The following is a 57671-nucleotide window of genomic DNA, read 5'->3' on the forward strand; positions in this document are numbered from 1 at the left end:
GGAAACCTACCATAGAAATATGATAAGGCGCTGGGTGCTTAGCCTACCCGTATGTAATCCGCACCGTCCCTTGTTTCTTTGTGTAGCACGATGCTTCCTCTTTGTTTCTGAACCTTATCCATGTCGCTGAATTTTGCTTCGCTCCAAAGATAAGATAAAAATACCATTATTTGAACATCTGTTCAAAAATAATCGAGGTTAAAAAAACAAAAGAGTATCAGGCTTTAAGCAGCGAATAGATATGGCGAAAATTTTCTGCCAGTTCGTCCACGTTCAAACCGTTTAGAAATGCTTGTTCGTATGACAGTCCTAAAAACATTTGCCGGAACATGATAGCCGTTTTCTTCACGTCCGTGTTGCTCCTGATTTCCCCGCTTTCTTTTGCCTTCTGTATGACTTTCTCCCATAGGTCATAGTCTTGTCGGTAGATTTTCTCAATTTTCTGCCTGATGCCCGGATAGTACATACGCACTTGTGACAGAAAGTGAAAGTAGTAGAAGTTAGGACTACAATCATGCGGGCTGCTATTATCACCAATCAGTTCAACAATCCTTTTCATGGAAGCGGCTACCCCCGCCACGTATTGCCCGATGAACTCCGCCAACGTATCGGCAGGAGCGGCAAACTTGTTTTCCGGTTCGTGCATTTGCAACACGTATTTGTCCGCCACAGCCATGAATAAATCCAGCTTGTGCGGAAAATAATAAACGATACCCGTTTTTGTCACCCCGCAGGCTTTGGCAAGCGTGATGATGCTTGCTTTCTCGTAGTTCATCCTGACAAATACGCCGAACGCTTTATCTATTACTTCTTCACGGTTAGTTATTATCATACACGTTTGTTTTTAATCGGTTACGAAGATACGGATTTTGTTTTAAGCATTTGTACCCCAGTGCTTTTTTTTAGTGCAAGGTGCAAGTATATATTTATATATATAGCTTGCACCTTGCACTAACCCAAAAATATTTATTATCAGATATTTGCGAGTTTCAAAAGAAAGCCGTATCTTTGAACTCGAAAGTTAGGCAGACAAACAGCGGTCAAAGTTGGACAAGCCCAACATCTGAAAATCGTTACTGTTTCGTTACCTATTTGAAATTTTGAAAGCAAAGTAGCTGAAATATAAGCGGTTAGAGTTATAGGTTCAAAACCCTGTCTCTCCGCTGAACTAACCGGACAATACCGGACAGTAAGCAGACAAGTCCCACAAATTCAATGATTTGTGGGACTTTTTTTATTCCCTTGTGTCTGCCTTAAAGTACACCTTTTCGCCCCTAAAAGACAAAGTTCATAACCTAACTCGTACCCCCGACAAACAAAAACGGAAAGGGGGTACAGATTGTCCGAAATTGGCGAAGTCCTGTCGTTATTTGGCTTGCCTGCATAGAACTCATTTTTAGAGAATTACAATAGTTTTGCAACTTAAAAAGTGAGTTATGAAATCGACATTCAACATTTGCTTTTACGCAAAGAAAGACAAGCAGAAAGCCAACGGTGCGTACCCCCTTTTTGCCCGTATCACAGTGGACGGCGTGGCGAGCCGTTTTAACACCAAGCTGGACGTGCTACCCTCTATTTGGGACGGTAAAATGGGCAAGGCTACCGGACGTACTTCGGAAGCCAGCCGCATAAACCGTATGCTGGATGATATAAACGCATCCTTGAACACCATTTACCACGAAATGCAGCGGAGTGACAACTACGTGACCGCAGAGAAAGTGAAGAACGAGTTTTTAGGTCATAGTGAGAGCCACGAAACAATCCTTACCCTGTTCCAAAAGCACAATGACGATGTGAAGCAGTTGGTCGGCATATCCAAGACGATAGCAACTTACCGAAAGTATGAAGTCACTCGCCGCCACCTTGCCGAGTTCATTCAAAGCAAGTACACCGTATCGGACATATCCATTAAGGAGATTACCCTGATGTTCATTACCGATTTTGAGTTGTATTTGCGTACCGCCTGCAAGTGCGGCTACAACACCACCGCCAAGTTCATGCAGTTCTTCAAGCGTATCATCATCATTGCCCGCAACAATGGCATACTGGTGAACGACCCGTTCGCCAATTATAAAATCCGGCTGGAAAAAGTGGACAGGGGTTATCTGACAGAGGACGAGATTAAAATTATCCTTAAAAAGAAAATGGTTTCCGAGCGGCTGGAACACGTCAGGGACTTGTTCATCTTTGCCTGCTTCACCGGGCTTGCCTATATAGATGTAGCCGGGCTTACGCAAGATAATATACGCAAATCCTTTGACGGCAACCTTTGGATAATGACAAAGCGGCAAAAGACGAATACGGATGTTAATGTTCCTCTGCTGGATATTCCCAAGATGATTTTGAAGAAGTACAAGGGCAAGTTACCGAATGGCAAGATACTTCCCGTAATCAGCAATCAGAAGCTAAACGCCTACTTGAAAGAGATTGCCGATGTATGCGGTATTAAAAAGAACTTGACATTTCACCTTGCCCGGCACACGTTCGCAACGACTACCACGCTGTCAAAGGGCGTACCCATTGAAACGGTGTCCAAGATGCTGGGACACACCAATATCGAAACAACCCAAATCTATGCCCGCATCACCAACAGCAAGATAGGCAGCGATATGCAGGGGCTTGACAAGAAGTTTGTCGGCATCGAGAAGATTTACAAGGAAGTCGCTATGTAATCTTGATTGTTGGGAACTGGTCACAAATTGTGACCAGTCCTTACTATTATTCCAACATTACTAAATCTCCTAAAATATACGATTATGGACTTACAGATTATCCAAAACAAAATTTTTGAAGTCAGAGGTTGCCGAGTGATGCTTGATTTGCATTTGGCAGAACTCTATCAAGTGGAAACACGAGCTTTGAAACAAGCGGTCAAACGTAACATAGACCGCTTCCCCAGTGATTTCATGTTTGAGTTGAACAAAGACGAGTGGTTAGAACTTATCACAAATTGTGATAAGTTCCCTGACAACATCCGTCACACGCCCACCCCGCCTATGGCTTTCACCGAACAGGGGGTAGCCATGCTTTCTTCGGTTCTCCGTTCCAAAGTAGCCATAGAAGTAAACATTTCAATCATGCGGGCTTTTGTCCTCATGCGCCAAATGGTAATCGGCTACGAGGAACTATTAAAGCGAATCGAGGAACTGGAGGTAAGCACCGATGCGCAGTTCAATGAACTGTACCACGCTCTTACCCAGCTTTTTAGCCAGTCGAAACAACAGAAAGAACGCCGTCCGGTAGGTTTCGTTACCTATGAGCGTTCCGGTAACAAATAGGTAACGATTCCGGTAACAAAATCCTACCTAACAAACTATATCCCAATAAAGTACATTCTTCCACCTTGCGGGCAGTCCACCGACTACCCGCATTTTTTATATCCTTTTCCAACTGGCACATTCCCCGAAACGCCAGCCGTGCGTGGCATGGCTGACTGTATTTCGTGAAAAGAGCCGTTGGAACCCCGCACAAGCGTATTGCAAGCAAGCTCACAACACCCTTGCCTTTCCCGCCCGCATAGAGTGTTCCCTAAAAGACGAAAGAGGACGGGCACTTTTCCCCAGTTTCCCTAAATGTAAATCTTCCTCTTACGCAGTCCCTCAGCCGGGACAGTCGTTTTAATCATTTCAATAGGCAAAGGTAGTTACGTGTTCTTCACGATTTTGCAAGGTCGAGCCGTTCCGGTTTGGCGAAAAAATCTTCCCTGCCTTGCGAGGTATTTTTTGCCCAAAACCTTGCAAACTCTAAACACTACCCTTTTACGCCTATGTGAAACGAAAACGACCGACCCGACCGGAAGACGCATAAAAAAAAGTCGGATTTACGGGAAACAGGAAAAAAGTTCAGTGAAACTTCAACTCCCTCACCTCTTGAATCCGCATAAAATCAAAAAACTTAAAAATTACAGCAATATGGAAGCAAAGGTATTATCGGAAGCAAAAGTTTATGTAGGCACTTACGGCAAGTATAACAACGGTTCATTGTCCGGCGCATGGCTCGACCTGTCGAACTATTCGGACAAGGAAGAATTTTACGAAGCCTGCCGGGAACTGCACAAGGACGAGGAAGATGCGGAATATATGTTTCAAGACTGGGAGAACGTGCCGGAGGGCTTAATCGGCGAAAGCTGGATTTCTGAAAACTTCTTTGCCTTGCGTGATGCGGTGGAGGATTTGGACGACACCGAGCAGGAAGCCTTTTTCGTGTGGTGCAACTACAAAAGCCATGATTTGGGCGAAGAAGATGCGGACGACCTTGTACGTGATTTCCGGGACGAGTATCGGGGTCAATATGACGATGAAGAAGATTTCGCCTATGAAATTATAGAAGAATGTTACGACCTGCCGGAGTTCGCAAAGACCTATTTCGATTATGAAAAGTTTGCCCGTGACCTGTTTATGTGCGATTACTGGTTTGATGACGGTTTTGTGTTCCGTGCGGCATAACAACCAATCCGGGCAGGATGTCAAAGCCCTGCCCGCTAAAAACAACCAAGTTTATAACCATAAAAAATAATACATCATGCAGTCACTTAACAAAAACGGGGTGAGCATCACCCAAGCACCGGGAGAAGAAAAGTTCGTGAAATGCCGTTTAGGGGCTTTCAAGGGACAGATTTATTATCAATATGACTACCGTCATACCGATATGGAACTTTTCAGCACGGTAGCCAAAACGCTGGACGAGTGCCGCCGCAGGCGTGACGGGTGGATAGCGAAAAAAGAACGGAGTAATAAATAAGTAAATTTCAGGGACATGAAAACGACAGAAGTAAACAAGGAGCTTATCGGCAAGCGTTGCGAGTGTATTTTACGGGTTTAATGGTAACGGGCGTTATCGAGGACACAGAAGAAAACGAACACACCATAGAGGTAAAAGTCCGTTTCGACCATCCGCACCAGTGGGGCGATGATTTGTATAATGATGTGTGGGCGTGGGGGCGCAAAATTGACGAGTTCGGCACGTTGCACTATTTGCAACTGCTGGAGGATAAACCGGACTTTCAGATAATGACGGTAGTTTTCGGCGAGCCAATCAGCCGGATAGACCGCAGTGTTTTTGAAGATGTGGACATGTGGGGTGTCTGTTCCCTGCAAGGCTGGGTAAACAGCTACGAGAGTGTCCGGTTTGTAGCCATAGACGACCATACGGCAATCATCACGGGTGAATATAACATGGAACAGGTAAAAGTGTGGTTAGAGAAATACACGTCCATAAAGAGCCTTAAAAGCAGTTGATAGAGAACGGCGGCTGTTTGCCGCCGCTACTTTCTTTCGTGAGTGCCGGAAAATAAAGTAGCAAAGAAACCCATTTATAATCTGTTGAATAGATAATTATTGTATTTTTGCAAAAAAATGATAGGACATAATGAAAAATATACTGGAGTTATCAACAATTAAAGCGTTGGATTACTTTTTACAACCTACAAATTATAGTACGCTATCGCTACCTATATATTTTAGTTTTGATAAGATTCTGAAATTTGTGAAAGATAAGGTTGGGAAAAAAGACTTTAGTCAATGTTTAAAAGATATTAGAAAACTTCCATCCGATTATGAAAATGTAAATTATGACTTTTTAGTAAATAAGGATGGACGTTATGCCTATAGACCACTACAATTAGCAAATCCATTCTTGTATTATTTTTTAGCTCGAGAAATAACCAAACCTAAAAATTGGAAATTTCTCAAACAAAGATTTGCAGATTTTAAGAAAGATAGTATTGAAGTTGTAAGCATACCGATGTTAAAAGAGAAAAAAGATAAAAGTGTGATGGCAACTACAATTAAATCTTGGTGGGAACATATAGAACAAAGGTCTATAGAACTTTCTTTAGAATATAAGTATATTTTTATTACTGACATTACGAATTGCTATGGTTCTATTTATACTCATTCTATAGCATGGGCTTTGCATGGAATAGATTATGCAAAATCACATAGACAAGAAGACAATTTAGGCAATAATATAGACAAATACATTATGGGGATGCAATATGCTCAGACGAATGGCATACCTCAAGGTGGAGTCTTATTTGACTTTATTGCAGAGATGGTATTAGGTTACTCTGATTTATTGCTGTATGAGGAACTACAAAGAATGGGAATTACTCATTACAAAATATTGCGATACCGTGATGATTATAGGATATTTAGTAATAGTAAGGAAGAACTTGAAAAAATAGCAATGACCCTTCAAATTACTCTTGCAAAATTGAATTTTCAGTTGAACAGTTCAAAAACAAAATTGTGTGAAGATATTATAGAAAGTTCTGTTAAAGCAGATAAATTATTTTATATAGCCAATCTTCCTATTTACAAGGGGGAAGAAACTGTATTCAACACACTACAACAGGAACTTCTTTATATATTGTGTCTATCAAAACAATATCCCAACTCTGGTACAATATCCAAATTATTAACTATATTCTTAAAACGTATTTCTGCAATAGACAACTTGTCGGAAAATGTAGGAGTTCTATCAGCCATAGTAGTAGAAATAGCGATGAACAGTCCTAAGGTCTATAGTTTAACTGTTTCTATTATCAGCAATCTAATTAATCATTTGGACACTACTGACAAAAGAGAAACTATGGCTAAAAATATTTGCAATAAATTCTCCCGTTTGCCGAATATTGGATATTTACAATTATGGATGCAACGAATAACTTTCCAAATGAATACTTCAATGGGCTATACAGAACCTTTGTGTGAAATAGTAGAGAATAAGCCAAATGTACAGATATGGAATAATGAATGGCTAAAGGATGAATATACAGCAGAGTTTCCATTATATAGTATGTGTACTAATTGGCTTAGAGATACATTTACTCCTATTATAAATATAGATGAAGTTTCTATCTTTGATTATTGATAACAGAATAAGCCAATGTTTTTCATTGGCTTATTCTGTTTATATTCTCATTATTCAGCATCACTGCTATCATTATTGAACGAGAACGAAAGCTGTTGCATCTGTCCAAAGCTATCAATTACATAAATGTCAATCGTCTGCTGGTCTGTCGATGCCGAAGTGTAGTAGAGCCGGAACGTTTCTTTTTCCAGCGGGTAAAGGTCATTGGGCAGGAACACCGTGCCGTTATCCATTTCCAGCTTCCCTTTGCCGTCCGGCTGGAAGTACCTGATTTGATAGGTAGTCGGCTGGTAATAGCCGCCACGCACCAGTTGGCAGCGTATTTCGGCGGTTTCCCCGACTTTCAGCCTTTTGGGTACTGGCAGTGTTTCGATGCTGAACGGGTACGCCTGCTGAATATCCAAGTTGTCATTACAGGCGGTGACAAGCACGAGGGCGGCCACGATGCAGCAGCCCATGATGATTTTATACATTACATTCTTCATATACATTATTATATAGCGGTCAGTTGATAATGAATTTCAGTCCCACAGATACCTGTGTGTGGAACTTGCCGATGTCCGAGCCGAACAATGCCCGTTCCCTTGCGTTCAGTAGCAGAGCCACTCGGTCGGTCAGGTAGGCTTCCAGTTCCAGTGTCAGCGCACCCCCGTAAATGAAGTAGTCCTTATCCAGCAAGGTAGAGCCGTCCGGCAAGAGCTTTTCGCTTCGGTTGCTCGTTTCATACCCGGCGAGTGCCGACAATCCCAATGAAAGGAAAAAGGTCTTTCGCCTGTCCGATAGGAATTTCAGGTAATAGCCGCCCTCTGCGGTGAACTGTTCTACGGGTATCTGCATATCCTTGTAGTCATACTTCTTGTGCAGGTACTCCCCGCCAATCACCCAGCGGTTGGCGTTCTTGGTATAAACGCTGTATGCCGCCCCGATGTGGTAGGCAAAATCTGTGTTATCATTCCAGTGTACCCCGTCCGCCATACCAGCCGTGACCTGCAAGCCTTTCATGCCCGGCAGGTATCTTTGTGCGTGTGCCTGAAACGAGGTCAGGCACAGCACAAAGAGTATTCCGATAAATAGAAACCGTTTCATCCCTATTTGATTTTTAGTTCGTTAATCACTTCTGCGTTCACGATGTCGGCGTTCTCCACCCGGATAACCTGATGCCGCCCGCCGTTCTTCTCGTAGAGTTCCACCAGCAGCAGCTTGTCGTCAGGAATGGTGAACTTCGGCAGGGCGTACACCGTGCGGACGGTCGATTTCCCGGCAATCTCTATCACTTCGTTGTAGCTGCGTACCGCATCCAACACCGTTTCCTGAATAGCCGTGCGCTTGGGCACTTTCTTATCGACTATCTTAAACTTGATGAAGTCGGTATCGAAAGGCACGTTGGAACTGTTCTTTGTCTGCGTGTGTACATAGAGCATCCCGTTATAGGTGTAAATCCCCTTGATTAAGAACTGTATGCCGAAACGCTTGCTACCCAAGTGGCGCACTTTCCGGTCATTGTTCTTGTAGATGCTCCGCATTATCAGTTTCACCAGCAGCGGGCTTTCATTACCTAATTCCCGGAAATAGATGTTCATGCGGGTATGCGAAAAGTCGCTGGTGTCCTCGTTCTCCAAGAAGTCTTTCATTTCGATGTTGAGCATTTCCGGTTCACGGGCGTACTTGGCGTTGAATGAAAAGAAACTGCCGTCCTCGCAGATAACGGAGAAGTTCGTTTCGCCCGGAAAACCCTCTGTCGTGGCTTTCACCCGGATAACGTTCTCCGCACCGTCCGCCTTTCCCGCTATGATGTGGTTGCTTCCCAAATCGACATAGCGGACGGCGGCGGGGAAGATGATATGCACCGTCTTGGCAAAGGTCACTTCCACGCCATAGGGTGTAACCATTTGGCGGTACGGGAGTTTCCGGGTAATCCCCCGGTACAAGTTGTTGCCAGCCGCATACTTTACGGTGTCAGTGGTTTGTGCGTTTGCCGCACACACGCCCAGCAAGAGGGCGAACATTACAAAAATCTGTTTCATCGTTAATTGAAATTTTTACATAAATCTTGCTGCATTCGGCATAGCCCAAACAAGTTTGGCTCTGCTCTCATTGGCAAAGATTCTGTGGTTGATAAAATGGTTATTGTTGTTTGGCATACAGCATGACTTTATAGCCTGCTTTCAGCTTCACTTTCACGGTTCGGAACTTCTTGGCGAGGGAGCCGGACGTTCCTTGCAGCAATCCCCTTGTCACGTCCATAGCCACCTGCTGCCCGGCACTTTGGGCAAAGGAAATGCTTGTTCCCAGCCCGCTTCCGATATTCGCCATTGCTTCGTTGAACGCTTCCTGCTCCATAGAGGACGGGACGGAAAGCCCCTTTTGCCCGTCCGTGTCGAACACTGCGAGTTCCACCGGGATGATGTTGCCAGCGTACTCAATCGAGGACACCAGTATGTCGAGCCGTTCGCCCTGCACTTTTGCCGTCCCCGCCACAAGGGTATTCTTCGGCACGACTATGTTTCCCGCCTGCATGGGTTCAAGCAGCCGGAGTTTCACCGCCTGCCCGTCCGTCAGCGTTTGGTCTTGGTGGATGCAGGCGGCTATCGTGTTCCTGCCCATAGCGTAGCCCGTGCCTACCGCCGTGTTGAAGCCGCAGTTTCGTGGCTGGCTGTAAGCCCGGATGAAGTCTGCATCGCTCATGGGTTGCTGCAATCCCGATACGGTTGTTTCCCGGATTGCCTGCACGGGCTGGGCTTGCGGCATTTGGGTGACAGTCCTGGCAACAGGCACTTGTGCCATTTGTCCGTTTTGCCCTCCGTCACCCATGTACTTTGCCGCCAGCTCGTAGGACTTTTCAAGTAAAGCCATTTGGTCGTCAGCGGTGGGTGTGGCGTTCTGCTGTTGTTGCAGTCGGTCGGTCAGTTCCGCCACCTGCCGCTTCAAGTCCTCTTTTTCCTCGTCCACCGCCGGGGTTTCGTAGAACGTGCTTAACTGGCGGTTGATGTCCCGGTAAGCCGCCCGTGAAGAAGCACCGCCGCCCCTTTGTGGCTTCGCATCTTCTTCCGGCATCAGGTCGATTTCCGCTTGTGGTTCTTCCGTTTCATCGTCCCCCGTGAAACCGAAGTCCTGCAAGGATTGTATCTTGTCCTGCTGTTTGCGGTTCAGCATCGCTTGTTCGTAAGCCTTTTGCTTGTCGGCTATAATCCCGTCCTCTGCGGGCAGGGGTATGTCGGCATTGAAGCCGCCCACGCTCTCCACATTCACGTCCTCTTTGCCGGAGGGGGCGAATATCAGGTACATGCACCCGGCAAAGGCAAGGAACATCAGCGGGAAGACTATCATTTTCCTGCGCTGCTGCACCTGCTGCGGGGTAAGTTCCCGTTTGGGTTTATCTTCCTTTTTCGGCTTCCCGTCCGCCTGCGGTACGGTCGTGCCGTTCTCATTCTTCTGTACTTCTTCCATATTCCGGTCTGTTTAAGGGGTTGATACTGTTGATTGTGTCATTGCCTTGCAATGGCAGTTGTTTGATATGTTCTATTTGCAGCCGCCTGCCGTCCCGTTTCCCGATATTGTAGATTGATGAAACGGTGATGTAGATAGACAAGCCGCCGAAAAAGAAGAACATCACGAGGATAACCGCCAGCCTTTTGCCCGGCGTAATCCGTCCGCACATTCGGCGTAGGCAGTCGTCCGCCCAGTCCTGCACCTTTTCGATGTAGTTTCGTATTCTCTCCATAAGGCTACCTCTTGACGGTTTGCAAATCCTTGTTCTCGGTAATGGTGAACGCTTCGATGATGAAGCCGTGCGGGTTGTTGTCGCTCCGTGTGGCGTTGAGCAACCGGCACGAGGTCACAAGGCTTCTGACCGTCAGGCTGCTTTCCCGGACAATCAACTGGCGGGCGTAGGTGTTCACCTTGTAGGGGTACTGGTCGAAGTCGCACTTCACGCTGTCAATCTCCACCGTCTGCGTGACGTTTCCGGAAATCACCCGGTTGTAGTAGCCCTTTTCCGCCAAGTCCTTGTAATAGTTGAAAGCGGTCTTGTCGGCAAGGAACAGCGAGCGTTTGATGTTGCTTTCGATAGCCCCCTTGTCGGGCGAGAGCGTGAAGAAAAGCTCGTGGAAACGCCGCACGTGCGATTTGGCTTCAACGGGTCTGTTCTGTGCCATGTCCTGCGAGAGTGCCAGCATCAGGCTTTTGCCGTTGTCGAGGACGTAAATCTTCTGCCGTTGCTTTTCGGCGAAGCTGTACGAGTTCCACACGGCAAAGCCCGTCACTAGTGCGCACAGGCAGATGAATACCAGCGCAAAGAGCCGGATTTGCCGGAAACTCGTTTCGATGTTCGTTAATGATTTAAATTCCATTTTCTTGTATGTTCTAATAATGTTTCTAAAATCTTTCTATTGCAGCCCCTTTGTCAAGGCAGCTACCAAGAGGTTGTCAAAGTAGCTACCAAGTGACGGTCAAGGTAGCTACCGAGTGGAAACCGTCTTATTTGAGTAGTTTCCCGGTTACTTTCCCGCTTGCCGCACCGACCGCAGCCCCGGCGATTGACCCCGCCCGTGCCACGTTGCGGTTATAGGCAGACGTGCCGCCAGCCGAGACAATCCAGCTTGCCACCGTAGGAATGGTGAAGTAGCCCACGATACCTATAATCATAAAGATTACATACACGGTGCTGCTCCCGTCAGGAATGAAATTCGGGTCTGAAAGTTCCTGAATGTCCTTTTGGAGCATCAGCGTTTGTATGCGTGCCAGCACGCTGCTGAACAGGTCGGACACGGGCAACCACAGGTAAATGGAGATATAGCGTGAAATCCACTGGGTCAGCGTGCTTTGGAAACCGTCATAGACGGAAATCGCAAACGCCAGCGGACCCAGTATCGAAAGCACAATCAGGAAGAACGTGCGCAACGTGTCTATAATCAGCCCAGCCGCCTGAAAGAGTATTTCCAGCAACTCCCTGAACCAGTCCCGGACGGACTTCTTGATATTGTACGCCGCCCTGTCCATGTACATACCCGTCATAGTCACCATGTCGGAGGGCGACCAGCCCAGTTCTTCCAGTTGCCTGTCAAATTCCTCGTCCGATGCGAGGTAAGCCGTTTCGGGGCTTCGCATCAGGGCTTCATATTCCAGTCGGTCTTTTTGCGCCCGGTACTCGTTCATGTCGAAAGTCTGCGTTTCCATAAGCTGGTTGCACCCTTTCACCACAGGCGACAGCACCGTGTTGATAGTCCCCAGCACGAAAGTTGGGAAAAACATGATGCACAGCCCCAGCGCAAAGGGACGCAGGAGCGGGTACACGTCTATGGGTTCGGCACGTGCGAGCGACTGCCACACTTTGGCGGCTACATAGAACAAAGCTCCCAGCCCGGCTATCCCTTTCGCTACCCCCGTCATGTTGCTGCACAAGGGCATCATTTCATCGTAAAGCACCCGCAACACTTGGTGCAGGTTGTCAAAATCCACTGCTGCTAATAACATAGGCATACCGATTTATATGTTACCAGTAGCGTTCATCCGCCGATCCGTAGAGAGCCAGCACCCGGTCGGTGTCGTTCTTCTTTTTTGCCCGCAGGTAGGACACGGATATGTTCTTGCGGGTGTAGTAGTTCACGAGGTTGCGGTAATTCAATAGGCTTCGGTAGGCATTATCAATAATAGCCAACCGTTCGGCATCCGTCAGCGACATACCCGTGATGTTCACTACATTTTTCAAGTCCTGCAACACGTCCGAGCTTTCCGACATCAGTTTGGCATAGCCGAACGATATTGCCGACAGTTCGTCAGGCGTGAAATTCGGGTCTGCCAGCATACTTTGGAAGTTGCGCACGTAGATTTCGGAGATTTCCGCCACCAGTTCAATGGACTTCTTCACCTTGACACCGCCCTTAACCACGTCATGCACCGCTTTGAGCGCATCGTAATATTTTTTACCCTGCTGGAAAATCTTCTGCGCTTCCATGAAGCCGTCCAGCGTGTTCTTGGCTGTGGTGGAAGTCTGCACTATCTGCTTGGTGGTGTTGATGATACCCTGTGCCAAGTTGCCGGGGTCTGACACCACCCACTGTGCGGATGCCTTGCCGATGAAGCAAAGGCATACCGCCATAAGGAGAATTGTTTTCTTCATGTTCCTGATTTTTAAGTTGTTGATGATTGGGGATTGCGTTTGCTTTCCGCAAGCCGCTTGATAGCCAGTTCAAGGTTGCCGCCCAGCTTCTCGGCGAGGGCGAACAGTTCCATTTTCTCGCTTTCCTCTGTCGTGAACGTGTAATATTCTTCCAACGAAACTTCTGTGGCGTACACCGCCGACTGCGTGCCGCCCAGCGAGAAGAAAACTTCCTTGTACTTCCGTCCGGGGTGGTTCGCCATGTTGATAGACAATATCTGCGAACGCTCCTTGTCGGTCAGTCCGAGCAGGTTTTGTATGCTGTCAAACTTGTTGAGATATTTTCGCTGGTCTAACAGGATTTTACAGTCCGAGTTGTTGATGATACTCTCTTTCACTATGGGCGAGGAAATAATATCTTCCACTTCCTGCGTTACCACAATCGCTTCCCCGAAATACTTTCGGACGGTTTTGTGTAGGCTAAGCACCCGGCGCCTTATCATATTTCTATGGCAGGTTTCCAAAAGCTCGCCCCCGAACCGGACTTACACCTCTCAGCGTATCCGGCTCTCCACTAATTTCAGTCTATCTTTCCGTCATGTATCTTCTTGTGACAACTCCTGCACACGGCAATCGTCTTGCGTTTACGGGCAATCATGTGTCGTTCCCAGCTTTCCTTGTCCTGTAAGTTCTTTAGTTTCCTTACATGATGCATAACAAGGTCGTCTTTCGCTCCACATAATTCACACTCACGGGCTTTCAGTCTTTCAACAAGGCTTGTCCGCCCTGCGGTATAAATTGTCCGTGGCATAGTGTCACATTCCGATTTATAGGTGGGCTTTTTTCGTTTGAACCCACCATCATAAAAGTATCTTTCCTTTACACCAGTTTTAGTCATGTGCTTTATGGTAAACCTACCGTTCTTACGATATTTCTTGTTTACCTCACGTGTGCGGCACTTGTATTTGCCTGCAAACGTTTTGTACATGCTGTATTCCATGATGTAACTGAAATTATTCAAGGCATGGGCGCAGTTGTTGGCTATGGAGTAATAGTTATAGAAACCCACGATTTCTCGATTATAACTATCAAGTATTTCAAGGTCGTCATTGAATATCAGTCCCGATTTACATTTCGGTTTCCATATTTCCTTTCCGTTACGGTTTGTCAGTTCCAAGACTCCCAAATTGAAAAGTTTTTTACGGACAGTTTCCATACTGACATTCAAGCAGACCCTTTTACCATAGGTTCTTCTTAATCTACCCCGTTTATCCCTTTTTTGGTCGTTGGACTTTCTTACAGTGATTTCATATCCGAGAAATTTGGCTGGTCTTTCCGTGTGAGTGACAAGTGTCTTTTCATCGGACAGTTCCAATGCCAATTTATCAGCAAGGAAGTTTTTAATATCTTCCTTTATCTGTAGCGCATCCTGCTTGCTTCCGATAATTCCCACAAGAAAATCATCTGCATATCTTGCATATTTCATTCTTCTGTAATCGGCATCCATTTCTTCGCCGTTGGGATATTTAGCCCGTCCTTGTTCTATTGCTTTCAGTTCAAGGATTAGCTTTGTCCTTTGCCTTTCGTCTTTTACGAACTTCAATCTTCGCACAATACGTTTTCTTGCATTGCCAAAGTCCATACTTTCTCTACTGAATTTTCGTTTCTTCCCTTTGTCGAATTTGGCTGTGTATTCCTTTATATACTTATCCAGCTTGTCAAGGTATATATTAGCCAATATCGGGCTGATGATACCACCTTGCGGTGTGCCACTGTAAGTATTGTGGAATTGCCATTCTTCAATATATCCAGCTTTCAAAAACTTGCGTATTAATCGGATGAATCGTTCATCCGCAATGCGTTCCGAAAGAATGTTTATCAATACATCATGGTTTATATTATCAAAGAAGCCTTTTATATCTCCCTCTACAAACCATTTTGCACCGCTAAACTCCTTTTGGATATGAGTTAATGCAGTATGGCAGCTTCGATTGGGACGAAACCCATGCGAGGTATATTCAAAACTCCCCTCGTATATGGCTTCCAATACCATTCTTACCACTTCCTGTATCAACTTGTCATTGAAAGTCGGTACGCCAAGAGGTCTTTTCTTACCGTTTTTCTTCGGTATGTACACTCTCTTTGACGGTTGGGGCTGGTACGTTTCGTCTTTTAACGTATCAATCAACTTTTCAATTCGTTTCAGGCTCATGTTGTCAATGGTCTGACCGTCCGAACCTTTAGTCATGTTACCTTCTTTAGCATAAATACGCTGATAGGCAACATAGAACATTTCCTCATTGAACAAAATTCTGTAAAGGCGTTCAAACTTATAGCTTGCATCCTTACTGTGTTCTGACAGACTGTTTAATACTCTTTCTGGACTTCTCATAATGTCTCTCACATTTTCCATTAATTGTATTAATAATTAGCTGCTTCCCTTCGCCATGTACAAGGTGTTACCTTGCTCGGACTACTATGGAAGCTCCGTTACCACTCCGAATTTTCATAGGTCGAACCTAATAGCCTTTCGGCACTTCGGGATAGGTAATCCCCGTTTATTACATCGTAACTGTTGGCATGATAGATTGTCGGATACGACTTCCGTCCTTTAATCGCTTACTGCGCTTGTGTCGTGATAAGTTCTTGCTACATTCATACCTATTCACTGAAGTAGTATCACGATATGGCGGTTGATAGTTACCTTACGCCATAGTCTCAAGGGGGACCACTCAGACTATCGTTCAATCAATTCGGACTTTATCCTCATATCTATCTTTTCATCTCGCCATTCAGTCGCAGTTTGGTAACTAACTGACTTATGACTTTTCCGACATGCTACACTCCCTGCTCGGTTAAGTTTTCCCGAAACAGATAAGTCGGCTGATGATAGGTCATTTTCAAAGAACACTTTCCTAATCTCTTGCCAAAGAGATATTTACGATGCAACCTTTACGGGCGCACATAAAAATTTTATATAATCGGCCATGCCTTCCCGTGCGATAGCCTTGCCGGGTAGGTCGGGGGCATTACTGCCCCTTTCCCCCCTAAGAACCGTACGTGAAAGTTTCCAATCATACGGCTCAAGCAACTTTAAATTTCTATCTAATAGAAACCAGCTCATTGTTACATCTATTTAAGTTGAATGACTTTTCTTCTGCAACTGTCATGTACCAAGAAATTAACTTTCTTTCCATTGACAATTCTTTCATTAGTTCCCCACGAGTGTTCTTTGTCTATGGGTTCTCCGCATATGGGGCATAAATGATTTTGTCTTTCCCACATATACAGCAATGATTTTCTACCATTAAGCGACTTGAGCATCTTGTAAGTCTTGCGCTTTTCAAAATATTCTTTCCATTCAGGGTCGAGAGGATTGGCTTCACCTTTCACTTTTACGTATCGGGTGATTTTCGTGTCGTACAGTCTTTTGAGGGCAATCTTATCATCCGCTTTACCCCTTTTGAAGTTCGCCACAAAGCACCAGTTACGATTCTTTATTCGTGTAAAGTATCTGCTGGCAATCCAATATTTACCTTTCTTGGGATGTCGTCTCTTGGCCCATTGCCATAGCTTTTCAAATATCAAGTAATCTGCTTTTCTGAATGTGTCCGAAGCCACGCAATTCTTGTAGTAATTCACCCAACCGACTATTACCGGATTCAAAAGTCTTATAAGAGATTCCTGTTTACTACCTTTATTAGAATCAATGATTCCTCTGATTTTCTCCATGAATCCCTTCAGACTCTTTTTGGACGGCTTTATTAGAAGTATTCCATTGTATTTACGGATATTGTACCCGAGAAAATCAAAGCCCTCTTCAATATGGGTTATCTTTGTCTTTTCTTCTGATAGAGTAAGTCCCCGACTTTCAAGGAAGTTCTCCACTAACGGCTTTATTTCCTCCAATGCTTCCTTAGTCCTTCCCGTAATGATAAAATCATCTGCGTATCGAACCATGTGAACCTTTGGATAATATACTTGTCCCTTAACGGATTTCCTATAATACTTTTCTGCGAGCATTGCTTGCAGACCGTCCAATGTCATATTGGCAAGAGTTGGCGAGATAATTCCACCCTGTGGAGTTCCTTCTTCCGTAGGGAATAATTCCTTGTTGAAAACGAAACCGCATTTGAGCCATTTTTTCAGCATGACTTTATCCATTGGAATATTTTCCAACAGCCAGTCATGACTGATATGGTCAAAACAACCTTTGATGTCTCCTTCTAAAATCCATTCGGGAGAAGCTGTCTTGGCAAGGACGCAAAAACATTGTTCTCTTGCATCGCCAGCACTTCTCTCTTTACGGAATCCGTAGGAGTTGCTGTCAGCAGTTGTTTCTGACACAGGTTCCAATGCGAGCAGATACAATGCCTGCATTGCCCTGTCTTTCATCGTCGGAATCCCTAATGGGCGCAACTTCCCGTTACTCTTTTTAATATGTATCCTTCTTAGAGGCTGAGGGGTATAGCCTCTTCTTCTCAGCTCGCTGATGGCCTTGAATTTACTGTTGGAAGTTGCCCACACAGCTTTATCAACACCCGCAGTTTTACTGCCTCTGTTCGATGTAACACGTTTTACCGCTAAAGCTTTAGCGTAAAACGAATGCGTCAGCATCCACTGCAAGGCTTTCACCCTGCCGTGTTTGCCTTCTTTCTGAGCTTTTACAATACGTGCTTGTAGCTTATTAACCGCTATTTCGCACTTGTTCCAGTCTATACTTTCCCAGGTGCTCCACTTTTGGTCAGTAGATGCACACGATGTCTTACTTTCGTTCATTTGCTTTTCTCCTTTGAATAAGTTCTAAAAGTTTCTTGTAAAAAGTCACCTTGCGGAAGTCAGCCCACTTTCGTGTGAGGTGATGTTTCAACCTCTATCCGCTCCATTACAGAACGGCATTCGCTTTTTCCACATTCCTCTGCCCGCATTTCATTCGGCTTTCCTTACGGTTTGCTTACCTGCTGTTATACAGGAGAAATACGGGTTTACCATGTTTCTTGTATATGACAAACGAATGGGTTAGAATCCGTCTATCCGCCGGCAGTCATCATGTTCGTGTAACCTTAGCATGAAGAAGGTTATCCGACTGCGTCCCTTTTGGGTTAGAGCCCAGTATCATTAACAGCTCATTCGAAGTTACGACGTTTATCAACGGTTCACATTACGTTATTCATACCATTCAGCCTAGCTCCCCTGCCATTCGATACTAACGGCAGTTGTCGTTCCCTCGCGGTTCTGACTTCTCCTTTCGGAAGGGCTTCATTGTTGGTTCTGCTATCGCACGACCTCATTGCTTACTATCGCACGCTCCCATAGGCTACTGTTGACGAAACAACAGGTTTAATCGTTCTATTTCCAGCGCGTGGAATGGAATGTTAAACAATCATATACAAGACTTACATGTCGCAGCCAAGCTTCCTCGATTAGTATTAATTTCCTTATTCCCTTTAACTTGCGCATCTTGTTTATAAAGGCTTCCATGATGATAATGGTCGTTATCGGGAATAAAATCTTGTGGTCTTTGATGTTGTCCAATTCAAAGACTATGAAGCGTTTATGCAGCAAATCCAGCTCCTTGTCGGAGTTCAGCAGGTAATCGTACTCACCACCACGATAGTACGGTTCAAGCACGTTCAGGAAGTTGTCTATGTCAAAATCCTTTTCCCTGACGTTCTTCTGTTCAAGCTGTCGGCGGTAATCATCCCGGACAAACTCGTAGAACGTGTTGAAGCAGGGCGTTACCGACCTGTCGCCCGTGATACGTTCGATATAGGCACTTACCGCATTGGACAACGCCACTTCTTCCGACCGCTTGGGGGCTTCATCGTCCCGCTTCCACAGGGTGAGTATAAGGGTTTTTATACTCTCTTTCTTTTCGATGTCAAATACCCCGTCCTCGACATAGAACGGGTTGAACGCTATCGGGTTCTCGTTGGTGTAGGTGAAATAAATCCCGTCCTCGCCGTGCGTGCGGTTGTGGATAAGCTGGGACAGCCCCAAGTAGCTGTTACCCGTATCGACCAGCAGCACGTGCGCACCCTGCTCGTAATACTGGCGCACCATGTGGTTGGTGAAGAAAGACTTCCCGCTACCGCTCGGCCCAAGTATGAACTTGTTGCGGTTGGTGGTGATGCCTTTCTTCATGGGCAAATCCGATATGTCGATGTGCAGCGGGCGACCGCTTACCCTGTCCACCATTTTGATGCCGAACGGCGAAAGCGAACTCTTGTAGTTCGTTTCTTCCACGAACAGGCAGAGAGCCTGCCCCAAGAACGTGTAGAAACTTTCCTCTGCGGGGAAGTCCGCCTCGTTGCCGGGTATGCCCGCCCAAAAGAGCGTGGGCGTGTCGGTGGTGTTGTGGCGTGGCTTGCACTCCATTAGTGCAAGCTGGCTTCCCACATCGTTGCGTATGCGTTTGAGTTCGTCCCTGTCATCACTCCATGCCATGACGTTGCAGTGGCAGCGCACCGAGATAAGCCCCTTGCTGTGCGCTTCGTTCAGGTATTCGTCTATCCACTCCTTGTTCACTTGGTTGGCACGGGAGTAGCGGGAGAGCGATTGCATATTCCGGGCGGTCTGCTCGAAGTTCTTCAGGTTTTCGGCGTGGTCGTCTATGAAGATGAACTGGTTATAGACGTGGTTGCACGACAACAGCACGCCCACCGGGGCGGCGAATGACAGTCGGCAGTCGCTCCGGTCAGTGGACAGTTTCTCAAATCGGCAGTCCGTCCCGACCTTTCCGGGCAAATCTTCCACGTCCGAGAGCGTGTGCAGGCACAGTATATCGTCCCCGACACGCATTTCTTCCGGGTACAGCCCGATGTCTTTCAGGCAAGTAGTGTCGGTTTGCGAGAGCGAGAAGTATTTCTCGATGATGCCCGCCTTTCCGTCCTGCCCGGTGATTTCCGATGCCGCCAGCCGGGTAAGGGTGACAAAACCGCTGTCGTTCATGATGCGCTCGAACTGCCCGACCGCTTCGATGAACTTTGCCGCCGCTTCCTTGTCGGCTATCTCCCGAGGGAGAATCCTGCCCCGGCAGAGGGTGGAGAAGTCGCTCTGTCGGCGGCTTCTCTCCCTTGTCGTTTTCGTCAGGAACAGGTAGCAGTAATGGTTCAGGAACGGGCGTTCATTAAAATGCCGTTCAAAACTCCGGGACAGGAAACTAAGTTCGTCCCTTTCCGTGTCGGGCTGGTAGCTCTCCTTGATGAAGAAGTCCTGCTTGTGTACTATGGAGTAGTCGGGCAGCACCTTGATTGCCTTGTACCATGCCGAATGTATGGCTTCGTACTCGGCACTGGTGACGGTGAACAGTTCGGGCAGTTCCACCCTGAAAGCCACCGTTATGTCCGCATCCTTTGAAATGATGCAGCCGTTCTCCACCGCCAAAAGTGGAAATTTCCTCTCCAGCGTGGTAGCCTTTAATGTATTCCTCATGTTCTTTCTTCCTTTCTTCTTTTGTAGTTGAACAGCCGGGGTATCGCCTTTCGGCTGATAATGAAGCGTGGGTGTCTTTTGCGTGCGGCTGCTTTCATCAGCCCGTGCGTGCCGTACCGTGCGTTGAGCCGGAACGTCTGCCACACGAGCAGCAGCGAAGCCGACACGATGAAACCGATACATAGCCACTGGTTCACGCCCGCCATGAACAGGACGATGAACACCACGAAGACGGCGAGCAAGCCGCCGCAAAAGATAAAGAGGTACTGGCTTTTCAGCCCCTTGAACTCCACCGGCTTCCCGATACCCCTGTTTACCGGATATTCAGACATAGCCGCTGGTTTAGAGGAAGAACGACCGCAGGATAGTGGCGGCGACAATCAGGAAGATACACGCCCCGAACCAACTGGCGGCAGTCTTTGAGGTGTCGGGGTCGCCGCTTGAAAATTTGTTATATACTTTTACCCCGCCAATCAAGCCGCAGACCGCCCCGATTGCGTACACTAATTTTGTGCCGGGGTCAAAATACCCGGTGATTAGGTTCGTGGCTTCGGTGATGCCCGCCTGCCCGTTGCCCTGTGCGTAGGCACTTACCACGGCGGCAAGGAGAGCCGCCGACAAAAAGAATTTCTTTTTCATTACGAATAGATTTTAGATTTTTAATGCCGGGGCAGCGGGTGGATAGTCCGCTGTCACCCGGTGGATGAATAATTTGAAATTTTAGTGGTTGCGGCACGGATGCCGTCTGTTGGTTTTCAGGTTGCCAATCAACCGTAGTCACGTTTCTTCATATTGTTACACATTATTATATTATAGGAAATCGTTCATGTCGAACGCTTCATGTTCCTTGCTTGTACCGCCAGCTTCGGCAGGGACGGCAGCCATAGCCAGTTCCGTTTCGTTGCGTCCCAGCAGCTCCGCTACCTTTGCCAGCCCGCCGTTGATGTTCTCCACCACCGCATCGTAGAGGTTTGTCCCCTCAATGCTTGCCAGTGTTCCGGCGGCTTGCCGCTGTTCAGCTTCGGTGGAGGTGTCGGCGTTTGCCGTGCGTACCGCTTCGTCCAGTTCGTCAAAGCTCACGCCCGTAGCCCGCCCGGTATCATCGTCATCGTCCATGTACCCGGCTATTTCCTCGTCCTCGTAGTCGGGTTCGTCATTCTCGTAACCGGGCGTTTCTTCCGGCAGTCCGTCAGCCTGCGGCGCAAAAATAGTATCATTTTCAGCCGCTTTCGGGAGGTGTCCCGATTTGTCCTGCGCTGTCCCGATTAGTCCGCCCTTGTATCGGCTTTCACCTATCAGCGTGTAGCCTGAAACCCCGTTTCGTGGAAGCGGTGCATCATCCGTTCTGCCCGGTGATGTCCGGCTGTCCGTGTAGCGATACCACAGCCATAGGGCGATATAGTACACCACCAGCCCGGTAAGTATGCAATAGACCACCATAGCTATACGGGTTTTTGAAAGTGACTTTCATACAGGGTGTTTATCTCGTCTTGGTATTGCTCGAAGTGGCGCAGCAGAATGTTTTCCACGTAGCTGCTTACCGTCACCTTGCGCCCGCCTATCACCGTCACGATACGCATCAGCTTCTCGTGCGTGGTACGGCTCACGTACAAGGGCTGTCGGTCTGCCAGTTCCACTTTCTGAAAGTAGGTTTCCCGGTAGTCACCCGTGCCACCCTTGCGCTTGCGGGATGTCGGTTTCTCCACCCGCACCGTTTCAGTCTGCCGTCCCTCGTGGGCGGTTTCCGTTTCGCCGCCGGGCTGCGGTGCATCATCCGGCTGGCTCTCCCGCTTGGCGGGTACGCCTTGCGAGATAAGTTCTTTCATGAAATCCTCGTCTATCTTCGGCATCCTGCCGCTTTGCTTTGCCATATCATTGTAATTTGATGTAGTACACTATTTCGGTTATCAGTTCTTCCAAGTTGCTTCCCCTTACCAACGGGCGGCTGGCGGGAAAGAGCGTGGAGCGGAACACCGCCTTTTTATCCGCCACCAGTTCCTTTTTGTAGCGTTTGGTGTCGGGGATAAAGGTTTTCATCAGCGGCAGTTCCAGTTCCTTAATCGTCTTGTCATAGGCGGTGTAAAGGTCTGTTTTCTCCCGCCTGTCCACCATGTTCCAAAATAGGTACAGCCCGGCAAGTCGGCAGGCTTCATTCTTCACTAATAGTTTTTGGATAGCCATTGCGAACGACAGGCTGCTTTCCAGCACCACCTTGTCGGCTGAAATGGGGGTGAAAATGTAGTCCATGCCCGCAAGGGAGTTTATCACGCCCTCGCTGTTCACCGTGCCGGGCAGGTCGAAAAAGACAATATCCGGCACGTGTCCGGCGGCTATATGTTCGTCAGCCGTTGCAATCGCCTTTTCAGGTGAACTGCACAGCACCGGATAGGCTTTCTTCCCCAGCCGGGTGAACTGTTCATACGCCATGCGCTTGTAATCTTCATCCGCCCCGACCTGCTCGGCATCCCGCTTTCGCATCCCGGCAATGGAGTGTTGCGGGTAGTCGCAATCGACCACCGCCACATCGTAGCCTTTGAGGTAATAGAGGTAACTCGCCGCCAGCACGGTAAAGGTGGTTTTGCCGACCCCGCCCTTTTGGGTGGAAAAGGCGACATAAAGGGGTGTTTTCTCGTTTTCCATATTGCTTTCGTTCATTATTGGTTGATAGATTTATTTATTGCTTTCAATCAATCCAGCCATATAGCTTCCATTCTTTCCATATTGCAATCTTGAAATCTTGAAAGACTTTTTTATTTCAATCTTGTTTTCCTGCTTTCATTCTTTCTTGAAATCCTGCAATCCTGCTTTCTTGAAATCTTCTGCAAATAAAAGGAGAAAAAACGTTCGTTTTTAGATGTGTCCCGATTTGTCCTGCGTTGTCCCGTTTTGTCCACCAACCGCCTATTTTACAGCATTATAAATCACCGTTACTTTGCAGCGGAGTAACAAACCGCAGGGGGCAGAGGTGTAAAACCGGGCTGGTGAACGGCAGGGCTTACCGTTCCACGCTAACCCCAATCCGTCCGTGACGGATTTCGATTTTCGTCAGAAAATTCCGATTAAGTGAGAGCAAAGCGAGCTTGCTTGTTTTGCCGAACGTGAGGAATTTATAGAAAATAGCAAGGTGTGTTCTATGGCACATAGAACCGTTTTCCGTGCCTGAAAACGCCTTGCCCCTTGCGGGGGTAAAAATCACTCCGAAGTCGTAATTTTTTTAATCCAAAGAAGCATGGAAACAAGAAAACCAAACAAGGGCGGTCGCCCCGCCCTCGCAGACCCGGCGAAACATCGCCATGTCCTTTACCTGAACGACCGGGAGAACGCCCGCTTCCTCTCGCAATGGGAGCAGTCGGGCGTTACGAGCAAGTCCCGGTTCATCGCCGCCCGGCTGTTCGGCGAGCCGTTCCGGGTGGTGAAAGTGGACAAGTCGGCGGTCGAGTATTGCGCTCGGCTGACCGAATTATATGCCCAGTTCCGGGCGGTAGCGGTCAATTACAACCAAGTGGTAAAGGCGTTGCACAGCAATTTTTCGGAGAAAAAGGCACTGGCTTTTCTCTATAAATTGGAGAAAGCGACCACTGAATTGTCGGCATTGAACCGCCAAGTTATAGCATTAACTAATGAATGTAAAGAACCATGGTTGCCAAAATAAGCACGGGCGGCAATATGTTCGGCGCACTGGCATACAACCAAAACAAGGTGGACAGCGAGGAAGCAAAGGTGCTTTTCTCCAACCGGATGCTGTTAAGCGAGGACGGGAATTTCTCTATCGGCGAGTGTATGCGCAGCTTTGAAATGCAGATGCCCGTCCAGCTATCCACCAAGAAGCCGATACTTCATATTTCCATAAACCCGCACCCGGAAGACGTGCTGACCGACCAGCAGCTTTCCGACATTGCCAAAGAGTATATGCGGAAGTTGGGCTATGGCGACCAGCCTTATTTGGTGTACAAGCATACCGACATCGACCGCCACCATATCCACATCGTGGGGTTGCGGGTGGACGAGAACGGCAGACCGCTGAATGACAGGTTCGAGCATCGGCGCAGCAAGCAAATCACCCGTGAACTGGAAAAGAAATACGGGCTGCACCCGGCAGAGCGAAAGGAACGTGCCGAACGCCCGGAACTTAAAAAGGTGGACTATGCCGCCGGGGACGTGAAGCACCAAATCTGCAATACCGTGAAAGCGGCTTGCTACGGCTACCGCTTCCAGTCGTTCGGGGAGTACAAGGCTTTGCTTGCCGTTTACAACGTGTGCGCCGAGGAAGTCAAAGGGGAGATAAACGGCAAGCCCTATCAGGGCATTGACGTGGTATTCCGTCAGAACGACAGCGGGCGCATCTATGGTGTTACGTTCATCGACCATGACAGCCGGGTGGTACTGAATGGCTCCCGCTTGGGCAAGGAGTATTCGGCGAACGTGTTCAACGACCTGTATTCCGATGAAAGAAAAACGAATATACGGCAGGAGCAATCCCCGCATCAGGAACAGCCGGGCTTCACGCCGAAAGCCGACATTGTTCCGGGTGTGGCTTCCGTGCTGGGAGCTTTCGGCGGTTTGCTGGGCGGCGGTGCATCAGGCGGTGACGAGCCGCAGGACAACGCCCGCCAAAAGAGAAAGAAGAAAAAGAAGCGCACAAGGCGCATCGACTAACTAAAAAACATTACAATCATGCAACAGGAAGATGATTTGAGAGGGCTTGCACGGGTCATGGACTTTATGCGGGCTATCAGCATTCTATTCGTGGGAATAAACGTGTACTGGTTCTGTTACTCCACCCTGAAAGAATGGGGAGTGACCTTTGAAGTGATAGACAAGATACTGTGGAACTTCCAGCGCACCACCGGGCTGTTCTCATCCGTTCTTTGGACAAAACTTTTTTCGGTGGTGTTCCTCGCCCTGTCGTGTATCGGCACTAAGGGCGTGAAAGAGGAAAAGATAACGTGGACAAAGATACATTGCAGCCTTGCGGCGGGAATAACTTTGTTCTTTCTGAACTGGTGGCTGCTGGAACTTCCCCTGCCACATACGGCGGATGCCGTGTTTTATATCGCTACGCTGTCGGCGGGCTATATCTGTATGCTTATGGCGGGTACGTGGATGTCCCGGTTGTTGAAGAACAACCTAATGGATGATGTCTTTAATACCGAGAACGAAAGTTTTCAGCAGGAAACAAGGCTTATCGAGAACGGGTATTCGGTAAATCTGCCTACCCGTTTCTACTATAAGAAGAAATGGAATAACGGCTGGATAAATGTCGTGAACCCGTTCCGTGCCAGTCTTGTACTGGGAACACCGGGTAGCGGTAAGTCGTATGCGGTGGTAAACAGTTACATAAAACAGCAAATCGAGAAAGGCTTTGCGCTCTACTGCTATGATTATAAGTTCCCCGATTTGTCGGAAATTGCTTATAATCATCTGCTTAACCACTTGGATGGCTACAAGGTAAAGCCGAAGTTTTACGTTATCAATTTTGACGCCCCCCACAAGAGCCACCGATGCAACCCGATAAACGCCAGCTTCATGTCGGACATTGCGGATGCCTATGAAGCCAGCTACACGATAATGCTTAACCTCAATCGCTCTTGGATAAGCAAACAGGGCGACTTCTTCGTGGAAAGCCCGATTATTCTTTTGGCGGCTATAATTTGGTATCTCCGTATCTATCAGGACGGTAAGTATTGCACGTTCCCCCATGCCATTGAACTGTTGAATAAGAAATACGCCGATGTATTCACCATTTTGCGTAGCTACCCCGAACTGGAAAACTACCTTTCCCCGTTCGTGGATGCTTGGGAATCAGATGCCCAAGAGCAGTTGCAGGGGCAGATTGCCAGTGCGAAAATCCCGCTTTCAAGGATGATTTCACCCGCCCTTTACTGGGTAATGACGGGGGATGATTTTTCACTTGACATCAACAACCCGAAAGAGCCTAAAATCTTGGTTGTCGGCAACAATCCTGACCGCCAAAATATCTACTCGGCAGCACTGGGATTATATAATTCCCGTATCGTGAAGCTGATAAATAAGAAAGGTCAGCTTAAAAGTTCGGTGATAATAGATGAATTACCGACTATATATTTTCGTGGGCTTGATAATTTGATTGCCACCGCCCGAAGCAACAAGGTTGCGGTTCTGTTGGGCTTTCAGGATTACAGCCAGCTTACCCGTGATTACGGGGACAAGGAAAGCCGGGTAATCCAAAATACGGTGGGTAACGTGTTCAGCGGTCAGGTAGTCGGTGAAACGGCGAAAATCCTTTCCGAGCGTTTCGGAAAGGTGTTGCAGAAACGGCAGAGCATGACAATCAACCAGCGGGAGAAATCCACCTCGATAAGCACCCAAATGGACAGCCTGATACCCGCCAGCAAAATATCCAATCTCACGCAAGGTATGTTCGTGGGGGCTGTGGCGGACAACTTCGATGAACGGATAGAGCAGAAGATTTTCCACTGCGAAATCGTGGTGGACAATGAAAAGGTGAAGCGGGAAACCGCCCGTTACGTGAAGCTGCCGCAGATAATCGACTTCACCGACAAGGACGGCAACGACCGGATGCAGGAGGAGATACAAGCCAACTATGACCGCATCCGTCAGGAAGTCCGGCAGATTGTCGAGGACGAGATAACCCGGATTAAGAACGACCCGGAGTTATGCCACTTGATTAAAGAGGAAGAATAAATAATGAAATAGGATAGCGGAATTTTTCTGCTATCTTATTTTTTGTGCATTATCCAATCTTCTATGGCAATACGAAATCATTGCTAAAATTTCCAAAGCATCTTGTTCTGTTATGTTCCAGCTAATTTTAGGTTCGTGAGCTTCAGGATTTCTAAACATTCCACATAATCCTTTTAAAAGGTTACAAAATCCTTTATGCTCGTCTATTTCAGATTTTGACTGGAAATTGTTTATAATTAATATAGGTGTATTACTAAATACATACTCTATTAGCTTGTTCCCGTCTTCATTATACAATGACAAGTCCCTAATTCTATCAAATAAACCTTTGTTTGCTTCAAAGACAGCATGAAAATAGTTGTTTGTTAGCAACTCAGCCTTACAATATTTAAAGAGAGCCAAATGTGCGTTGCGGTTCTCTAATTTTGTTTTTAGGTTTTCTGCTTTTTGCTGCGCTTCTGAAATCGTTTTAGCTTGAATTATTTCACTAAATTTTCCTGTTTCATTTAGTTGATAGCCGATAAACGCTAATTGTTGATTTATTGCATTTCTTTTTTCTGTAAACTCGTACTCATTATTTACAAATTTGGCAGGAGATAAAGCTAATTGAATAAAATAAAGTATTTTGTTAGAACACTGATGTGTGTTTTGGTAATTTGCAAAAGCACTATATAACCTTTTCCATTTGGTATTTTGTGAATCAATATCTTCAATTTGAGATTGTTGTAAAAGGTATTGTATTTCACTTCCCGTTAAGCCATTACTTGTATCTCCCAATATTTTGGCGATACCTTCTAACGTAGCTTGAGTAAAACATCTTCTTTTCACAATTGCCATAATTATATACTATTCCGATAAATTTCAAATTTAACCAGTATTTCGTGTAGGTTCTCCAATGCTTCCACAGCCTTGCCTATCGGCGGCATCTTGCTTTTGTCAAAGGTCAGTTTCTTCAAATCGGTAATGTACGCCGTAGCCACTTCGGGTAACGCCATGACCGCTTCGGCATCCTTGAATATTGGTGCATCAGCCAGCGACAAGTGCGAACGGGAGTTTTTGTTTAGCCCGTCCTCTATCGTCACCCGGTACATGGCATCCAAGAAATCTTCCGAATGTAGGTAATCGTTATATTCCTGATTGTGGTAGAGTGCCGACAAGTCGTAAACGTCACGGATATGCTTTGCCAACAGTGCGGCTGCATCCTCATTGTAAGACAGCTTTACCAGCCTTGAAACCTTGTCGCAGATAGTCTTTCGGGGATTGATGCACTGCGTTTCAAAACTTCCCAGCCCGTAGGTGCTTATCAGTTCCTCTTGCCCGATACTTTCAAGAAAGGCGGTCACAATCGATTTGATAACCCGCTTGTCTGCCGGGTAGAACATTAGTTTTTTGTCCGGCAGGTCACAAGACTTTATTTCTACTTCCAAATGTTCTTTCAGTCCCACACCCTGAAATATATTGTCATAAGAAAAATACAGTTTGCGGTAATTACCGCCCGTTTCCGACAAATCTTCCTTGTATATGTCACTGTTGAGTTCGGCTATGTATTTGGAAAGTTTCTTGTTTAATGTCTTTTCCGCCTGCTTGGACGCACCTTTATCTCCCGTGAACACGAACAAGTCCAAATCTTCCGAGAAGCGTTCTATCAGCCCGTAGGCTTTGGAAAGTGAAGTCCCGCCTTTGAAGTAGGTCTTATCCGCATATTCGGACATGGAAATATCCCGCAGTATCTTCGATACCCAGTAATCCTTTTCCACGTGCGACTGCTCGTAGCCGAAATGTTCAGCCGCCAGTGCGATGATTTCCTTGAACGCTTCCTTGTCCGAATGTAAATTCATATTTCTGTCCTATGCCGTTTTATAATCCAAGTTGAACCGTGTTGTGGGAAGAATGGTCTTTGCCATTTCCGTTTGCAATACGGTTTGTCTGATGTCGCCCAGTATGTCCGCCACCACCTTTCTGACACGTGGCGGGTAACTTTTCGCCAAAGATACGATTTTTTCCAGTTCCGGCAGGCTGTACCCGTTAAAATATTGGCTTTTGACCCGGTTGTAGATGTCCTGCCCGGTTGTTCCGGGTATGCGCTTCATGTCCTTTATCGCATCGAGCAGCCGCAAGTACGGGACAAGGCTTTCATCCGGGTAGTCCATGCAGTAGGCTTTCACGCACTCCACGTCCAAATTTTTGAAGCGGAAACGGCGAACCGGGTTTGGAGTGGCTATCGTTATGGTTGTGGCGACCTGTTCGGTCAGCCCCATTTTATTATAGACGTAAGCCCCCGTGATATAGCCGTTCAGTTTTTCGGTAAGATAACGAAACTGTTCATCCTGATAGACGGGCAGCTTCCCCAATCCTAAGACCGATTTCTTGGGGCGGTAGTACGCCCCTTTTTCAACCCGTACCAGTACCCCTTTGCGGCTCTGTTCGGAGAGCAGCACCGCAACATTGGCGGTCTTTTCCGTTTCAAACGACAAATCCCGGAACGTGAATATACGCCCGGTATCTATCCGTTCAATCTGCCCAAGTATCTCTTTCCTGAATGAAGCCATATTTATGTACTTTGTTTCTATACTGCAAAGATAGTATATTATGTAATCACCTGCAAAAACATAACAAATATTTTGCCGAAGATGTTTTTATTTCTCCAACTGTTGGTTGGATATTTTCATCTGCCACGGACAAATCGGGACAGTTCAGGACAAATTCGGACAGCCCTTGTCGCCCGTCCAAATATTGCATATTTAGTCGCTACCTTTGGGCGGGACTATTCCCGTAACCACTAAAATTCCAATTATTTATGGCAAACAGAATGACCCCGCCCGTAGAGGGGCAGGAAAAAGACGTGCTGCTGGTCTTGGATAAACAGCAGGGAAAGGTGAGTGCCGTTAAGGGTATCGACAAGGACGGCAATTTGCAGACCGTACCGCCCACTACCGGACATGGCGGCGAGTTCATGCAGGTGGACAAGAACAGCGATGTGTTCAGCAACTTCATTTCCAATTTCTTCCGCAAGTTTCAGGACACTTCCGGACTGGAACTTTTCAGTGTTAAGGCTTCCGAAGTGGAGCAGAACGCAAAGGCAATCGAGGACAACCACCGCAACCCCACGCCGGAGGGCGACAAGCGGGCTGAAATGTTACAAGTTCCGAAGCCCGACTTCCACGAGTTCAAGCAGGGCTACCGCTTCGACCCGTCAAAAATAGACTGGGAGAACCTGAAAAAAGTCGGTATCACCGCCGACCCCCTGAAAAACACAAAAGACTTCGACCGGGTGATGCGTGGCTACAAGTCCCGCAACACCTACACCGTTTCGGGGACGGTGGGCGGCTTCTACCTGAAACCTACCGATGTCAAGCTCTCTTTCTATCAGGCAAAGAACGGCACGGTAGTACCCAAGCTGCACGGCGTGCAGCAGGACGAGAAACTGTTGCAACGCCCGTTCCACGAACACGGGTTCACCAAGCAGGAACAGGGCAACTTGCAAGGCACTGGCAACTTGGGCGGCATCGCTGAAATCAAAGACCCGAAAAGCGGCGAGCAAATCCCCGTGTCCGTCAGCCGGGACAGGTACACGCACGAACTGGAGTATATGCGGGCTGACAAGTGGAAATGCCCCGACACCATTTGCGGCGTGCAAGTCAGCCCGGAACAGAAAGCCGCCTTTGAAGCCGGGCAAGCAGTGAAAATGGAAAACCTGCAATTCAGGGACGGCACAAAGCGCAGTGCCTATTTGCAGGTCAGCGCAGTGGAACGTGGCTTGGAGTTTCTGCCCCGTGCCGCCGTCCAGTTCTTGCAGCTGGGACAGCAGCCCGGAGAACAGCAGGTAGCCGGGATAAAGGACGGCAAGGGCGTTGAGTTCAACGGTCATGTGCAGCCCGGCGCACAGGGCAAATCACCCGACAAGGTGAAGCCGAAAGACGTTACCCCCGCCGCCGAGAGCCGGACGCAGGTAGCGGTCAATTCGGAGGGCAAGACCAACGAAGCCACCAAGCGGGGCAAAGAGCCGCTGAAACAGGGTCAGGACAAGCCCACCGCCAAGCAGAAAGAGAAGCAGGACAAGAGCCTGAAAGCGGACAAGCCCAAGAAGTCCAAAGGAATGAAATTATAAAAGTATGCAGCTAATCTATATTATAGCTATTCCGCTTGCCGTCCTGATTTTCTTCATAGTCCTTTCTTTAAAAACTGACTGGAAAGAAATAGACAGGCACAACCGCCAGTATTACGTGGGCGGCTATCATATTTATTATGACCGTAAAATTTTACGGAAAATCAAGTCAGTAACAAACCATAAAAAAGAAACAATATGATTGCATTGATAGCAGAAAAGCCCAGCGTGGCAAAAGACATCGCCCGCATCATCGGTGCGACCGGGCGTAATGACGGTTATCTTTCCGGCAACGGGTATATGGTGACATGGGCGTTCGGCCACTTAATCCAGCTTGCCATGCCGGAAGCCTACGGCGTGGCGAACTTCCGCAGGGAGAGCCTGCCCATACTGCCGCCCGATTTCCAGCTAATCCCCCGTCAGGTGAAAGCGGAGAAAGGCTACAAGGCAGACCCCGGCGTGTTGAAACAGTTGAAAGTGATAAAGGAAGTTTTCGACCGATGCGACCGGATTATTGTCGCCACCGATGCCGGGCGTGAGGGTGAGCTAATCTTCCGTTATATCTTCCATTACCTGAACTGCCGGAAACCATTTGTGCGCCTGTGGATAAACAGCCTTACCGACAAGGCAATCCGTGAGGGGCTGGATAACTTGCAGCCGGGCGAATGTTACGATAACCTCTACCTCTCTGCCAAATCCCGCAGCGAAGCGGACTGGCTGATAGGGATAAACGCCACCCAAGCGTTGAGCGTAGCCGCCGGGCAGGGGGTGTTCTCGCTGGGGAGGGTGCAGACACCCACGCTCGTGATGATATGCAGCCGCTATTTGGAGAACAAGAATTTCGTACCCGCCAAGTTTTGGCAACTCAAAGCGGCGACCGCCAACGGGGGAATGGTTTTCACCGCCCAATCGACCGCCAAGTGGGAACAGCAGCCCGAAGCCATAGCCGCCCTGCAACGGGTAAAGGATGCCGGGCAGCTTGTAGTGAAATCCGTTGAGAGGAAAGAAGCCAGCCAAGAACCGCCCTTTTTGTACGACCTTACCACGCTGCAAAAGGAAGCGAACACGAAACTGGACTTCTCGGCTGACAAGACGCTTTCCATAGCGCAAAGCCTGTATGAAAAGAAAGTGATGTCCTATCCGAGAACCGGAAGCCGCTATATATCGGAGGACGTTTTCGATGAAATGCCGGAGCGTGTCGCCCTGTTAGGGCAATACCCCCGCTTTGCCGGGTATGCCGCCGGGCTGGACGGCACACCCCTGAACCGCCGCAGCGTGAATGACGGCAAAGTGACCGACCACCACGCCTTAATCATTACCGAGAACCTGCCCGGTGAACTCTCCAAAGACGAGCGGGCGGTTTACGAACTGGTAGCCGGGCGTATGCTGGAAGCCTTTTCGGGCAAATGCGTGAAAGACGTTACCACCGCCATATTGTCGGCTGGAGATACCGATTTCACGGTAAAAGGGTCTGTGATGAAATCAGCAGGCTGGCGTGTGGTGTTCGGCGAGCAGGAAACGGGTGGGGATGAAGAAGCCGCCAGCCTGCCGCCGCTCCAAGAGGGAGAATATTTGCCACTCTCCGGCGTGGATCTGCTCGAAAAGCAGACCAAGCCGAAACCGCTGCACACGGAAAGCAGCCTGTTGGCGGCAATGGAGAACGCAGGCAGGGAACTGGAAGATGCCGAACTGAAAGCCAGCCTGAAAGATGCCGGGATAGGCACGCCCGCCACCCGTGCGGCGATTATCGAAACGCTGTTCGCCCGCCAGTACATCGTGCGTGAGAAGAAGAACCTTGTGCCTACCGACAAGGGGCTTGCCGTTTACAGGATTGTCAAGGACAAGAAGATTGCCGATGTCGAAATGACGGGTATGTGGGAAACCGCCCTTACCAAGATAGAAGCGGGAAGCATGGATGCCGACACGTTCCGAAAGGGTATCGAGGTGTACGCAACGCAAATCACGGCGGAACTACTTTCGGTGCAGTTATCTATCGCCAATGGCGAAACTTGTCCCTGCCCCAAATGCAATAACGGACGCATCCTGTTCTACCCGAAAGTGGCGAAGTGTTCCAACGTCGATTGCACGCTAACCATATTCCGCAACAAGTGCGACAAGCAGCTTTCCGACAAGCAGATTGTCGAACTGGTGACGAAATGCAAGACTGGGCTAATCAAGGGCTTCAAGGGCAAGAACGGTAAGGCTTTCGATGCTTCGCTTGTGCTGGACGAACAGTTCAATGTCGGTTTTTCATTCCCCGAAAAGAAAGCGAAACCGAAGAAATAGCCTATCTTTGCCACTGAAATTTCATTGTGATAGGTTTTACAACTTATAATAATTGAAATTTTAGTGGTTGCGCCCGGCGGGAACCGGGCGCATTTTTTATACGTTCCCGCCAAACAGGTAGGTCGAACAGACCACCCCGTTATCCAGCACCCTGCTTTCCGAGAGTTTCCAATGTGAGCCGGATGTTTCCCCGATAAAGCCGATGCCTTTGCCCGCCATGACCGGAACGGTGTATATTGTCAGGCTGTCCAGCAACCCGGCTTTAATCAATGAAGTAAGCAGCTTGCCGCCGCCCACCACCAGTATGTCGGTTTCCTGTTTCAGTTCATAAATCCTTTGCAGCGGTTCTTCGGTCAGGAACTCCACGCCGCAGTCCGGCGTCACGTTGGTGTCGTAGTGTGACACCACAAAAGACCGTTTGCTTTTGTGCGGCCACCCGCCCCAGTGTTCAAAGATGTAGTTGTAGGTGTTCGCCCCCATAAGCAGACAATCTGCATCCAAATAGTATTTGCCAACGATAGCTTTTACTTCATTGGGCAACCAGTCCAGTTCCTTGTCTAAGGTAGCTGTATGTCCGTCAAGAGATACGGCGATATGCGCTTTAATTTGTTTCATCCTATCAGGTATTAAACAGTTGATAATCTTTTTTCAAACTGTCCGCTGCTACCTCAAAAAAAGAAGCGTGAACTTACACTGCTCCACTACGAGGCACTGGCATACCCAAAGAAACGAAACAGGCAAGTCCACGCTATGACAAAGCATAGCATAGACATTGCGCTGAAAATCCCGTTTCTTTTGAAAAGTGCCAGTTTTCGTAGTGAGATATTCGGCGAACGAATATGTTATATATAATGACGATATTGCAGCCGAAACTGTTCAACCGCCGTTATTCTCTTATGTTACTTTTGCAAAAGTAGCGAAAATCACCGAAATAACCTTGCAAATAATAGAAATCCTGCCTTATTATCATAACAAGACAGGATTTAAAGAAGAAAATATATGATATTGATTATCACTCAATCCGTACGTTCACGGATTAACTTGTGTATGTCGCTTGCACGATAGAAATATTTTCCGTCTAACGTCAAGTAAGGCAGTATTCCTTTCTTCCGGTAACGTTGCAAGGTTTTGGTACTCACTTTCAGCATAAAGCACAAATCCTGATTGTCAAGGAGTTTTTCGCCGTTCAGGTAATTGTGACCGCTTAACAGACGGTCTATCTTTTTGTCCTGCATATCGAGCCTATCCATGATACGCTCCATCCAAGCCACGAAGTTTTCTTTATCTATATACATAAGGCTACCGGATTAAATAAGACCTATCATAAAATAGCTTTGGTTCACCGGGTCTTTAATGATAATCTCCCGTTCACGCATAAAGCGGATATAACTCTTTGCGGTGCGTTCCTTGACATCCAAGACCTGCTGTAATTGTTCGCAAAGGTCTATATAGGTGATATGTGTCTGTCGCCCGAAAATGTCACGGGCAACGCCTACCAGTTCCCTTTCCTTGCGCTTCTCCTTTTCCTCACGGGGTTTCTCACCCTTGTAAACGTGCATCCTGGCTTTTTTGTCCCACGCAAAGAGCATCAGAGGAACGTCCAGCGGGCTTCCGTCCCTTACTTTCAGGGCTTTTACCACCGACTGGGCGGGTTCATCGTCTTTCTCTATCGAAAGGATTGTAGCCGCCTTGCGCTGCAACTCGCTACCCAAATGTCCCCGCAGCTTCAAGCCGTTCGGAACGAAGTGCAGCACACAAAGAATACAGGTGTTGTAGATGCCCGCCAACCGATAAAGTTCATCTATCACCGCCACGCTTTCCGCTTCATCGTTGGCACTCTTTACAAGGTCTGCGATGCCGTCAATGACGACCAACTGAATGCCGCCATACTGGTAATAGAACTTATCCATGCTCTGCACAATGGCGTTCAAGCGTTCTTTACGTGACATACCTGTAAGACAAAATGCTTTCAGTTCATCGGGTTTGTCCGGCTGTTTAGCACGTGCCAGCAGGTTGCTTACATTCTTGAACAGTTGCACTTCCGACTGTTCGGTATCATAGAGCAAAACCGCCTTGTGCCTGCCGTTGGCGGTTATCTGTACGCCCAGCGTATCTACTTCCGCACCAGCCGGGCAGATACACCCTGCCACGATTGCGGCTACATAATTGCTCTTTCCCGTTCCCTCGCCCCCGGTGATGCCGAACAGGTTGCCTTGTGTTCCTAACGGAACGTCACCCGCTGAAATAATTTCTTGCGCTTTGGCAGGCGGGTTGTTGAAATCTATCTCGCATGATTTTAGCATAATCAATGTGTCGCTATACAGGTTGTCTAAAAATTCGATAAACAGTTTCAGGAAATCTTCACGGGTGTTCCCGGCTTTGAAGTAGTCGGATATGTCCTTTTCCTCTTTCGTTCCCGGAAGCGGTAGCAACAGACGTTTCACGCCAAATTCTTCCAATAGCTTTTCCTGCTTGCGTGAACTTTCCTTGCCCGTTTTATCCATATCGAAAAGTAGGATGATGTGTTTGAAACGGAATGTTAGCCGATAAACCAGCGTAGGCGGGATAGTCACCGTTTCGCTATTGAAGCAGATAGCATTAAAACCGCGTGCCGTCAGCGAAAGCACATCTTTCTCGCCACCCGTGATAAAGAGCGTATCGCCTTTGGCGGGCAGTTGTTCCAGTCCGAAACAGTAGTTTTCGCCGAAGCTGCCGCCGTAGAGGAAGCGGGGTGTGGAGAACGGACGGTACAGTTTGATGTGCTGCTTGCCCTTGTAGCCGTACATGGGTTCTGCCACAGATGAAGTGTAGGTGTACGGTTTCCCCTCTGCCGTTTCGCTGTTGTACTCCCGGAGCGAACAGACCTTGTAATGTTCCAGCAGTTCGGGCGTGATGCCGTACTGTTGCCAGTACACTAATTCGGCAAGCGGCAATTTCTGTTCCCGGAACTGGTAGGGCTTGACGGGCTTTTCGGGTGTTTCTTCGGGTTTGTCCGGCACTGCCCGGCAGACGGTTGCCGGGGGAATGGAAACCGGAGTGCCGGAAGCCAGCCCCAAGCCCAAATCCCGGTCGATGGTTTCCAGTATTTCCACGAAGTCAGCCGCCCGGTTGCAGTCCAGCCCCTTTAACTGCCCCACGAGGAAGAAACAGTCGCCGCTGTAACTGTCATTACCGAAGTCTTTCATCTTGTACATACCGCTATGGCGGTCAAAGTAGATATTACAGGATGCTTTCTTATCCTGATAAAGAGGATTAAGAAAGTGCCTGCCAATACGCCAGTCACCGGGTAAGTAATGTTTGAAAACAAGCAGACCGTTATTTGTTCTGCTTAGAATTTCTTCTTTCCTTAACATATTTCTGATGATTGGTTATCAGTTCATTTATACACTCCTTATCACGCTTAATCAGGCGCTCTTCCAACATTCGCTTTACTTCCTTAATCTTGTAAAAGTAATGCCCCTTGATGTCGGAGTAAGAAATCATTCCTGCCGCCCGTAGGCGTTGTAAAGTACGGTCACTGATTTTCAGGAACGTGCAGACTTCGTAACTATCCACCCAAATTTCATCTTCATCAGTCTTGTTTTCGTCCAAGTGATTGAAAATGTAGTCTGCTATGGCGGTAATCTTGTTGTCAAGTTCCTTATAGGCTTTTGACTCAAATGTTATAATCTCCATATTGCTAACTTATTGATTTGCCGCAAAGTTCGGGAGAAGAAATAACCTAAAAGTCATGGTTATATCTATCATGGTATTACTTTTTTTCAAGCTATTTTTAGGGGAGTATTGGCGTAAAAGTTCCCCAAAATGTCATTTTTCAAAGTAGATTTCACCATAAAAAGAAAGTACCATGTTGGGGAGAACATGGTACTTCTACATACTGGAATACTGGAGATTATTTCATATCATCCTCATTCATCCGCTTAACAAGATTATCTATCAGATGATGAAGATATGCCGTCCGGTCTTTTCTCTCCTTCATGGCTATATATGAAGCGTAATAATCCCCTAAATCAATGTGGAATATCGTGCTAAGGAAATTCATCATTTCTTTTATCTCCACGTTGCCATTGTTTATGTCGCCTGAAGATACAAGAGAATATCCCAGTTCGATAAGATATGACTTTTTGCCTGTGAAGCGGAACGGGTATTTGAAACATCTTTGTAGATTATCTTCTATCTGATTATTCGTTACCAGTTTCACCAATCGCTTATTCAGATAAATGCGCAGCATTTCATTGGCGATAATCTTTGCTACTTTATAGTCATATCCGGTTGAGAAATTAGGGTCTTTATCAAACTGTGCGCTATCGGTACATAACCGCAAATCTGCTTTTCCACGAACAAAATAATATTCATCATACACAGTGGAGTGTGAACGGTAGTATTGATAAAAGTCCAAATTGCGATTGAAGAAATAGGTTAGATTATCCAGTTCCCGATTGATATAATTTCTAATTACTTCATCGCTACCATTAGGACATTGTGTTTCAATCTTATATATTTTATAGAAGAATAGCAACCGACCAAGTAATTCCGGTTTCTGTGTCTTGAAAAATAAGATTTCATCCCCTTTGGTTGGAAATATATAGGTTTGTATTTTAGTTCTCAAATCATCAAGAACTGTTTGCAGTTTATGTACCATTGAAAGAGAGGTTTCGATAATATCATAACCGTAGAGGTCGATTTCTGAAATATCAACCTCTACTTGCTCTAATATCTTATCTACTACCTTTTTCATCGTATAAATAGCTTATTTCATTACGCTATTATTCGATTTTACTTCTTTTTCATTCAGTTATTGTTCTTTTGATATATAAGGAGGATAATCATCTTTAGACAACCTTTTTTCCAATGTGTCAGGGGATATATCCCAAAGCGTTGGCAAATATTCAAATACGACTTTCCCGTTATCAAGATAAAAACGAACTTTAGAATTGAAAGCGACAGGTTTATATTTATCTTCTCCTATGGGATTATCTCTATATAACAACTGATTTTCTTGCCATTTTAGCTCTATCCCGTCAAAAGTTACATCAAATATTCCACAAACTACGGCTTCCATTGTGGAATCTTGAACTGTTGTTGAAACACAGCGCATATAACCTGTGATTTGCTTTGTGCTTTTTCGCATTGCCAATTCATAACAAAACACACTCGTTCCTGTATAATCTTTGGCTATGGTGGTTCTTGCTCCTTTATCATCCAAATTGTAAACCAATTCTTGGGTAACAGTTGTCATGTCGAACTTGAAACCGTTTCCCGTTGTCACTAAATTTGAGAATGTCATTTTGTCGTTATATACGCCTTCTAAATTTCCGTTCTCTAATTTATAGACTGCACCAGTAAGCAATGTTTTACCAATGATGTTCTCTTTTAAAAATTGAATTATTTCGTCTTTCATTTTATCTTTTGTTTTACTTCAATAGGTAAATAGATTTCCGTTACCAATTCTTCCATGCTTGCTTTATCGGGAGTATTGGTATATATTTCAAAAGTCATTTGTTCTCTTAAACTATACTTGCTATTAGGCAACCAATCAAGGTAAATATCCCGATAAATTCTATTTAATTCATGGTATCTTCCTTTTATATTGAATACCGAATATAGACCTGTTTCTATGTTTAGAACACTGAAACCTTTAGGAATTTCCATTGAATAGGGGACAGTTATACCAATCAAAAATCGGCATTTATCTATTTCCGTAATATCAAGGCTATCCAAACTGATGCTAACGTATTTGAAGCCTTTATCTGTCAGATTGTATTCCTTGGCAAATTCCATTATTTGCTCCCACAAAGTAGAATATGCTTGCTTATTTCTATGCGTTCGCTCGAATTTCAAATATGCAACTTTAATTTCTTTAATCCTCTTTATTGAATACTCCAGTCGTTTTATAATCTTGTTTTCATAAGCAACATTTGAATATGCTTTTCTGAAAGCAGGAATAGACATCTGAAAATGCTTCTTAAATGCCCTTGATAAAGTATGTTTATTTTGAAAATTTATCTGTTCAAGTAGTTCCGATACCCTTGTATTCGTTGAAATAAGTTTGAAAGCAATATATTCTAACCTTAACCGCTGAATATAATCACCGACATTCTCTCCAACAACATCTTTGAATACTCTCCGGAAGTGATACATAGACATACAAGCTACATGAGATAAATTGTCACAATTTAAGTCCTCAAATAAATGCCTGTTAATATATTCTTGAACATTCATTATAAGGTCATAGTGTATATGGGCAGTGTTTATCTTTTGCTTCCACCGCTTTAGATTGGGTAACCTGTCGGATAACACATTTCTCAATTCCTCGCTTTTGTAATTCGTACCAGCAATTTGATTATAAGAATCGGGGAAAAGTCCCCAAAGATAAATGAGGTACTCCATTGAGAAATTAAAAAGATATTTGCCGGAGTTCAAACAACAAGAACAAAATTCCTGATTGAGTGTACCATCAGAATTTGTTCCATATTCTGTAATACCCTCAATTCCTAACGGCATACCACAACTTTGGCAATATTTGGTTTCTATGTCTGTTTCCATTGCTGTTTCTATTATTGAGAGCAAAGTTACTCAATCTGTTACGAAATCAGTTACCATAAATAGTCATTTTTGAAATAAGCTGCAAAATCGTAACCTGTGTATATCATTTATAGCAAACTTACTTATACTGCAAATTGTCAATTGCTCTCTGAACCCTGTCTAAAAATCGGGAAGCGTGCGCCCCGTCCATTTGCGTGTGGTGGAACTGGAAAGAAACGGTAAGCGTCGTTTTCAGCAGGCGGCGTTTGTATTTGCCCCAAATAAGAAACGGATTATTAAAAATGCCGCTATACATCCCGACAGCCCCGTCTATTTCATATTGTGCCAATGCGGAAGTTCCGATAACCATGCTTTCCGTCAAGTCGTGATTGACGCAACTTTCAGCCACTTGTTTGGTAAGTCGCAGATAGTGTCGATTAAACAAAGATAAATCATCGCAGAAAGGAATATCACACGAACTTACCTCGCCCTCTCTGTTGGCGACAATGGTGTTTACTGCAATGGTATCGTACTGCATCAGTTTACCGCCAACGGGCAGCAGATAAAATTCTTTCACGTTTCTTGCGGCTTTGCCGATACACCAGCACATCAACATATTAAACTTCATGCCCGATTTCCGGCTGATTTTCACAAGGCGTGACACATTGAGTGTCTTAAAGAACGTCACCATTGGCATAGGTGCGTTCATCCACATTTCAAAGGCGTATGCCCGGCTGGTTTCTTGGGGATTTACTTCTTTCATACTTAATGCTATTTTCATTTAATGAATCAGACGGCAAAAGTAGGAGAAGCGTTTGAACCCGGATAGAACAAACGGGACATTTACACGGGATTGGTGAACAAATCGGAATAAGGATTTGATACTTTCAGTAAAGATATGGGCGTATATCCGCAGAACTTCTTGAACTCCCGGATAAAGTGTGACTGGTCAGCATAACCGCTGGCGTATGCTATTTGTGCCTGATTGATTTCTTTGCCCGCTTGATGCTGCATCTGCGCCAAAGCCTTTTGGAAGCGGACGATACGGGTATATTCTTTGGGATTGATGCCTACAAAGGAATGAAACAACCGCTCGAACTGCTTTTTGCTCAGGCAGGCAATGGAAGATAATTCGTTTACAGAGATTTGCGGAGTGATATATATTCGCTGTATGGCGGCATCTATTCTTTTAATTCTGTATGTGGTATCAGCTAAATTATCGGCAATTTGTGACAACAGCCATTTTTCTATATAGCTTATGCAAATAGAATTATTCTCACAGTCAAATATTCGTGTAGCCAGTTCATTCAAACTTTTGTTTTCAAGGCTGTAACCGGACACTTCTTGATTATAAAAGAGTGAAGTCGGTATGTTCAGAAACATACTCATAGCGTGAGGGTGGAATACAACCACTATCATTTCTGTATTGCCGTCTGCATACAAATGGGATGAAAAATTAACTTGTCCGCTGATGGTAAGTTTGTCTTGTGCAGCATTCAATTCGGGAATATATAGTGGTGCTTGCTTATGGAAGATGATTTGAGGGCAACCGATAGGATAAGTAAAGGCATCCAGCGGCCGATTGCTCTTGAATACCCAATAATACCTGACGTAAGGTTGCAGTAACTTACAAGGTTTGTAAAACTTGAACTCATCTTGAATCATTTTACAAATCTTTATCACTAATTGAGTCTAATATATTTTTCATGCGCTTGCTCACATTTTCCAATATATCAGTGTATTTATTGTAATTTCCATGTATATTATTGACTTGTCGACATATCTTTTTCTTGTTTTTTATCCAGACCTTATTTAATAGGTCTATATATATTTGATACTCGTTTTCCGGATGTAAATATTGAACTTCTTCCATTAGATAGGAACATCTATTACTATTTATAGGATGGTTATTAGGAGTCGGAATCAAATTTGCCTCTTCTAACCAAGAATAAATAAGAAAAAAGAAAATAGGTGCAAAAAGTAATAACATCTGATTTTTATCTGTTAGGTAAATATGATACAATACGTGTACTGCAAAAATATCAGCCACAATTTCTTCATCATTTTTCATTTTATTTCTAATATTAGGAGAAGGTTTTTTGCTGAAAGGCCATACGAGTTCTTCTATACTATCAATATAAGCATGTCCCATTTCATGAAGAATTATAAATATTTCAATTCCTGATAACAGAGACTCGTCTTCAGGGATTAGATTAAAAAAGCTAAATGCTTTTGCATGATTATTAGTAAGTAGTCCAATTGTCGTTCTTCTAAATTGTCGATGCATTCTCCATCTAATTATATTCCATAAATTGGAATTAGTTTGTTGCTCTATTATAAAAGGCTGCAAACATCTGCAAAAGACATGCGCAAAATAACAAGTTCCCGATGTAATAGAAATTCGTTTATCCATACCAAACCATGATGCATAGTCTGCATTTACAATACTCCATCCTGAAACATCATTAATTCCATCTATTGGAATGATAATTTTCAAGCTATCCAATGTTTTGCAAATAATGTTATATTCTTCATCTAATATTGTTTGATAATGAGGTAAAGGTAATATCTTTTTAAAATAGTAATATAAACAAATTTCGGTGTTAAGTTTTATTATCCAGCGAAAGAATGAATTGTTAGGAAAATGCTTTACTAAAAACAATATAACTCTATTGTGACGATAAAATAGAAACTTAAAATCCTTAATGATATTTTTTTTCAAACTTGGTTGTTGAGTTATTGCTGTAGATATTCTATTAGTAATAATATGTAATTTATTCATAAGGCTTTTCTCTTTAATTATGATATATTTGGATACAAATTTAAGATAATAATATCAAGACTAGAATATTTTGAGCATTTTTAGTGCAAGGTGCAAGCTATATATCTATATATAGCTTGCACCTTGCACTAACCGCAGAATATTTATTTTCAATGATTTGCATTTATCAAAAGAAAGCCGTATCTTTGAACCGTAGTTTTAGGCAGACAACGAACAGCCAAAAGGTGACAGAAAAGCGTTATTCTTGTAACCTAAGTTGTACCCCCTAAGGCTTTGACATGATGATAAGAAATTGAATTTCAAGGATATTGGGGAGTCGGTTCATAACCCTGTCTCTCCGCAATAAACATTGATTATCAGTGATTTATGAGACTTGCACCCAGTTTTACACCCTATAATGTAGAATTGGGTGTTTTTGTTTTATTTAACTATGCATTTAAACTGTCTATTTTTTTATTTTGTGATTGGTTACGAGGTTGATTCGGCTATGTGTTGTTCTATGAAATAAAAAAAGTAAAATTATTCCAACTTTTTAGCAACTGTTAGTGAGTATGATAAAAATGAAAGTTAAAGATATGAATAACAAACAGCATGTCCAATTGACAAAAGTTACTGATTACGATTTTGTTTCAGCAGAGAAGGACAAATATGGGGTTTTTTATAGTCGTGATGGTTTACGATTAATTGATGTTGATAATAAAACTTTTTCTTGTAGAGAATATAGAATAAAAGAAAGTGTTAAGATTATCTGTGATTATGCTTTTGCAGGTTGTTCTACTATTATTAATGTTATTATACCTGATTCTGTAGAGGTAATAGGGGAAAGAGCTTTTAGCGGCTGTTGTTTCTTAAGAGAAGTTTCTTTGGGTCATTCGGTTAAGATTATTAAGGAGTTTGCTTTTAAAGATTGTAAAGCATTGCGGGAACTTAAATTACCTGAATCTTTAGAAGAAATAGGACTAATGGCTTTTTCATATACGAGTTTGAAAGAAATTGTACTTCCGAAATCTTTGTTAAAAATAACAGGAAATCCCATAGTATATAATAAAGTTAAATTTGTGAATAATTCCCCTAATTTTACTGTTGAAAATGAGAATTTGTTTACTAAGAATAAGCGTGTTCTTATTTCTTTTCAGTCTAATGTGACTTCTTATATTATTCCTAAAAGTGTAGTTGCAATAAGTGGGTATGCTTTTTGGTATTGCTCTGATTTGGAATTAATTACAATTTCGCCAACAGTCAAATGGATGGGAGAGAATCCTTTTGCATATACAAAAGCAATAATTGAGAATCTATCAGAGAATTTTATTCTTGAAAATAATCTGCTTCTGACTAAAGATGGATCCTCGCTTATTGGTTGTTATTCTAATTATAAGATAATTAACGTACCTGCTTCTGTGAATGTTATAAAGAGGAATGCTTTTTTTAGAAGTGAGGTGGTTGAAGTAGTGTTGCCCGATTTGGTAGAAAGAATTGAGGATAATGCGTTTGAAAGTTGTATCGCTTTGCAGAAAATAAATTTGCCTGAATCTATAAAATATTTAGGTAATGGAGTCTTTTATGGTTGTTCATCATTACAGAATATGAAGCTTCCTCAATATTTAATTTATTGTGGTAGCTCTGTTTTTTCTAAATGTAGTTCGTTACAAACTATTGAACTTCCTATATCAATGAAGTCCATTAATAAGAGTATGTTTTCTGGTTGTTCTAGCTTGAAAAATATTTTAATTCCTAATTCTGTGACAAGAATAGGTAGGGCGGCTTTCTATCAATGTAAATCTTTCAAGGAAATTATAATTCCTAAATCAGTACAATACATAGATCGATTAGCATTTAGATACTGTAGGAATCTGAAAGCTGTATATATTCCAGATTCTGTTAAACGTATAGGGATGTACGCTTTTAGTGATTGTCAGGAAATTACAACAGTAAGTAGAGGAAGAAGTATTTATCGAAAATATGAATCAATGGGTCTTATAGCTACACCTCCAGGTAATAAAGAAAAAATTGAACGGATGTTGCCTAAATATTTGCATGATATTATTAAAGAGTTAACATATAAAGAATTTATTAATTGCAATATGCAGTTATACGAGAATATAAAGACAGAAAGGGAGTATGATTATAACTATTTAGATCGTGTAAAATGTCCAAGGTGTGGAGATTGGTATTATGTAGATGATGGAGTTTGTGATACTTGTGGCTATCCTTGGAATGAATGAAATTGTGAAATATTTGTATAGAAAAAGAGGTGAGCAATGCTTCACCTCTTTTGTTTTTTACTGGTAATAAAAAGTTATAAAGATGTCACGTAACTATTTTACTAGGGTGTCAATAGCTTCTTTATGTTCTATGTACCAAACCATTGCTTTAATTAGAGACTTCAACATAGCCTTGCAATGGGGAAGATGCTATGTGAGTCTTCTTTTTATATTCATATTTAAAGAATTTTTTAAGCAGTAACATTACTGCTTACTCTACAGTAGCAAATGTAATACAAATAGAATAAATATTGTTGTTTTTACGGAAGAATTTGACAATAATGATAATCTTTTTGCCTAAAAAACTATAGTTTAACCCCCTTTTTTAGTCTGTTTTTCTCTTTTTGGGTGTGGCTTACACCCAGCTTTTCTTTAAGTTCCTGAAACTTCATCCTAAACCATTCAAGTATCGGTATACCGTCAATGCATAGCCTGAATTTCCCATTCTCCTGCGGGTTTCTCTCTATGGTTGCCGTTGAGTGCTCCGTCCTGAACTTCTCCTTGTGTTCCTTCGAATAGAGCCTGCCTTTGAACCCTACGGGCTGCAGGCTGACGATTTGCCTTGTCAGTTCTTCGGTGAACCCCACTTCCCGGCATTGTTCGGCTATGGGCAGCAGTTCCGTTACGATAGGGAAATAGGTGTCTATCTGTTTCAGTCTGTTGTCGTACCCTGCAATTTTCTGTTGGTAACTTCGGTCTATCTTGTTTATCTCGCTGTTGTGGCGGTTCTCCATTTTTGTTTGCTCCCTCTGTTCGGCTTGTACTTGTCTTTGCAGATTAGCTATATCCTGCTTCAAGCCCTCATTCTCCGCTTCCAGCCTCTTGACCTTGCTGCCGCCCAAAAGAGAACTCACCCCGTCCGCTATGGCTGTGGTGGCGTTCACCGCTGCGCTCTTCATCTTCTGCGTGTTGATTTCCCCCTTGACCTGCTTTAACTTCTTCTGTGCTTCCTCTTCCAGCCCCAGCAGGGTTTCTATGTTCTCCTGCAGGCTGTCCTGTTGCTCTACCAGTCCCTTGTAGTATTGCATGGTGGAGATGTGTTTTGCCAGTGAACCGTCTATTCCTCTTTGCAAGCCATACTTGCCCATGGCTTGTGCGTAGGTGTCCTGATAGTGTTTCAGCCTATGCCTTGCCATGACGTCATCAGCACACAGCCGTACATCCTGCGTGTTCTTCTTGCGGTATTTCTTTTTCCCGTTCTGTTCTTCCTTTCTGGCTTTCCTGCGCTCCCCGGTCACTATCGGTACGATAGTGGCGTGTATGTGAGGTGTCTTCTCGTCCATGTGCAGTACTGCCGATACGAGGTTCTGCTCCCCGTATGTTTCCCGGATCCATTTCAGACTGTCGTTACACCAGTCTTCAATCCGTCCTTCCGCTTCCATTTGCTTCATGTCCTTGTTGCTTCCGGTAAGGAGTATCCGGATTGCCTTCACCTGATTGGCGCTCACCTTGCGTCTGATGCCTGCCGTTTCTATCCGGTGGGCTATCGCCTGCGTGCGGTTCCTCACCCCTTCGGGAAACTGTACGAGCTCCCGGTTCAGGTGTGTGCGCGTTCTGTCCGCATTTTTCGGGTGAACGGTGCGCTCTATGTGTGCGGACATCCTGCTGTCCGTCCCTTTTGCCTTTTCCAGATGCAAAACTGCATATCCCATAACTGTCAATAATTTCAGGTTAATACTTCCCCTGCCTTGCCTTTATGCCGCATGGCAGACGGGGTTTCCAAAGGGGCGGCGCCCCTATGGCTCGTTGGGGCTTTTTTAGCAATGTGTGCATTGCGTTAAGAAAAAGCCCTAATGAGCTATGGCTTTTTTCAAAGCCTTCCGGTGGCTGTGCGGCTACATCCTGATCCCTTTGCCTTTCTTCTTCGGCTGCTCTGTCTGCCGTTGCCTTTTTTCCGCTTTCGGTTTCTCTTGCTGCCGTTGCGCCTGTCCTGACCTTTTATCCCGCAGGAAGTCGTTCAGATCGTTGTACCCTTCGTATATGTGCGATGTGTCCCGTATGCGTAGCCCGTACTCTTTTTGCAACTCCTGAACGGCCTCGATTCCCGCCTTGTCGTTGTCAAGGAAACAATGGATGCTTTCATAACCGCCCAACGGTCGGATTGCTTTGGAAAGGTCGGAAGTCGAGTTCAGTACGATGTAGTCCTGTCCGTTAAGTTCGGGACGGTCGGGACACCTTTCCAGCCGCAGGGTGAGGAAAGAGAGGTAGTCCATGAATCCCTCGAAGATGTAGCATGCCTCCTTCGACTCCGATTGTCGTATATGGGTGATGTCCTTCGGTGCTATGCATCCCTTGAAATGCTTGTTGCGTATCTCGTATCCTCCCGAACGGTTGGGGAAGCCTATAGCATAGTATGGGGTTTCCCCGGTCAGATAGCGGACCTCCCTGCATTCTCTTTTTGCCAGTTCCGTATTTATTCCCCTTTGCCGCAGGTAGGCATACAGGGCGGGAGAGGAGAGCGGTACTACCTCCAACTGCCGGAAACTCGGCTTTGATAAGGGTTGCTTGCCAAAAGAGAAAGAGACCGGGCGCACGTTTTGTGCCTGCTCCCTTATCCTTTCCAAGAGGTAGGGCAGACTGTCGGATGCGTATAGCTCCTGTGCCAGTGCGATGATATTACCACCTTTGCCTGCGCATCAAAATCATACCATAGGTTGCGTTCGGTGTTCACCTTGAAGGAGGGTTCCTGTTCGTCCCTGAACGGTGAGTTGTACCATAGACTACCACCTTGTTGCCTTACCGGACTGTATCCAAGACTGTGCAGATATTCCTCTATGCGTATCTGCTTCGCTTCATTCATATTCATCATATTTCTGTTTTAAGTAGATATTGTTTTTGGGTTTTTCGCCCGTACCCTTTCATGTGTTACGGGCTGCATCCGCTTTACTTTACTTTGCTATATATATGCCCCCAGACTAAAGTAAAGCGGTTTCCGGTCTGTGCCGTCATGGTGGAGGCCTGGTATGAGACCATACCCTTTTCCGTACTGTCATACCGTTGTTCTTGTCAAGTGTGAATATTATTTTTTCTTTTCGCCCGTATCTTTTTGTATATTACGGGCTATATCCACTTTACTTTACTTCCGTATATATATGGTACGGGACTAAAGTAAAGTGGTTCCCATACAATACCGCTAATAGTGAAAATCGGGTTTGAAGGTGTATTTCCTGCCGTTCTCCTGTACTATCATCCGTTTGTTTTTCAGTACTGTAATGAGGTCTGTCAGCCTGTTTCCCCCAAGCATGACACCGACAGAGGCGTAGGTTTTCCTCAATTCTTCCGCAAGCTCCTTGTAGCCGTATTCATCTTTGAGTGTGAATGCCGCTTCCAGTGCGATGCGGTGCTGCTTCTCTGTGATGTCCTTGTAGGGGTCGAACTTCTCCCTTTTCCCTTTTCCCGGGTCCTTGTGTTTGAACAGGTATTCGTCCAGCAGTTCGGGCAATGCCTCCCCGTTGATGCGGAATGCGAACGGTTCGAAGTTCATCGCCCTGATATGTGCTGCCTTGACCGTACTGATGTCGGGGTCCTTCTCGTCCTTCTCCACTTGCAGCACTGTTTCGGCCTTGTTGCTAAGCTCCGTTCCGATGTGTCCCCTTGCGTTCTCGTCCCCCTTGTTCTGATGCAGTATGGTGTGTATGTGTATGTGTCTTTCCCCCGTCCATGTCATCAGCAGGGAGATTACCTTCGTGGACTCGCTGGGGCTGTTGATGTCGTACACCATATCCCGTATTCCGTCAATGACTACCAGCCCTACATTTTCGGTGCGGTAAATGGCCTCCCTCACGATTGCTATTCGTTCCTCGGGCGTGTACTTCCTTAGGACAAGGAATTCAAGGTCTTTATGGTTCCTGCCTGTCGGCAGTCCCGCCATGCGCAATATTCTTTTTGCCACTTTCGCACAGTGGTAGGAACTTTGTTCGGTATCCACATAGAGTATTTTCCTCCTGTTTTCGGGCAGTTCCGCCGTGTAGCTTAGCACTGTCCCGTTTTTCAGTGCAGCCGCCACGATTGCGGAAACATTGAACGTTTTCTTGCTCTTTGCTTTTCCGATTGATGCGCTGAAGTTCCCCAGCGTGCCTATGACGGAACCGTGTACTTTCAGTATTTCGGGTGCCCTCTCGTAGTCTTCCGAAAGGTCGAGCCGTGAGGCTTGCCACAGTATCACCGCCGCTTCGGGCGTGACTTCTTTTCTTTCTCTGTACTCCATGTCCGTACCTCCTTATCTGCGTCCCCCGCTTTTGTGTCCTGCCAGTTCGAGTGCCATGTCCGCATCTACGATGATTTTGCGTCCTATCTGCGTAATGGCTCTGTCTATCTTCCCACTTTTCTTGATGCGGTTTGCTGTGGGCATACTGCACCCGAACAGGCGTGCTATGCCGCCTATCCCGTACACGTATTTCTTTTCCGTATCGGCTGCGGGCTGTGCTGCTCTCGCTTCCCTTTCCTGCAGGGCGTGTCGGTTCAGTAATATAAATTCCTCTCCCGTCATCTGCCATACGGGCTTTGATAAAAGTTCTCTGATTTCCATGTTGGAATGAATTTAACGTTTGTACTGTAAGCCCTGCGCACGGGCTTTTTTGTTTCGTTCGAACAGTGCAAAGTTAATCCCGGATACGGGTGGTAAGGATGTGGATAGCGTGAATGGGGTATCACGCTATCTCACTAAATATCAGAAGATAATAAAGAGTGGTGAAAAATATTTCGGGTGGTAAAAGTGGTTGTTTCGTGGAATGTCGTGGCGTATCGCTGACTATCGGAATATTGACTGCATTTCCTTCGCAAATATCTGATTGCTGTCACTGGGTAAATCGGTCCGGGGTACGGGTGCCTTGTATTTTGATTTATAGTATGTGTCGTCTATTCCCAGCAGGTTCATGATGTCTTTTCTCCATTTTTCTCTGTCTGGTTTGTGCAGTGTTTCACCCATAAGGAAAATAAGATAACATACACGAGCCTTTTCCCTCGGTCTTATTATCAGTTTGCCTTCGCACGGTTGCAGGTTCATGCTGGCGTAAAAGTCCAGTTCGGAAATGGCTTCGAACTGTTCACCGTTACATTTTTCGTAAACGGCTGACAAGAGTTTCATGGGAAAATAGGTGGGTGAGGGTGTCGGTGTGGCGGCCTCTTTTTCTTCCCCTTCCTTTTTCTTTTGGCCGGTCATGTATTTTTCGAGGATTGCCAGCAGCGATCCGTCCAGCCTGTATATGTCTCCGCAGCGGTTTTTCAGGTATTGTAGGGCTTCCCGCCTTGCCTGTTCCTTCTGTGCATATAGTTCATCCAGCTTGGCTTTCTCCCTGTCGTATTCCCGTTTGCACTGCCCGTATCTTTTTTCCAACCTTTCCTCTTCCTGACGATCATGTTCCCTGAAACCGACTGCCTCCAAAGATCCGTTAGCTTCCATAAGTTCCCGGTAATATTCGTTTGTGATTTGCATTTGTCTTTCGATGTCCCGGTCATGACATCTTTCATGCTGCCGGCAGATATGTTCAATATCGAGACGGTCGAAAAACTCCTTGCAGGTATTATACATTGAGATATTGTTTTCAATCTCCCGTTTCAGGCTGTTCAGCAATATGGAAAAGTGCGTACCCTCCGTTTCAAGCATGAGGCTGATAAGTGCCTTTTCAAAGGTCTGTGTGTCTTCATACTCTTTGTAAAAGTCATGAATGAACTTCTGCTTCTCAAAAGAGAGGCCGTCACCGGATGTTATTTCCGTATATGTCTTGTTGAGTTTCCCGTAGCGGGGTATCATTGAGGTTATTCTTTCTTCCATGCTATTGTTGTGTTTACAGTTGGTTGAATTTGTTCATCGCATTGGCCTTGATGTCATCGGCAACGTCTATGTATGGTTTCATCGCCTTGTAGTCGCTGTGTCCCGTCCACTTCATCACTACTTGTGCGGGAATACCCAATGCCAAAGCGTTGCAGATGAATGTCCGTCTTCCGGCATGGGTTCCCAGCAGGGCGTATTTGGGTGTGACGGTGTCTATACGTTCATTTCCCTTGTAGTAAGTTTCCCTTACCGGGTCGTTGATTTCCGCAAGTTCCCCCAGTTCTTTCAAATAATCGTTCATCTTTTGGTTGCTGATGACCGGAAGTGCCTTGTGATCTTCAAAGTGTACGCTTTTGTATTTTTCCAGTATCGCCTTGCTGTGGTTGTTTAACTCTATGATAAGGCTGTCCGCTGTCTTTACGGTGGTCACTTCTATATGGTCGGGCTTGATGTCGCTCCGTTTGAGGTTGTACACGTCCGAATAGCGCAGCCCGCTGAAACAGCAGAACAGAAAAACGTCCCTTACCCGTTCGAGATACTGCTTGGTTTGGGGTATCTTGTAGTCTTTCAGTCTGTTCAGTTCCTCCCATGTGAGGAATATCACTTTTTTGGGTGTGTTTTTCAGCTTGGGCTTGAAGCTGTCATAAGCCATGTTCTGATTGTACCCTTTCTTGAAACTCCACCGCAGGAACCATTTCAGGAAGGCTATCTGCTTGCCTATGGTGCTGTTACGCATATCTTTCTTGTTACGCAGGAAGTCCACATAGTCATTCAGACCGTTCTCGGTGAACGTATCAAAGGAAAGTTCATCCCTGAACTCTTTCAGGTGGTTCTTTACCGCAGCGAATTTTTCGTAGGTTGCGTCTGTCCAGTCGTTCTGTTTCCCGCATTCCCTTACAAACTCCTCGAACGCCTCCCAAAAGCTGATTTTAGGTCCTTCGGCTGTTTCCTGCTCTGTGACTGGTGCATCCTTCATCCTTGCATTGAAGCTGTCCTTTATCTGTGCGGGTGTGGGTAGTACGTTCTGTACTTCAAACTCTTTGAAGATGTTCTGTATCTCCGTATACTGTCTTAGCAGGTCTGCATTGATTTCGGATGCGCTTAGCTTCAGTTTGTTTGTGCATCCGTTCTTTACCCTTTGTTTGTCCGTATCCCATTTGGTAGCGTCAATGCGGTAGCCCGTTGTAAACTCTATACGCTGGCTTGCGAATATCACACGCATACGGATAGGCACATTCTCTGTGATTGGCACACCGTTTTTCTTCCGGCTTTCCAGTGCGAAAATGATGTTTCTTTTGATATTCATAATTGGGTGTGTTTGAAAATTGACACCCAAAAATACACCCAGAAAGTGAGATATGCAAAGATATTAAGAGATATTTTATTTTCTGTTTACTTTGTAATAACTTGGTAATTAACAAGATATTACGAGTTTGTGATATTGTTTGAAATGATAGGTGATAGAACCTGTCTCTCCGCTTCAATTAATAGATAAATCCCTGTAAAGTAGTACTTTACGGGGATTTTTTATTTTGTGTATGTGAATAAGATAAGCATAAAAAGGGGCGGTTTCTGTTGAAATAGAAAATAACACTATTTGAACTGTTTATTTTAGAATAAACACTCTTTTTTCAGATTGAATTTATCGGTTTAAAGAATATTATTCCAAAATGCTTATTATCAGTTAAATATCTGTTTTGATCTACTGTCGGATTTCAGTTTTTATATCTACCTTTGTTCTGATTGTACGAGATTTGATAGTTATAATATTAATGAATAGAATGATGAAAAAACAGACCCAAGCGATTCATACGCAGTTCCAAAGAAGAGATGCTTACAATTCTCTCAGTATGCCGGTTTACCATACAGCGGCTTATGAATTTGACAATGCTGATGACATGGCTGATGCTTTTTGCGGGCGGACAGATGCTCCGGATTACTCCAGAGTGATGAATCCCACAGTGACTTTTTTTGAGAATAAGGTGAAGGAACTTACGGGGGCAGCAGAAGTCATAGCCCTCAATTCCGGTATGGCGGCTATTAGTAATACATTATTTTCAATTGCAGCTGCAGGAAAGAATATAATTACATCGCGTCATTTGTTTGGTAATACTTATTCGTTTATTGCTGGTACATTGTCCCGCTTCGGGGTGGAACCTAGATTGTGTGATTTGACAGACATTGGAGCAGTAGAGAAAGTAGTAGACAGTAATACCTGCTGCATTTATGTGGAGATTATCACCAATCCGCAGATGGAAGTGGCGGATTTACAGGCGCTCTCACGGATAGTTCATGAAAGGGGAATTCCTCTCATCGTTGATACTACGCTTATTCCTTTCACAGAATTCGATTCACATAGCTTAGGCGTAGATATTGAAGTGGTTTCCAGTACCAAATATTTATCAGGGGGAGCCACTTCCATTGGTGGTTTAGTAATTGATTATGGTACATGTCCGGGATTCGGTAAACGTATGCGTACAGAGATGTTACTCAATCTGGGAGCTTATATGACTCCTCATGTGGCCTATATGCATACTATCGGATTGGAAACATTGGACGCGCGATATCGGATACAGTCTGCCAATGCCGCTATGTTGGCTGGTAAGCTTCGCATATTATCTGCTGTCAAACGTGTGAATTATGTGGGGCTGAAGGATAATTCATACTACGCTTTGGCACAAAGACAGTTTGGTCCGACTGCCGGTGCTATGATTACGATAGACCTGGAAAGTAAAGAGGCATGCTTTGCTTTCATCAACCGACTGAAATTGATACGTCGCGCTACTAACTTGTTTGACAATAAGACGCTTGCTATTCATCCTGCAAGTACTATTTTTGGACCGTTTACTGATAAACAGCGACAGGACATGGATGTGTTGGATACGACTATCCGTTTCTCAATTGGTTTGGAGGATGTGGATGATCTGTTTGACGATGTCAGACAGGCTTTGAATAATAAAAAGGATTAGAAGCAAAAATCTGAAAGTCATACACGCAACTGTAAATATACCGCAAATATGGTATATAAAATGCCATTCATACGGGATTTATCAGCTTGTATATATCTAATACCTTTGCCCCATCATTTTAACAGTAAACAATAATGGGTAAAAGGATTCATTTATTTTTGCTTGCTCTTGCAATAGGAGTGATACAAGGGGCAGCACAGGTGACAACAGTGCGGGGCATCGTCACCACAGAAGAAGATGGGGAGCCGGTTATCGGTGCCTCAGTTATAGTGAAAGGAACTTCATTGGGTACCGTAACTGATGTCAACGGGAGATTTGAACTGAGTGGATTCCCGCCATCAGCCACCCGGCTGCTAATCTCTTACATTAGTCTGATGGCAAAAGAGGTGGCTATTGCACCACAGGTATCGGTAACACTGAAGAGTGATACGCATCTGCTGGATGAGGTAGTAGTAACGGCTTTGGGTATTTCACGCGAGAAAAAGGCATTGGGCTATACGGCACAGGAAGTAAAACAGAATGCTTTGGTGCAAGGGAAAGATAATAATCTGTTAAATTCGTTGAGTGGTAAGATAGCTGGTGTGCGTATTACCAATACACAAGGAGATGTTGGTTCCAGTCGCATCGTTATTCGTGGTGAAACTTCTATTGCAGGTGAGAATCAACCGCTTTTTATTGTGGATGGAATCCCAGTGGATAATTCGCAGCTTAATGCACGTTCCAGCGGACGCGATTTTAAAAATGCAATAGCAGACCTGAATCCGGAAGACATAAAAACACTTACTGTATTGAAAGGTCCGAATGCCGCTGCCCTTTATGGTGCGCGTGCTGCTCACGGTGCTATTGTCATCACTACTAAGGGAGGAGACAAAAGGCAGAAAGGGATAGGGATTACATTACATTCTTCCACGCAAGTCTCTTTTGTTGCTACCTTGCCGGAGTTTCAAAATCTTTTTGGACAAGGGGCAGGGGGACGGTTCAGTTATGTAGATGGCAAGGGTGCAGGTGTGAATGACGGGGTAGACGAAAGCTGGGGGCCACGTCTTGATATTGGTTTGTTGATTCCTCAGTTCGATAGCCCATTGGACGCTGACGGTAATCGTGTGGCTACTCCCTGGGTATCCCATCCCAACAATGTACGCGATTATTTTCGCATGGGTATTTCTACAAACAGCGGTATTTCTGTTGCCCGTGGAGACGACAAATACCAGTTCCGTGTAGGATATAACTACGAAAAACAAGTCAGTATCGTTCCTGATGCTGGAACTAATAAGACGAATATCAGCCTAAATACGGATTACCATCTGGCAAAATGGATTGTGGTGGGAGCTACGGCCAATTACATCGTTTATACAGCTCCCAGTTTACCGGGGTCAGCTACCCCCTCGGGCAGTAACGTACGTTCTAACAGTCCTATGCTTCAGTTCTTGTGGTTCGGACGTCAAGTGGATACGAACTCATTGAAGGCGGACTATACTCGCAACTGGAATTCAAGCTATTACGACAATCCTTTTTGGAGTGCTTCTTATAATACACAGAGTCAGGAACGTCATCGTCTGATAGGTGATCTGCATGCCGAATTCCGTCTGACAGATGGGTTGAATGTGCGTTTCCGTACTAGTACCGACTGGTATAATGACCGGAGGAAATCCAAAGTAAAATGGGGGAGTGCAGGTGCCGGTTCGCCTTACGGCAGTTATGCTGAAGATGCCTATACGGTGAAAGAGAATAACACAGAAGTATTGGCGACTTATATCAAACAGTTGAATAAAAATTGGGGAATTGACGCTCTTCTGGGTTTTAATGTACGTAACAAACAATATGAGAATAATTATCAGGCTGCTCCCCGTTTGGCGGTTGCTGATCTTTATACATTGACTAACTCGCGTGATCCGCTCACTTCGTCCAATGATTTCTACCGTTTACGGCAATATGGCCTTTACGGTTCCATACAACTGGATTACCGTCGTTGGGCTTTCTTGAATATAACAGGACGGAACGATTGGTCGTCTACACTACCTGTGGACAACAATTCTTATTTCTATCCTTCGGTGACGGCTAGTGTGTTGCTTTCTGAAGCTTTCGGATGGAGAAGTAAAGCTGTTAACTACCTAAAAATACGTGGAGGATGGTCTCAAGTGGGAGCAGATGCCAATCCTTATCAATTGGCAACGGTCTTTACTTCAGAAACAGCTTTCAATGGGAATCCACTTCAAAGTTCTTCTACCATTGGTATGAATCCGAATCTAAAACCGGAGAAGACGTCATCTATAGAAGCTGGTTTCGAGGCGGCTTTTTGGGACAATCGCCTATACTTGGATTTCACTTACTATAAGACCGATAGTCGTAATCAAATATTGAAACTAGCTACTACTGCTGCCAGTGGGTACACGTCGCAGGTGCGTAATGCCGGACATATCCGTAATCGTGGCTATGAAATACAATTGGGCACTGTTCCTATACAAACATCGAAAGGGTTTCGTTGGAATCTGGATTTGAATTATGGTGCCAACAGCAGCAAGGTTGTCAAATTGGATGATGAAGGTTTGATTACGAGTTACCAGCTCTACTCGTCTGGTATTCAGATACTGGCTTCAGTGAGCGAAGCTTATGGAACCCTGTTCGGCACTTCATACGTGCGTGATGCTAATGGAAACGTTGTGGTGGATGCTAACGGTCTGCCTAAGATTTCGACCACTAATAAAACGTTGGGGAAGTTTACGCCCGACTGGACAGGCGGTATCAGTAACACTTTCAGTTATCGTTCGTTAAGTCTTTCTTTTCTGATAGATGCAAGTGTAGGTGGTTCTATTTTTTCCAACACTAATAAAACTGGAAAATATACCGGTGTATTAGCTAACACATTATCGGGCCGGGATGCCGAGCACGGTGGCTTGTGGTATTATACTGACGCCATGGGTAACAATGTACGATTACCAGAATCTCCTTCTTATTCCGTATCCTCTGATGGACTTTACTATGCCCAGGTCAATGAGCAATCCACCCGTGTGTATCAGGATGGCATTATGGTAGAAGGAGTGACGGAAAGTGGTTCTAAGAACGAAGAGGTTGTATCTGCCGAGAAATACTACCATCGTATTTACAGTATTGCTGAAGCTAATGTATATGATGCTTCTTACGTGAAACTGCGAGAAGTCGCTTTGAGTTACCGTCTACCTCGCTTGTGGACGCAGAAACTGCATTTGCAAGAAGCTTCCGTTACACTGACGGGACGTAACTTGTGGACTATTTATAAGAGCGTCCCTAATATAGATCCGGAATCGGCTTTGACTACTGGAAACGCACAAGGAGTAGAAGCCTATTCATTGCCTACAACACGTTCCTTTGGTGTGAACCTTTCCGTGAAATTCTAAATGTGAACCTTTAAATAATAGGATAAGATGAAAAGAAGAATATATTTTTTATATATAATATGGGTACAAGTGGTTGCCATTTCTCTATCATCGTGTGATGATGAATTGACTGATATCAACCGCAACCCCAATGCCACTGAAAATCCACAGCCGGCTTATTTACTTGCCGCTGCACAGTATCATGCCGCCAATCTTTATTGGGGAAGTAGTACGAACTATAATTCTACTCTGTTGTGGGTGCAACATTGGGCTAAAATACAATATACAGAGCCAGATTGCTATAATGTGGATAATGGCAGCTTTACCACTACGTGGGACACCGGCTATGCAACGCTAATAACTGACTTGAATGCTATTATCAGTTCGGAACTCGGAAATGATAATTATCGAGGGATAGCTACAGTGTGGCGTTCGTGGGTTTACCTGTTGCTGACCAATCTGTATGGAAATATACCATACAGTGAATATGCACAAAGTGTAACACCCGCTTATGATTCACAAGAGACTG

The 57671-nt window shown here is 45.2% G+C and carries 49 protein-coding genes and 5 pseudogenes (1 of these 54 running past the window's edge); 16 read left to right on the top strand and 38 right to left on the bottom strand.

Going from position 1 to position 57671, the window contains the following annotated elements; all coding sequences use genetic code 11:
- Window positions 1-217 precede the first annotated feature (217 nt).
- Window positions 218-832, bottom strand: coding sequence for a TetR/AcrR family transcriptional regulator (locus tag DXA54_RS18355; protein WP_005924132.1), 615 nt, complete (start codon window positions 830-832; stop codon window positions 218-220).
- Window positions 833-1436: 604 nt separating this feature from the next.
- Between DXA54_RS18355 and DXA54_RS18365 the strand changes: the two genes are divergently transcribed.
- The 6 genes and pseudogenes from DXA54_RS18365 (at window position 1437) to DXA54_RS18400 (ending at window position 6873) form a co-directional block, all read left to right on the top strand.
- Complete coding sequence (locus tag DXA54_RS18365) at window positions 1437-2672, top strand: site-specific integrase (protein ID WP_120080275.1); 1236 nt, start codon at window positions 1437-1439, stop codon at window positions 2670-2672.
- 84 nt (window positions 2673-2756) lie between these two features.
- Window positions 2757-3278 carry an ORF6N domain-containing protein gene (locus DXA54_RS18370; RefSeq protein WP_120080277.1) on the top strand — a complete coding sequence of 174 codons (522 nt, stop codon included), beginning with the start codon at window positions 2757-2759 and terminating at the stop codon, window positions 3276-3278.
- Between the two features lie 633 nt (window positions 3279-3911).
- Complete coding sequence (locus DXA54_RS18385) at window positions 3912-4445, top strand: antirestriction protein ArdA (RefSeq protein ID WP_120080351.1); 534 nt, start codon at window positions 3912-3914, stop codon at window positions 4443-4445.
- Window positions 4446-4521: 76 nt separating this feature from the next.
- Complete coding sequence (locus DXA54_RS18390; protein WP_120080281.1) at window positions 4522-4740, top strand: DUF3873 domain-containing protein; 219 nt, start codon at window positions 4522-4524, stop codon at window positions 4738-4740.
- A 15-nt stretch (window positions 4741-4755) separates the two neighbouring features.
- Window positions 4756-5237: pseudogene (locus DXA54_RS18395) on the top strand (DUF6956 domain-containing protein).
- A gap of 130 nt (window positions 5238-5367) precedes the next feature.
- Entirely contained in the window at window positions 5368-6873 is a 1506-nt protein-coding gene (locus tag DXA54_RS18400; RefSeq protein ID WP_120080283.1) for an RNA-directed DNA polymerase, read from the top strand.
- 50 nt (window positions 6874-6923) lie between these two features.
- Here DXA54_RS18400 and DXA54_RS18405 read toward each other — a convergent pair whose 3' ends face one another.
- The 18 genes and pseudogenes from DXA54_RS18405 to DXA54_RS18490 form a co-directional block, all read right to left on the bottom strand.
- Window positions 6924-7364, bottom strand: a complete 441-nt coding sequence (locus DXA54_RS18405) for a DUF3872 domain-containing protein (protein WP_120080285.1) — start codon at window positions 7362-7364, stop codon at window positions 6924-6926.
- Between the two features lie 13 nt (window positions 7365-7377).
- Window positions 7378-7959: a conjugal transfer protein TraO gene (locus DXA54_RS18410; protein WP_120080287.1), complete on the bottom strand. Its 582-nt coding sequence runs from the start codon at window positions 7957-7959 to the stop codon at window positions 7378-7380.
- A 2-nt stretch (window positions 7960-7961) separates the two neighbouring features.
- A complete protein-coding gene (traN, locus tag DXA54_RS18415) occupies window positions 7962-8897 on the bottom strand; it encodes a conjugative transposon protein TraN (RefSeq protein ID WP_120080289.1) in 936 nt (311 codons plus the stop codon).
- 100 nt (window positions 8898-8997) lie between these two features.
- A complete protein-coding gene (gene traM / locus DXA54_RS18420; RefSeq protein ID WP_120080291.1) occupies window positions 8998-10320 on the bottom strand; it encodes a conjugative transposon protein TraM in 1323 nt (440 codons plus the stop codon).
- The gene (locus DXA54_RS18425) at window positions 10298-10594 is read right to left on the bottom strand and encodes a TraL conjugative transposon family protein (protein WP_120080293.1); all 297 of its coding nucleotides are present in this window, start codon (window positions 10592-10594) and stop codon (window positions 10298-10300) included. The genes traM and DXA54_RS18425 overlap by 23 nt, the downstream gene beginning before the upstream one ends.
- A 4-nt stretch (window positions 10595-10598) precedes the next feature.
- Window positions 10599-11222: a conjugative transposon protein TraK gene (gene traK / locus DXA54_RS18430; protein WP_004309966.1), complete on the bottom strand. Its 624-nt coding sequence runs from the start codon at window positions 11220-11222 to the stop codon at window positions 10599-10601.
- A 127-nt stretch (window positions 11223-11349) separates the two neighbouring features.
- Entirely contained in the window at window positions 11350-12345 is a 996-nt protein-coding gene (gene traJ / locus DXA54_RS18435) for a conjugative transposon protein TraJ (RefSeq protein WP_120080295.1), read from the bottom strand.
- Window positions 12346-12364: 19 nt separating this feature from the next.
- Window positions 12365-12991 carry a DUF4141 domain-containing protein gene (locus tag DXA54_RS18440; RefSeq protein ID WP_004325453.1) on the bottom strand — a complete coding sequence of 209 codons (627 nt, stop codon included), beginning with the start codon at window positions 12989-12991 and terminating at the stop codon, window positions 12365-12367.
- Window positions 12992-13002: 11 nt separating this feature from the next.
- Window positions 13003-13449 (bottom strand): annotated as a pseudogene (locus DXA54_RS18445) (conjugal transfer protein TraG); the annotation flags it as partial.
- 101 nt (window positions 13450-13550) lie between these two features.
- A complete protein-coding gene (locus DXA54_RS18450) occupies window positions 13551-15362 on the bottom strand; it encodes a reverse transcriptase/maturase family protein (protein ID WP_120080353.1) in 1812 nt (603 codons plus the stop codon).
- A 558-nt stretch (window positions 15363-15920) separates the two neighbouring features.
- Window positions 15921-16094: pseudogene (locus DXA54_RS28570) on the bottom strand (TraG family conjugative transposon ATPase); the annotation flags it as partial.
- Between the two features lie 8 nt (window positions 16095-16102).
- A complete protein-coding gene (gene ltrA, locus DXA54_RS18460) occupies window positions 16103-17749 on the bottom strand; it encodes a group II intron reverse transcriptase/maturase (protein ID WP_120080297.1) in 1647 nt (548 codons plus the stop codon).
- A gap of 630 nt (window positions 17750-18379) precedes the next feature.
- Window positions 18380-20404, bottom strand: a pseudogene (locus DXA54_RS18465) (TraG family conjugative transposon ATPase); the annotation flags it as partial.
- Window positions 20401-20736 carry a DUF4133 domain-containing protein gene (locus DXA54_RS18470; protein WP_010803765.1) on the bottom strand — a complete coding sequence of 112 codons (336 nt, stop codon included), beginning with the start codon at window positions 20734-20736 and terminating at the stop codon, window positions 20401-20403. The pseudogene DXA54_RS18465 and the gene DXA54_RS18470, both read right to left, overlap by 4 nt.
- 10 nt (window positions 20737-20746) lie before the next feature.
- Entirely contained in the window at window positions 20747-21043 is a 297-nt protein-coding gene (locus DXA54_RS18475; RefSeq protein WP_016276706.1) for a DUF4134 domain-containing protein, read from the bottom strand.
- A 171-nt stretch (window positions 21044-21214) separates the two neighbouring features.
- Window positions 21215-21844: a hypothetical protein gene (locus DXA54_RS18480; protein ID WP_120080299.1), complete on the bottom strand. Its 630-nt coding sequence runs from the start codon at window positions 21842-21844 to the stop codon at window positions 21215-21217.
- 2 nt (window positions 21845-21846) lie between these two features.
- Complete coding sequence (locus DXA54_RS18485) at window positions 21847-22275, bottom strand: DUF3408 domain-containing protein (RefSeq protein WP_120080301.1); 429 nt, start codon at window positions 22273-22275, stop codon at window positions 21847-21849.
- Window position 22276: 1 nt separating this feature from the next.
- Entirely contained in the window at window positions 22277-23059 is a 783-nt protein-coding gene (locus tag DXA54_RS18490) for a ParA family protein (RefSeq protein WP_120080303.1), read from the bottom strand.
- Between the two features lie 574 nt (window positions 23060-23633).
- Between DXA54_RS18490 and mobA the strand changes: the two genes are divergently transcribed.
- Genes mobA through mobC form a run of 3 tightly spaced genes read left to right on the top strand, consistent with a single transcriptional unit; the run spans window position 23634 to window position 27088 of the window.
- Window positions 23634-24056, top strand: coding sequence for a conjugal transfer protein MobA (gene mobA, locus DXA54_RS18500; RefSeq protein WP_120080307.1), 423 nt, complete (start codon window positions 23634-23636; stop codon window positions 24054-24056).
- Window positions 24041-25060 (top strand): relaxase/mobilization nuclease domain-containing protein, encoded by a 1020-nt coding sequence (locus DXA54_RS18505; protein ID WP_120080309.1) that lies wholly within the window; start codon window positions 24041-24043, stop codon window positions 25058-25060. Before mobA ends, DXA54_RS18505 begins: the two co-directional genes overlap by 16 nt.
- Window positions 25061-25078: 18 nt before the next feature.
- Entirely contained in the window at window positions 25079-27088 is a 2010-nt protein-coding gene (mobC, locus tag DXA54_RS18510; protein WP_120080311.1) for a conjugal transfer protein MobC, read from the top strand.
- Window positions 27089-27118: 30 nt separating this feature from the next.
- On the opposite strand, the gene DXA54_RS18515 is transcribed toward mobC, so the two are convergent.
- From DXA54_RS18515 to DXA54_RS18525, 3 genes are read right to left on the bottom strand one after another with little or no spacing between them, the layout of a single operon-like run.
- On the bottom strand, window positions 27119-27925 hold the full coding sequence (locus DXA54_RS18515) for a TIGR02391 family protein (RefSeq protein WP_117809137.1): 807 nt from the start codon (window positions 27923-27925) through the stop codon (window positions 27119-27121).
- A gap of 2 nt (window positions 27926-27927) precedes the next feature.
- Window positions 27928-28926: a nucleotidyl transferase AbiEii/AbiGii toxin family protein gene (locus DXA54_RS18520; protein ID WP_120080313.1), complete on the bottom strand. Its 999-nt coding sequence runs from the start codon at window positions 28924-28926 to the stop codon at window positions 27928-27930.
- A gap of 9 nt (window positions 28927-28935) precedes the next feature.
- The gene (locus tag DXA54_RS18525; RefSeq protein ID WP_120080315.1) at window positions 28936-29637 is read right to left on the bottom strand and encodes a DUF6088 family protein; all 702 of its coding nucleotides are present in this window, start codon (window positions 29635-29637) and stop codon (window positions 28936-28938) included.
- Between the two features lie 248 nt (window positions 29638-29885).
- On the opposite strand from DXA54_RS18525, the gene DXA54_RS18535 reads away from it, so the two are divergent.
- Genes DXA54_RS18535 through topB form a run of 3 tightly spaced genes read left to right on the top strand, consistent with a single transcriptional unit; the run spans window position 29886 to window position 33479 of the window.
- Window positions 29886-31196 carry a DUF3945 domain-containing protein gene (locus tag DXA54_RS18535; protein WP_120080319.1) on the top strand — a complete coding sequence of 437 codons (1311 nt, stop codon included), beginning with the start codon at window positions 29886-29888 and terminating at the stop codon, window positions 31194-31196.
- Window positions 31197-31200: 4 nt separating this feature from the next.
- On the top strand, window positions 31201-31395 hold the full coding sequence (locus DXA54_RS28575; protein ID WP_120080321.1) for a hypothetical protein: 195 nt from the start codon (window positions 31201-31203) through the stop codon (window positions 31393-31395).
- Window positions 31392-33479: a type IA DNA topoisomerase gene (topB, locus tag DXA54_RS18545; protein WP_120080323.1), complete on the top strand. Its 2088-nt coding sequence runs from the start codon at window positions 31392-31394 to the stop codon at window positions 33477-33479. Before DXA54_RS28575 ends, topB begins: the two co-directional genes overlap by 4 nt.
- A 96-nt stretch (window positions 33480-33575) precedes the next feature.
- On the opposite strand, the gene DXA54_RS18550 is transcribed toward topB, so the two are convergent.
- From DXA54_RS18550 to DXA54_RS18600, 10 genes are all read right to left on the bottom strand, one after another.
- A complete protein-coding gene (locus tag DXA54_RS18550; protein ID WP_120080325.1) occupies window positions 33576-34094 on the bottom strand; it encodes a dihydrofolate reductase family protein in 519 nt (172 codons plus the stop codon).
- A 401-nt stretch (window positions 34095-34495) separates the two neighbouring features.
- Entirely contained in the window at window positions 34496-34774 is a 279-nt protein-coding gene (locus tag DXA54_RS18560) for a helix-turn-helix domain-containing protein (RefSeq protein WP_004325472.1), read from the bottom strand.
- Between the two features lie 12 nt (window positions 34775-34786).
- Window positions 34787-36832, bottom strand: a complete 2046-nt coding sequence (locus tag DXA54_RS18565) for a bifunctional DNA primase/helicase (RefSeq protein WP_120080329.1) — start codon at window positions 36830-36832, stop codon at window positions 34787-34789.
- Window positions 36795-37154: a helix-turn-helix domain-containing protein gene (locus DXA54_RS18570; protein ID WP_004325475.1), complete on the bottom strand. Its 360-nt coding sequence runs from the start codon at window positions 37152-37154 to the stop codon at window positions 36795-36797. Before DXA54_RS18570 ends, DXA54_RS18565 begins: the two co-directional genes overlap by 38 nt.
- 217 nt (window positions 37155-37371) lie before the next feature.
- The gene (locus DXA54_RS18575; RefSeq protein ID WP_120080331.1) at window positions 37372-38217 is read right to left on the bottom strand and encodes an RteC domain-containing protein; all 846 of its coding nucleotides are present in this window, start codon (window positions 38215-38217) and stop codon (window positions 37372-37374) included.
- Window positions 38218-38274: 57 nt separating this feature from the next.
- Window positions 38275-38880, bottom strand: coding sequence for a hypothetical protein (locus DXA54_RS18580; RefSeq protein ID WP_120080333.1), 606 nt, complete (start codon window positions 38878-38880; stop codon window positions 38275-38277).
- Window positions 38877-40025, bottom strand: coding sequence for a GyrI-like domain-containing protein (locus DXA54_RS18585; RefSeq protein ID WP_120080335.1), 1149 nt, complete (start codon window positions 40023-40025; stop codon window positions 38877-38879). Before DXA54_RS18585 ends, DXA54_RS18580 begins: the two co-directional genes overlap by 4 nt.
- Before the next feature lie 118 nt (window positions 40026-40143).
- Window positions 40144-40767, bottom strand: a complete 624-nt coding sequence (locus DXA54_RS18590) for a CatA-like O-acetyltransferase, family 2 (protein WP_120080337.1) — start codon at window positions 40765-40767, stop codon at window positions 40144-40146.
- A gap of 80 nt (window positions 40768-40847) precedes the next feature.
- Complete coding sequence (locus tag DXA54_RS18595) at window positions 40848-41669, bottom strand: helix-turn-helix domain-containing protein (RefSeq protein WP_117719693.1); 822 nt, start codon at window positions 41667-41669, stop codon at window positions 40848-40850.
- 1 nt (window position 41670) lies between these two features.
- Entirely contained in the window at window positions 41671-42786 is a 1116-nt protein-coding gene (locus tag DXA54_RS18600; protein WP_008664991.1) for a hypothetical protein, read from the bottom strand.
- A gap of 551 nt (window positions 42787-43337) precedes the next feature.
- On the opposite strand from DXA54_RS18600, the gene DXA54_RS18605 reads away from it, so the two are divergent.
- On the top strand, window positions 43338-45008 hold the full coding sequence (locus DXA54_RS18605; protein WP_118032547.1) for a leucine-rich repeat domain-containing protein: 1671 nt from the start codon (window positions 43338-43340) through the stop codon (window positions 45006-45008).
- Window positions 45009-45352: 344 nt separating this feature from the next.
- Here the strand turns inward: DXA54_RS18605 and mobV are convergent, their stop codons facing one another.
- The 6 genes and pseudogenes from mobV to DXA54_RS18635 all read right to left on the bottom strand — a co-directional run bounded on the left by mobV (window position 45353) and on the right by DXA54_RS18635 (window position 52126).
- Window positions 45353-46699, bottom strand: a complete 1347-nt coding sequence (gene mobV / locus DXA54_RS18610) for a MobV family relaxase (RefSeq protein ID WP_120080339.1) — start codon at window positions 46697-46699, stop codon at window positions 45353-45355.
- Between the two features lie 183 nt (window positions 46700-46882).
- A pseudogene (locus DXA54_RS18615) lies at window positions 46883-47853 on the bottom strand (toprim domain-containing protein).
- A gap of 327 nt (window positions 47854-48180) precedes the next feature.
- A complete protein-coding gene (locus tag DXA54_RS18620; protein WP_118032546.1) occupies window positions 48181-49254 on the bottom strand; it encodes an AAA family ATPase in 1074 nt (357 codons plus the stop codon).
- Window positions 49255-49266: 12 nt separating this feature from the next.
- Window positions 49267-49575 (bottom strand): DUF3853 family protein, encoded by a 309-nt coding sequence (locus DXA54_RS18625; RefSeq protein ID WP_005809723.1) that lies wholly within the window; start codon window positions 49573-49575, stop codon window positions 49267-49269.
- Window positions 49576-49797: 222 nt separating this feature from the next.
- Window positions 49798-50820, bottom strand: coding sequence for a hypothetical protein (locus DXA54_RS18630; RefSeq protein WP_165863271.1), 1023 nt, complete (start codon window positions 50818-50820; stop codon window positions 49798-49800).
- Between the two features lie 13 nt (window positions 50821-50833).
- Window positions 50834-52126, bottom strand: coding sequence for a site-specific integrase (locus DXA54_RS18635; protein WP_005677642.1), 1293 nt, complete (start codon window positions 52124-52126; stop codon window positions 50834-50836).
- 478 nt (window positions 52127-52604) lie between these two features.
- On the opposite strand from DXA54_RS18635, the gene DXA54_RS18640 reads away from it, so the two are divergent.
- The 3 genes from DXA54_RS18640 to DXA54_RS18650 all read left to right on the top strand — a co-directional run.
- Window positions 52605-53789, top strand: a complete 1185-nt coding sequence (locus tag DXA54_RS18640; RefSeq protein ID WP_004309996.1) for a PLP-dependent transferase — start codon at window positions 52605-52607, stop codon at window positions 53787-53789.
- A gap of 134 nt (window positions 53790-53923) precedes the next feature.
- Window positions 53924-57163: a SusC/RagA family TonB-linked outer membrane protein gene (locus DXA54_RS18645; protein WP_120080341.1), complete on the top strand. Its 3240-nt coding sequence runs from the start codon at window positions 53924-53926 to the stop codon at window positions 57161-57163.
- A 27-nt stretch (window positions 57164-57190) separates the two neighbouring features.
- Window positions 57191-57671 carry the beginning of a SusD/RagB family nutrient-binding outer membrane lipoprotein gene (locus DXA54_RS18650; RefSeq protein ID WP_004302255.1) on the top strand. Its footprint extends 968 nt past the window's final position, so 481 of the gene's 1449 nt are visible here — the first part of the coding sequence; the start codon lies at window positions 57191-57193; its stop codon lies off the right edge, out of view.

The sequence above is a fragment of the Bacteroides sp. OF03-11BH genome, assembly GCF_003604005.1.
GTDB lineage: Bacteria > Bacteroidota > Bacteroidia > Bacteroidales > Bacteroidaceae > Bacteroides > Bacteroides ovatus.

What these genes read in the sequence shown, in the direction of transcription:
- DXA54_RS18520 (WP_120080313.1), bottom strand. Translation starts at nt 28,926, where the DNA reads ATGAATTTACATTCGGACAAGGAAGCGTTCAAGGAAATCATCGCACTG.
- DXA54_RS18390 (WP_120080281.1), top strand. Translation starts at nt 4,522, where the DNA reads ATGCAGTCACTTAACAAAAACGGGGTGAGCATCACCCAAGCACCGGGA.
- topB (WP_120080323.1), top strand. Translation starts at nt 31,392, where the DNA reads ATGATTGCATTGATAGCAGAAAAGCCCAGCGTGGCAAAAGACATCGCC.
- DXA54_RS18630 (WP_165863271.1), bottom strand. Translation starts at nt 50,820, where the DNA reads ATGGAAGAAAGAATAACCTCAATGATACCCCGCTACGGGAAACTCAAC.
- DXA54_RS18600 (WP_008664991.1), bottom strand. Translation starts at nt 42,786, where the DNA reads ATGAATAAATTACATATTATTACTAATAGAATATCTACAGCAATAACT.
- DXA54_RS18580 (WP_120080333.1), bottom strand. Translation starts at nt 38,880, where the DNA reads ATGAAAGACGAAATAATTCAATTTTTAAAAGAGAACATCATTGGTAAA.
- DXA54_RS18535 (WP_120080319.1), top strand. Translation starts at nt 29,886, where the DNA reads ATGGCAAACAGAATGACCCCGCCCGTAGAGGGGCAGGAAAAAGACGTG.
- DXA54_RS18570 (WP_004325475.1), bottom strand. Translation starts at nt 37,154, where the DNA reads ATGGAGATTATAACATTTGAGTCAAAAGCCTATAAGGAACTTGACAAC.
- DXA54_RS18525 (WP_120080315.1), bottom strand. Translation starts at nt 29,637, where the DNA reads ATGGCTTCATTCAGGAAAGAGATACTTGGGCAGATTGAACGGATAGAT.
- DXA54_RS18595 (WP_117719693.1), bottom strand. Translation starts at nt 41,669, where the DNA reads ATGATTCAAGATGAGTTCAAGTTTTACAAACCTTGTAAGTTACTGCAA.
- DXA54_RS18515 (WP_117809137.1), bottom strand. Translation starts at nt 27,925, where the DNA reads ATGGCAATTGTGAAAAGAAGATGTTTTACTCAAGCTACGTTAGAAGGT.
- traM (WP_120080291.1), bottom strand. Translation starts at nt 10,320, where the DNA reads ATGGAAGAAGTACAGAAGAATGAGAACGGCACGACCGTACCGCAGGCG.
- traN (WP_120080289.1), bottom strand. Translation starts at nt 8,897, where the DNA reads ATGAAACAGATTTTTGTAATGTTCGCCCTCTTGCTGGGCGTGTGTGCG.
- DXA54_RS18425 (WP_120080293.1), bottom strand. Translation starts at nt 10,594, where the DNA reads ATGGAGAGAATACGAAACTACATCGAAAAGGTGCAGGACTGGGCGGAC.
- ltrA (WP_120080297.1), bottom strand. Translation starts at nt 17,749, where the DNA reads ATGAACGAAAGTAAGACATCGTGTGCATCTACTGACCAAAAGTGGAGC.
- DXA54_RS18440 (WP_004325453.1), bottom strand. Translation starts at nt 12,991, where the DNA reads ATGAAGAAAACAATTCTCCTTATGGCGGTATGCCTTTGCTTCATCGGC.
- DXA54_RS18590 (WP_120080337.1), bottom strand. Translation starts at nt 40,767, where the DNA reads ATGAAAGAAGTAAATCCCCAAGAAACCAGCCGGGCATACGCCTTTGAA.
- traK (WP_004309966.1), bottom strand. Translation starts at nt 11,222, where the DNA reads ATGGAATTTAAATCATTAACGAACATCGAAACGAGTTTCCGGCAAATC.
- DXA54_RS18410 (WP_120080287.1), bottom strand. Translation starts at nt 7,959, where the DNA reads ATGAAACGGTTTCTATTTATCGGAATACTCTTTGTGCTGTGCCTGACC.
- DXA54_RS18575 (WP_120080331.1), bottom strand. Translation starts at nt 38,217, where the DNA reads ATGAAAAAGGTAGTAGATAAGATATTAGAGCAAGTAGAGGTTGATATT.
- DXA54_RS18470 (WP_010803765.1), bottom strand. Translation starts at nt 20,736, where the DNA reads ATGTCTGAATATCCGGTAAACAGGGGTATCGGGAAGCCGGTGGAGTTC.
- DXA54_RS18640 (WP_004309996.1), top strand. Translation starts at nt 52,605, where the DNA reads ATGAAAAAACAGACCCAAGCGATTCATACGCAGTTCCAAAGAAGAGAT.
- DXA54_RS18585 (WP_120080335.1), bottom strand. Translation starts at nt 40,025, where the DNA reads ATGGAAACAGACATAGAAACCAAATATTGCCAAAGTTGTGGTATGCCG.
- DXA54_RS18370 (WP_120080277.1), top strand. Translation starts at nt 2,757, where the DNA reads ATGGACTTACAGATTATCCAAAACAAAATTTTTGAAGTCAGAGGTTGC.
- DXA54_RS18365 (WP_120080275.1), top strand. Translation starts at nt 1,437, where the DNA reads ATGAAATCGACATTCAACATTTGCTTTTACGCAAAGAAAGACAAGCAG.
- DXA54_RS18505 (WP_120080309.1), top strand. Translation starts at nt 24,041, where the DNA reads ATGGTTGCCAAAATAAGCACGGGCGGCAATATGTTCGGCGCACTGGCA.
- DXA54_RS18405 (WP_120080285.1), bottom strand. Translation starts at nt 7,364, where the DNA reads ATGTATATGAAGAATGTAATGTATAAAATCATCATGGGCTGCTGCATC.
- DXA54_RS18550 (WP_120080325.1), bottom strand. Translation starts at nt 34,094, where the DNA reads ATGAAACAAATTAAAGCGCATATCGCCGTATCTCTTGACGGACATACA.
- mobA (WP_120080307.1), top strand. Translation starts at nt 23,634, where the DNA reads ATGGAAACAAGAAAACCAAACAAGGGCGGTCGCCCCGCCCTCGCAGAC.
- DXA54_RS18635 (WP_005677642.1), bottom strand. Translation starts at nt 52,126, where the DNA reads ATGAATATCAAAAGAAACATCATTTTCGCACTGGAAAGCCGGAAGAAA.
- DXA54_RS18355 (WP_005924132.1), bottom strand. Translation starts at nt 832, where the DNA reads ATGATAATAACTAACCGTGAAGAAGTAATAGATAAAGCGTTCGGCGTA.
- DXA54_RS18565 (WP_120080329.1), bottom strand. Translation starts at nt 36,832, where the DNA reads ATGTTAAGGAAAGAAGAAATTCTAAGCAGAACAAATAACGGTCTGCTT.
- DXA54_RS18605 (WP_118032547.1), top strand. Translation starts at nt 43,338, where the DNA reads ATGATAAAAATGAAAGTTAAAGATATGAATAACAAACAGCATGTCCAA.
- DXA54_RS18620 (WP_118032546.1), bottom strand. Translation starts at nt 49,254, where the DNA reads ATGGAGTACAGAGAAAGAAAAGAAGTCACGCCCGAAGCGGCGGTGATA.
- mobC (WP_120080311.1), top strand. Translation starts at nt 25,079, where the DNA reads ATGCAACAGGAAGATGATTTGAGAGGGCTTGCACGGGTCATGGACTTT.
- DXA54_RS18475 (WP_016276706.1), bottom strand. Translation starts at nt 21,043, where the DNA reads ATGAAAAAGAAATTCTTTTTGTCGGCGGCTCTCCTTGCCGCCGTGGTA.
- DXA54_RS18560 (WP_004325472.1), bottom strand. Translation starts at nt 34,774, where the DNA reads ATGTATATAGATAAAGAAAACTTCGTGGCTTGGATGGAGCGTATCATG.
- DXA54_RS18450 (WP_120080353.1), bottom strand. Translation starts at nt 15,362, where the DNA reads ATGAGAAGTCCAGAAAGAGTATTAAACAGTCTGTCAGAACACAGTAAG.
- traJ (WP_120080295.1), bottom strand. Translation starts at nt 12,345, where the DNA reads ATGTTATTAGCAGCAGTGGATTTTGACAACCTGCACCAAGTGTTGCGG.
- DXA54_RS18490 (WP_120080303.1), bottom strand. Translation starts at nt 23,059, where the DNA reads ATGAACGAAAGCAATATGGAAAACGAGAAAACACCCCTTTATGTCGCC.
- DXA54_RS18645 (WP_120080341.1), top strand. Translation starts at nt 53,924, where the DNA reads ATGGGTAAAAGGATTCATTTATTTTTGCTTGCTCTTGCAATAGGAGTG.
- DXA54_RS18625 (WP_005809723.1), bottom strand. Translation starts at nt 49,575, where the DNA reads ATGGAAATCAGAGAACTTTTATCAAAGCCCGTATGGCAGATGACGGGA.
- DXA54_RS18385 (WP_120080351.1), top strand. Translation starts at nt 3,912, where the DNA reads ATGGAAGCAAAGGTATTATCGGAAGCAAAAGTTTATGTAGGCACTTAC.
- DXA54_RS18400 (WP_120080283.1), top strand. Translation starts at nt 5,368, where the DNA reads ATGAAAAATATACTGGAGTTATCAACAATTAAAGCGTTGGATTACTTT.
- DXA54_RS18480 (WP_120080299.1), bottom strand. Translation starts at nt 21,844, where the DNA reads ATGGTGGTCTATTGCATACTTACCGGGCTGGTGGTGTACTATATCGCC.
- DXA54_RS18485 (WP_120080301.1), bottom strand. Translation starts at nt 22,275, where the DNA reads ATGGCAAAGCAAAGCGGCAGGATGCCGAAGATAGACGAGGATTTCATG.
- mobV (WP_120080339.1), bottom strand. Translation starts at nt 46,699, where the DNA reads ATGGGATATGCAGTTTTGCATCTGGAAAAGGCAAAAGGGACGGACAGC.
- DXA54_RS28575 (WP_120080321.1), top strand. Translation starts at nt 31,201, where the DNA reads ATGCAGCTAATCTATATTATAGCTATTCCGCTTGCCGTCCTGATTTTC.